Genomic DNA, 57671 nt, shown 5'->3' on the forward strand with positions numbered 1-57671 from the left:
GTGTTGTTGGCAACAATGCCGCCCACCTTCGCCGCCGCCAGATACACCTGGTCAATACGTTCGTTCGCAAAGAAGTCCTGTACCGCACGGCTGTCGAGCAGGTTCAGCTCGTCGCGCGTGCGGACAACCACTTCGACGTCACCGCGCTGTTCGAGCTGGCGAACAATCGCGGAACCCACCATTCCGCGATGACCGGCGACAAAAATACGTTGTTTTGTCATTCTCAGGACTCCAGCGCGATGGCAACCTCGTAGCCATGAGATTTGAGCAGGGAGTGTTTTTTCGCTGCTTCAAGATCTTTGGCTACCATCTCGGAAACCATCTCCTGCAGAGTGGTTTCTGGTTTCCAGCCCAGCTTCTCGTGCGCTTTGGTTGGGTCGCCCAGCAGGGTTTCAACTTCAGCAGGACGGAAGTAGCGTGGGTCAACCTGCACAATCACGTCGCCTGGCTTCACGCCCGGTGCGTCGTGGCCGGTCACGGAAACCACGATGCCCTTCTCTTCTGCGCCGGTGCCTTCGAAGCGCAGCTTGATGCCCAATTGAGCGGCAGCCATTTCGACGAACTGACGAACGGAGTACTGCACGCCGGTGGCGATCACGAAGTCTTCTGGCTGTTCCTGCTGCAGCATCATCCACTGCATTTTCACGTAGTCTTTGGCATGGCCCCAGTCACGCAGGGAGTCCATGTTGCCGAGGTGCAGGCACGATTCCAGACCCTGCGCAATGTTGGCAATAGCGCGGGTGATTTTGCGGGTTACGAAGGTTTCGCCGCGACGTGGAGATTCGTGGTTGAACAGAATGCCGTTACAGGCGTACATGCCGTAGGATTCACGGTAGTTCACGGTGATCCAGTAGGCGTACAGTTTCGCTACCGCGTACGGAGAACGTGGGTAGAACGGCGTGGTCTCTTTCTGTGGGATTTCCTGCACCAGGCCGTACAGCTCAGAGGTGGATGCCTGGTAGAAACGGGTTTTCTTCTCAAGACCCAGGAAGCGGATCGCTTCCAGCAGACGCAGGGTACCCATGGCGTCCACGTCAGCGGTGTATTCCGGGGATTCGAAGGAGACCGCAACGTGACTCATCGCGCCCAGGTTGTACACTTCATCCGGCTGCACTTCCTGCAGGATACGGGTCAGGTTGGAGGTATCGGTCAGGTCGCCGTAGTGCAGGTGGAATTTCGGGTTCGCCGCGTGAGGATCCTGATAAATATGATCGACACGTTCGGTGTTAAATGAAGACGCACGACGTTTAATACCGTGTACTTCATAACCTTTTTCCAGCAGTAACTCTGCCAGGTAAGAACCATCCTGCCCGGTAACGCCGGTGATGAGAGCGACTTTAGACATGTTTATATTCCTCTACTTATGAATTTAATCAGTTTCAACGCGTTCGCGTATCACCACTGCGGGGTTGCCACGACAAATTTTATTTGCCGGTAGCGATTTAAAAACGCTGCTGCGGGCACCGACTACCGTGCCATCGCCAACAGAAACACCCGGTGCAACAAAAACATCCGTTGCCAGCCAGCATTTTTCACCGATCACAATAGGCGAAGCGGTAATATCAAAATGCTGACTCATAAAGTCGTGGCTGCCGGTGCACAAATAACATTTCTGTGAAACCACCGAATTCGCGCCAATCGTAATCTCGCCCAGGGTATATAACACCGCCTCATCCCCTACCCAGGCGTAATCCCCAAGCGTTAATTTCCAGGGATAGGTAATTTTCACCGAAGGACGAATGACTACGTTTTTTCCTATTTTTGCGCCAAACAGACGCAATAAAAATGCTCGCCAGCGGTACAGTATTTGCGGTGACCAGGCAAATAGGGTGGACTGAACCGCCCACCATAGCTGCACTTTAATACCGCCCGCCCCCCGAAAACCTTTCGGTACGGAGAAACCGTTCAGATCCTGCATTACGTTTCCTTATATTCAGGCTTTGTTATATAAGGCTTTCGTTTTACTCGTGGTACGCACGCGTAAAAAATAAGATAATTCCGCCCAGAATCCCGGCACGCGTAATATTTTACGCTGTACGTTTTTGGCATCCTGGCACAATTCCAGATTATTCGAGGTTGACACACCACCCATTGAAAACTCAGATACCAGCCCTTTAATTCGGCGGAACGGGTAACCTGACTTATACAGACTGGCGGCCAGTGCATAATCGGATGACACTTTATACTGCAAATCGTAAGGCTGTTTTTTCAGACCTTTTACCGGGAAGAAAATGGCCTGATGGCTGGCCGGTAAGCTGTGATAGATATACCAGCCCGGCTTCGCGCTGCGGCACACTTTATGTCCGTCGCCAAAATCAAGCAGCGCATCGCCAATATACATGGCGTCCTCTTTCTGGCGCGCCAGCTGGCGGGCAAACAGCGCCACGTCGTCATGGAAGATATCACCCGAATTCAGGAAGATGGCATAACGGCCTTGCGCCATGTTAATGCCTTTGTTCATTGCATCGTAGATGCCTTTATCTTTCTCGCTGATGTAGCGTAAGTTGAACTCACCGTTGAGTTTTTCCAGAAACTCTGCCGTGCCATCGTTCGAGCCGCCGTCGACCACAATCCACTCAAAGGTGAGGCTTGGATCGCGCGCCAGGTTGCGCAGCGAGCGCCAGGTTTTTACCACCCCTTCGTAATTACGAAAAGCGACAGTAATGACGCTAAGAAACATAAATCACCTCATTTCGTCATACGTGCGTAATATTAAGCGCCTTGCGCAGAATAAACGGACAGACAATCAAGAAAGCATATTCCGGGCTAAATATTGACCCGGTAAAAAACAGCGACACGGGCGTAAACAGATAAAGTTGCACGCGAAAGTTCTGGTTATCACCAAACGCGTTAATCATCATTTTGAAAACTTTAAACAGATACCACAGCGTCAACAGTACGGCGAACCACGAAAAATAAATAATTAACAGATACAGACCATTGTCTATGGTTTTACCGACATCCGCACCGTTAAAGATTCCGAATGATGCAACATATTCGTAAAGTGAGCCGAATCTTACTACACCATCAATATGGGTTAAGGAATAACCCACCATCACCAGCGGTCCAATGATGCGATAATAGGATGAGGATCCTTCCGTTCCCAAATCACCCAGACGTTCTGAGATGTAGGGGAAGGCAAATATCACGCCCACCATAAATACCGTCAGGGAGATAATCGCCAGCGGCATTTTTTTCTTAATCGCATCTTTGTTCAGGTACTGAAACGCCCATTCCAGCAGGTAAAACAGGATAAATGTCATTACCCCTGAGAACGATCCAGACAGAACGATTCCTGCAAGAATCATAGCATCGGTCTTAGGCGTTTTGATACCAAACTGTTTGATGCTGAGCCAAATTGAGATTAACGCCAAAGCGAAAAACGCCGGTTCAAAATAGAGGGCCGTGGTACGCTTCCCGCCGAACTTGATGAAGTTCAATACATAGCTGTTGCTGTAAATGAGATATTTCGAAATTATCTCCATCAGGCTGCTGCCGCCGGTAAGAATAATTTGCGCCATCTCCATAGCAGCAAGCATAACAATTAACGCAACGGCAATATAAAAGAACCTGAGGATTTTCCGATAATTGTGCGGAGAAATCGTTTTAAAGCGAATACTCCAGACCATGCCGATAATAATGACAATATAAACAAACAGCATGGTCGAGGTGACGTATTTACTGGCATCCAGCGACTGGCCGAAGATATAGTTAAACAGCGTCAGGCCCGTACCCAACCCTAAGGCAATCATCAGCTTCTTCAGGTTGATTTTATCGACATACAGCAGAAGCAGAACGGGCAAGAAGGTGACGATGGTTATCGGGAAGCTTTCGCCGAGCTGGGCAATCTTAACGTTGACCAGCAGGTAAATCAGCGGCAGCAGCAGATAACTACAGATTCTGATAGAACGAGACATACTCCTCCAGCATCTGTTGTCCACTGTAGGCCTTGCGGCTGCGGTTGCGGAACGATTCCAGGTCGGTGCCAAAAACGGCCTGAGCGATCTGCGCCTTCGGCAATTGCACCAGCGGCAGAACCTCCTGCTCCGCAAAAGTTTTCCCGCCGGATTTTTCCAGCACCTCACGTGCCGCATCGCTGTGGGTGGCAATCACCGGCACGCCGATGGAGAGCGCTTCACAGAGGATCAGCGGGTAGTTATCCACGCGGGAGCTGAACACCAGCGCATCCATTTCATTCAGCGCGCTCATCAGCTTGCGCTTATCGGTTTCAAACCCGTGGTTGACCACGTTAGCCCCTTCGAACGGTGAAAATTTGCCGAAGGTGTGAAGCTCAATTTTGTCACCCAGCGCCATCATGTCGCGCACCAGCTGCTGGTTGGTTTTCCCGTCGTAACGCAGGTCATGCGCAACGATAGCGATTTTCGGTTTGCCCGTGGTTTGCGCCACCGGCGTCAGGTCGGCGAGAATGGCTTCCGTCGCCACGTCGATGCCGTTGTTAATAATCTGGCAGCGCCCTGCCCCGTACAGACTGTTGAAGGCATCGGCCACGTGCTGGCTCGGGGAGATAAACGTACACCCGAGCGAGAGCATGTCGCGGAAAAGCTGACGCTTTCCGGCCACCAGCTTGTGCGCGCGATCCACCTTCACCGGCGGATAGTTGCTCAGCGTCGGGCATTTCTGGCAGTTGTTTTTCCAGCCTTCGCAGCCGTCGGTAAACGCGCAACGGCCGGTTACGCTCCAGTGATCGTGCAGCGTCCAGACGAAGCGGGTGTCGGGCTTGTGGGCCTGCACCTTCTGACAAAACGCCACCACCTCTTCCAGATTGAGCCAGTAGCTGTGCAGCACGTGAAAATGCAGCACAACCGGGCCGGTAGTGCGGGTCACCGTGCGATAAAGCGTATTCAGGTTGCCAAACAGATCGCGGTTAAACAGACGGAACAGCGCGATATTGGCAATCGAGGTCAGGCGCGGCGTGTGCTTGTGCACCTGCGGGAAGTTATCGTGACTGACGCTTTTCTTGCCGCCCTTGCCATAGCCATAAATAAAACGAGACTGAAGTCCTTTTTGCAGCGCGCGCTGGTGCAGATCCAGCGCCACCCCTGCTGCTCCGCCTTCTGCGAGGCGTACGTTAAATTGCAGAATATTCATTTAATCACCTTCACGCGGGCTTTTTCTCCCACCACCAGCGCGTTATCCGGAATGGTGTCCAGCACCACGCTGCCCGCACCAATCGTGACGTTGTTACCAATCGTAATGTCGCCAATGATCACCACGTTCGCGCCCAGCTCGACGTTGTTGCCAATGACCGGGCAGGCCAGGCTGTCTGGCCCACGGTTGCCAATGGTCACCCCATGGCGGATGGTGAAATCATCCCCGGCGACCACGAACTTGTTGATCACCACCGCATAGCCGTGATGGATGGTAAAGCGACGGCCAATGGTGGCAGCAGCCTGAATTTCATAGCCAAAAAAGCATTCGGTAATGATGCGGTACAGCACCAGCACGGGGGCCGCCCAGATGTTGTTCAGGATATTTTTCTTACGCCACACCGAGCAAAAATGCGCGATGCGGTACGCCAGAACCATGCAGCAAGGGCGCAGGCTCCAGCTGTTAGCGCGGCAATCTTCCAGAAACATTATTTCCCCCGAAGTCCATCAGCCAGGCGCTTGCCGTTACGTATGGACAACAGCGTCAGCAGCGTGCGCCAGTTCATGCGCTTATTGCGGATCTGATAGAGGGTAAAGAGCTGATATTTACGGCTGGCACGGTCAAACTTGTCCTTGTGCTTGCGGTAAAAATGGAAGTAGCCCGAGAACTTCTTCGGCGACGAGGTGATCTGCATCTCCCCGTGGTTGATGTGCAGGATCTGCGTGGCCTCTTCCACTTTCCACGGCTCGCCATACTCCACCACCATCCGCAGGAAGATGTCGTAATCCTGCGCGGCCTTCAGTTCGGTATCGAACAGGCACTCCTTGAAGCGCCACGCCCAGGTGAAGACCTGGTTACCAATGATGTTGCGCTTGTAGAACAGGCGTCGAGAGTACGGTGATTTCGGATAGAGCGGCAGGCTGGCAGGCTGCGAGTACACCTCGCCCTGACAGACATAGTCGTTGGCATACAGGAACGCGTGCGTGACCAGCTGCTCTTTATGCGACAGGAAAATAGACAGGCGGTTCGGCGTCCATTCGTCATCGTCGTCGATGCCGGTCAGATACTGACCTTTGGCCTGCATAATCGCCTGATTTCGTACAGCGCAGGCGCCGGAGTTAATCTCGTTGTGGGTATAGACCACCCGCGGGTCGTTGAGGTCAGTCACGAATTTTTGCAGCTGTTCATACGAGGAAGAGCAGTCATCAACGATGATCAGCTCCCAGTTATCGTAATCCTGACGTAACACCGACTTGATTGCGCGGATCGCCAGCTGCTGACGATTCCATGTCGGCATATAGATTGAAACTAAAGGGCGTTGTGTGGTCATGATCTTCCCCTGATCCCTCACCCCGCCCCTCGGGAGAGGGTTAGGGTGAGGGGGATTGTTATTTGCTGTCAGACTTATATTCGTACTCGTAATACCCGTAATCCTGGTACCCGGTCGCACGGCGGAAGATGGAGTTCAGGATCACCCCTTTCACCTCAATCCCGTTCTGCTCGAAGCGGCTCAGGCTGGTTTCCACCTCTTTCAGCGTATTCACCGCGTAACGCGCCACCATCAGCGTCGTACCCGCATGGCGCCCCACAACGGCAGCGTCGGTCACGGCCAGAATCGGCGGCGTATCGATCAGCACCAGGTCGTAGTTTTTGCTCGCCCACTCCACCAGCTCGGTAAAGCGTTCGCTCATCAGCAGCTCGGACGGGTTAGGCGGTACCTGACCACGTGGGATCAGGTCAAATTTCGGCACGGTAGTCGGTTTTGCGCTCTGGCTGATGTCACCTTTGCCAAGCAGGATCTCCGACAGACCGTTGACGTTATTGGTGCCCAGCAGCTCGTGGGTGTAGCCCTTGCGCATATCGCAGTCGATCAGCAGCACGCGCTTGTTGGTCTGGCTAACGACCGCCGCCAGGTTGGCGCAGACGAAGGTTTTACCGATTGACGGGCTGACGCCGGTTAACATCAGGACGTTGTTTTTAGCCTGCATCATGGCGAAGTGCAGACTGGTGCGCAGGCTGCGTATCGCTTCAATCGCCAGGTCGGTTGGGTTACCCACCGCCAGCAGCTGGCTCTGTTTGTAACGCTTAACGCCTTTGATGGTTTTGACGCTGTCACGGGATTTTTGCCACTCAGACAGCGGAATGCTGGCATAGACGTTGATACCGTTCTCTTCCAGCACCTGCGGGCTTTCGATACCGCGGTTGAACAGCGAACGCAGCAGCACGCCAACGATGGAGAGCATCAGGCCGAGAATAATGCTGCCGAGAATGATCAGCGCTTTCTTCGGCTTCAGCACGCCAGGCTGGGTAATCGCCGGGTCGACGATGCGCACGTCACCCACGGTGCTTGCCTCGGTGATTTTCAGCTCCTGCTGCTTGTTCAGCAGCTGCATGTAAACCTGCTGTCCTGACTCCACGTCGCGGGTCAGACGCACGATCTCCTGCTGCGTTTTCGGCATCACGGTCACACGGTCATTAAGCTTCGCCTTCTCCTCTTCCAGCGTGCGGCGTTTCTCCAGCAGCGTGCGGTAAGCCGGGTGACGTTTGGTGTAAAGCTTGGAGATCTCCGCCTCTTTGAAGGTCAGTTCGTTGAGCTGAGCGTCAATGTTGACCATCGAATCGAGGACCGATTTCGCCTCCAGCGGCAGGTCGACAGAGTCTTTATCCTGGCGGTAGGCGTTCAGCTTGTTCTCGGCATCATCCAGGCGGGCGCGCACTTCCGGGAGCTGTTTCGACAGGAACGCCAGGCTTTTCGCCGCTTCAGCCGACTTACGCTCAACGTTCTGCTCAAGGTAATTGCGGGTAATGCTGTTCAGGATGTCGCGGATCTGATCCTTATCTTCCCCGGTAAAGGTCATGCTCAGCACGCCGGTGTCCTTACCGTTTTCGGTGACGGTCAGGTTGTTTTGCAGGTTGTTGATCATCCCCAGCGTGGAGAATTTGGTGACGGTAAACTCCCCGCCCTCCTGGGCGTTGATCGCACTGACCATCATGCTGACGCCGTCTTTGCTCAGCATCTGTCCGACTTCACCGCGCGCGCTAAAGCCCGCGTCGCTGGTTAACTGATACTGTTTCGGGCCAAGCACCGTCAGGGTAAAGGTCTGATCGGCTGCCCCTTTTGGCAGTACGAAGTCAGTGACCTTCACCGTGTCGTTGCTTCTGCCCATCAGCCGATCCCAGCCCGCACCAAAGATTGGGAAGGTATTTTTGGTGACGGAGATATCGAGCCCAAGGTCGTGAACCGTTTTACCCAGCACCAGACGTGACTGGATGAGCTGGATTTCAGCGTCAGAGGCCGGCGGCTTGTTCGCCAGCGCGGAGCCAATGTCCTGCACCAGCGAGTTACCGGTATTCTGCTCGATCTGCACCAGCGCATCGGCGCTGTAGATAGGGGTGGCGAACAGCGTATAGACGACGGCCGCCGCGGCAAACACGGCGGTAATGCCCAGCACCCACCACTTTGCCTCGATAACCGTGCCAACCAGGCGCCCAATATCAATTTCATCACTGCCCGAAGTCGGGGCGGCAGAAGGTTTTGTTTTTTCTGTCATTGTTATCCCTGCTGAGCTTTCAGTGCCTGCGCCCACTGTTGGGCAGACTGGTCAAGTAAGGTGTAAACCGCCTCGAAAGCCTCATGGCTTTTGCGATATGGATCGGGGATTTCACGTTCATTGTCCCAGTGTCCAAACAGCATCACCTTACCGCGCATCTCCGGAGCGATATCGCACAGCGCTTGAATATGGCGTTTTTCCATCGCCAGAATCAGGTCATACTCACGGCACATGCGGCCAGTGACCTGGCGGGCAACATGCCCGTCGAGAGAGAGGTGATGGTCCCGCGCCACGCTCATTGCGCGCTCATCGGCACCTTTACCGACCAGTGCACCCAGCCCTGCCGAATCAACGGTCAGTTCGGGCTGGTAGTGTTTCAACAACCGTTCAGCCGTAGGGGAACGGCAAATGTTCCCCACGCATACCACCAGAATTTTGTTAAACATCGCGGATTACCAGGTATGAATGTCGCGCGCCGTATCCGTCATGTAGCGAACGCCACTGATGGTTGGCAGCAACTGGTTGATCAGACGGTTCCAGCGGGCAACCGGTGCGGTAGTGACATACACCACGTCGTATGGCTGGAGACGGAACTCCGTCGCCATCACCAGAGAGGTCGCATCGGACATATCCAGCTGGTAGATGTTGGCAATCTTGCCTTTCGCGCTGCCCTCACCTTTCAGCGGACGGATCACGAAGATACCGGTCGCGTTAGAGGTCGTCAGATCGATACCCTCAGCATTGCCCAGCGCTTCGGTCAGCGTCATACCGCTGAAGTCCATCTTGAGGGTGCTCTGTTTCTTCACTTCACCCATCACGAAGACTTTGAGATCGTCATTGCGTGGTACATAGAGGATGTCGCCCGGATAAAGCAGGCGGTTCTGGGTCAGATCGCCGTTTTGCATCAGCGCCTGCAGCGAAATGCGCTGCTCTTTCCCGTTGTGGGTCAGTACCACGTTGCGCCAGTCGGCGCCGTCGGTTAACCCGCCTGCGGCGTTAATGGCGTCCAGCACGGTCAGAGGAACGTTGGTGATGGCCTGCTGACCAGATTTGTTCACCTGGCCGGAGATATAGGCTTTTTGCGAGCGGAATGCGGCGATATTAACGTCCACCTGCGGATCGGCGATGTACTGCGCTAAGCGGCCGGTAATATCACTGCGGATCTCGGCAAGCGTTTTCCCTGCTACATGGACTTTACCAATGTAGGGATAGAACATGGTGCCATCTGACTGCACCCAGTTACCGGTGTCGCTTGAGCTGCGGTACTGGCCCGCTGGCGTGGTCAGTTCGGGGTGATCCCAGACGGTCACGTTAATGACGTCTCCAGGCCCTACGCGATACTGGTAGGAAGCAATTTCCTGATCCAGTGACATATTTGGCTGGGCAACGTTTGGACGTGGGCGTAATTGTTCGACCAGACGAGGCGTAAGTGGATAAACATTCACCATTTTGTCGAGATCAAAATCGGCATCCTGTTGCTTGATCACATCCTTGCCCATTGTAGACATATTGCTTCCGGGAAAGACCGTGCAACCGCTCATCAAGGTCACAGACACCAATAATGGCATCAATTTCATTTTGGAGTTCATCATTGATTATTTATCACTTTGGCAGAGTAATTATCCTGTGCAATTTAAATACGTGTGAATCTAAAATGCATTAAGAATGTAGCTAATTAAATAAAAATATAAGTGGCATCATTCCTAAAAAAAACGCTATTTGGCCAGTCACTGTTGACAACGTAATCATGGCCCACCCACACAGATTCAGGCACGCTACCGCCCTTGGCTTCCAGCTACCAATACGCTATAACACAATGAATTACAGGCAAAAAACCGCAAGAATTTTTTGCTGGTGAAATAAATGAAGCATTCAAAATACGCAGGCACTATTTCGTTAATCGCCCAAAAAAAACATCAATCCTTAACGGGAGATATCCTTTTTTAGGCTAATAATCTTGTAACAGTTAATCCCAAAACAGGCAAGAAAACGGGTTCCGAACGTCAACTTTTAAGAATTTATTTAGAAATGCACTTTATTTTTAAGAATTTCTTTATGTTGACAGCGTTATGATTGACCATCTTTTAATGCGATATTTCTTAATTTTGTTATTTCGGATAAATACAGATTTTCTGTATAAATTAAAACTATTATACCCGCCAGTTTTAATTTAATGATTATTGAGAGAAATCTCATACTGACATTGCATTTTCCCACAGCTTTATCCATGATCGAATTGTGTCATTAGTCATGTTAAAGAAGGTATTGCTACTACTATGGAATGGATTGCCGATCCCTCAATCTGGGCCGGGCTGGTTACGCTGGTTGTCATCGAGCTGGTGCTCGGGATTGATAATCTGGTTTTTATCGCCATCATCGCTGAAAAACTGCCCCCTTCCCAGCGCGATCGCGCGCGCGTAACGGGGCTGCTGCTGGCGATGGTGATGCGCTTACTGCTGCTGGCCTCTATTTCCTGGCTGGTCACGCTCACTCAGCCTCTGTTCTCCATTCACGGTCTGAGCTTTAGCGCCCGCGATCTGATCATGCTCTTCGGCGGGCTATTCCTGCTGTTCAAAGCCACCGTGGAGCTCAACGAGCGGCTGGAAGGCAAAGACAGCGAGAACCCGACCCAGCGCCGCGGAGCAAAATTCTGGCCGGTGGTCGCGCAAATCGTGGTGCTGGATGCGGTCTTCTCCCTGGACTCGGTGATCACCGCCGTCGGGATGGTGGACCACCTTGCGGTGATGATGGCCGCGGTCATTATTGCCATCACGCTGATGGTCATGGCCAGCAAGGCACTGACCCGCTTCGTGAACAGTCACCCGACCATCGTTATCCTTTGCCTGAGCTTCCTGCTGATGATTGGCTTCAGCCTGGTGGCCGACGGTTTTGGCTTCCATATTCCGAAAGGCTACCTGTATGCCGCCATCGGGTTCTCCGTCATGATTGAAGCGCTTAACCAGCTGGCGATATTCAACCGCCGTCGCTTCCTTTCCGCCAATCAGACTCTGCGTCAGCGCACAGCCGACACGGTCATGCGTCTGTTAAGCGGCAAGAAAGAGGATGCGGAGCTGGACGCCGAATCCTCCGCCATGCTGGCCGACCACAGCGACGGGCAGATCTTTGACCCGCAGGAACGACGGATGATTGAGCGAGTGCTCAATCTGAACCAGCGTACGGTCAGCAGCATTATGACGTCGCGGCATGACATTGAGCATATTGACCTGACGGCCCCGGAAGCGCACATTCGCGCCCTGCTGGATAAAAACCAGCACACCCGCGTGGTGGTGACCGGCGGGGAAGCGGAAGAGGAGCTATTGGGCGTGGTACACGTCATTGATCTGCTCCAGCAGCAGCTCCACGGTGAGCCGCTCAATCTCCGCGCCCTGGTTCGCCAGCCGCTGGTCTTCCCGGAGGGGCTGCCGTTGCTTTCCGCCCTTGAGCAATTCCGTAACGCGCGCACCCACTTTGCCTTTGTGGTGGATGAGTTTGGTTCGGTGGAAGGGCTGGTCACGCTCAGCGACGTGATGGAAACCATTGCCGGTAATCTGCCAAACGAGGTGGATGAGATTGACGCCCGCCACGACATTCAGAAAAACGCCGACGGCTCGTGGACGGCTAACGGCCATATGCCGCTGGAAGACCTGGTGCAGTATGTGCCGCTGCCGCTGGATGATAAACGGGAATACCACACCATTGCCGGTCTGCTGATGGAGTATTTGCAGCGTATCCCACAGCCGGGGGAAGAGGTTCAGGTCGGCGACTATCGGCTTAAAACGCTCCAGATTGAAAACCATCGCGTGCAGAAGGTTCAGCTGATACCGCTGCGGGAAGAGGAAGAACTGGATTTTGAGGTGTAAAAAAGCCGGGTGGCGTTTCGCTCACCCGGCCTGCGGTGTTCGGTTTTTGTAGGCCGGGTAAGGCGAAGCCCCCCCGGCGCAACAGGCATCAAAGCTTATCCAGCAGCTTCTTCACATCCTTGCCGTCCTGTGAATCTTTATTACGATCCGCCCAGCCGCTGAGTCGACGTTTCGCTTCATCCTGCAGATGCTTACGCAGGATCTGATCCACCTGCAGACTGTAATTCAGGGCCTGCCATTTGCCGTATACGCTCAATGGGACCGGCGTCTCTTTCAGGAAGTCGATGAGCTTGCTTTCCCCCTGCCAGCCGGAAAGTACCCGCACGTTAAAGCGCGTGTCCGCCGTCTCTTTGACCAGATCCAGCTTACCCTCGCCCGTTACTGATAAGAGTGAAGAGGTACCCTGCATTCCGTCGAGAGAGAGTTGTCCGTTGTTCAGCGTCAGGTCCGTGGTGAAGCTGTCGAGGCGCGTGGCACTGTCGTAGCTCTCCTGGGCTTTCACATCGCTGCTGCGCTCCACCGCCTGCTGCACCAGTTGCTGGAAGTTAAGCCCTTCCATACGGGAGTTTTTCAGATCAAGATGCGCCTGCCCTTGCCACTCGCGGCGGAAAGCATCGGCATCAATTTTCGTGCCGGAGAAATCACCCGCCAGCGTCAACTGCCCCGTCAGAGAGATCGGGTAGTTAAACGCGGTCAGGATGGTGCCTATCTCAACGTTATCGAGACGCGGCTGGAATTCGGCGCTGGCAACGTCTTTACGGACATCCAGCGTGCCGGGCAGTGAGAGGTGTCCTGCGCCCATCTTGCCGCTCAGTTCGGAGATCACCAGCAAACCGTTATGGTTAAACATCTGGCTGCTCACGTCGGTAAAGTCCATGCCGCGCCAGCGCAGGCTGGTGGCTTTCAGCAGAATATCCGCCGTGAATCCGCGCAGAGCGTTATAGTCAGGTTGATCGAGATTCGACGAAATAACCGGACGTGATACCGGTGCCTGGCTTTGCCCCGTCTGCGTCGCCTCGCTGTCCGTGGCGCTGGCTGGCAGAGGTGGCAACAGGTTTTCCAGGTTGAGCTTGTCAAATTGCAGATTCAGCACCCACTTCGGCTTCTCTTCAAAGGTGACGCTCGCCTGCCCCTTCAGGCTACTGTCGTTTGCCTGCAGGTTGAGATTATCCAGCTCCAGCTGTTTTTGTTCCTCACGCCACACGGCCTGCAGCGTTCCCTGACCGGCGATCCCCTGGGTGGGCAGATTGGCCCCCGTCAGCTGCCAGTTGAGCTGCTGGATGTTCGCCGTGAGCTGATGCGGATAGTCTGACGCATTCACTTTAGCATTCAACGACAGCGTCAAATCCCGCTGATCGCGGTTCACGCGCCCGCTGAATTCCACCGATGCAAGATGGTGCTCATCCTGTTCCATCTGCAGATTAATGTTGCGAACGGTGACCAGCTCTTCGTGCTCATGCTGGAAAACCAGCACGCTATCGGCCACTTTCAGTTTGCCAATATCAAAGGACCAGCCAGTATCAGACGGTTCATCAGGCAGGGTATTTTCACGCGGTGCCACCGGCGCGTTGGCATCACGCACAGCTTCAGTTTGCGGGGTGAGCTGAATCACCGCGCCTTTCAGCATCACCTGATTCACCTGCAGCTGATGGGAAATGAGCGGGATCAGCGCCACATCAAGGCGCATGTTGTCTGCGGACACCAGCGGCTGGGACGCCCCCGGCGCCGTGAGCGACATGCGGCCAGAGAGAATGCTGAGCTGCGGCCAGACGTGCCAGCGCAGCGGCCCGTCCAGCTTCAGTTGATAACCACTGCGTGCTTCAACCTGCCGCACCATATACGCGCGGAAGTCGTTAGGGTTAACCAGCAGAACCAACGCCGAAAGGCCAGCCACCAGCACCACCAGCAAAATCATCAGCGTTGTCAGAACTCTTCTCATGGCATCCTCAATGGACTAACGATCAGTCTTTATCAATACGGCTGGCAACCGCACCCTGCTGGTCGCGATATTTTGCGTCCTGACGGCGGTTATACGGCCTGTCTGCCGGGCCTGACAGCGGTTCAAAACTTAACGCGCCGATCATCATCCCCGGACGAAGCGCCAGCGGCAATTTACCGGCATTGAAGAATTCCAGCACAATACGGCCCGACCAGCCTGGATCGATACGGTGCGCGGTCACGTGTACCATCAGTCCCAGTCGGGCCAGCGAAGAACGGCCGTCAAGCCAGCCGACGAGGTCCGCAGGCAGGGTGACAGATTCAAACGTTACCGCCAGCGCCAGTTCACCCGGATGCAGATAAAAGGCTTCGCCATCTTCGATTACGATTTCGTCACTCATCACGCGATCGAGCGCGGCGCTGACTTCGTCCTTCGGTCCGCTGAGGTCAATGAACGGTGCGGTATGGCCGCTAAAGGTGCGGAATTTATTCCCCAACCGGACATCGACGGTCACCCCATTGATACGCTCAACAGGTGGACGTGGGGTAATAGACAAACGGCCTTCATCCAGCCAGGCTTCAATATCGCGATCACAAAGACGCATGCCTTTTTCTCCTTTCATGCATCGTACCCTGAGCCGGTAAGCGCTCAGGGTAAAACCAGGTTATCTCTGAACGGTACACAATTCACGCGGCTTATTCAAAAAACTGGCTGATTTTCGCTTTTAAGATATCGATCGCGATGCGGTTTTTACCCCCGCGCGGCACGATGATATCGGCGTATTGTTTGGAGGGCTCAATAAACTGCAGGAACATCGGGCGGACCGTTTTCTGGTATTGCGCCATCACGGAGTCCATTGAGCGGCCGCGTTCATTAACGTCACGCTTGATGCGGCGCATCAGGCAAATATCCAGCGGGGTATCGACGAAAATCGAGAAGTTCATGGATTCACGCAGGCGGGCGTCGGTCAGCAGCAGGATGCCTTCAAGGATAATGACCTTTTTCGGCTCGATGCGGATCGTTTCCTGGGTGCGGGTATGTTCTACGTAACTGTAAACGGGCAATTCGATCGCCTGGCCGCTCTTAAGCGCTTCTAAATGCTGGAACAGCAGGCTGTGATCCATCGCATTTGGGTGGTCATAGTTCGTTTTAACGCGCTCTTCCATCGACAGATGGGATTGATCTTTGTAATAGCTGTCTTCGGGAATGACGCCGATATGCTCATCACCTACTTGTTCACGCAGTTCGCGATAAAGCGTACTGGCAATTAGACTTTTACCTGAAGCCGATGCGCCGGCGATGCCTATAATGACGCACTGATGAGACTTATCAGTCATAAATTTAGCGACCTGATTAACCTGGATGTAAAGGAAGGACGACGCCGGAGCGTCAAACGCGGCAATTATAGGGATTTCGCGGGCGTGATACCAGTCGAATACTCAGGTTCTGCGAGACTGACCGAAAAGTGACGAGTTATTCCCTGAATGAAATTTAAATGCGCATTTTTTCGCCGCTCACCCGTTTTTTTTCACGGAGTAAGTATTTAATAAGTCTGTGTTGTCAAATTCTGAGCGGTCACCATATGAATTGTAAATTGTTTGTACTAGCATAAACCAAATTATCAAATTCACGCGTTCGGACATCTTCTTCCCTGACGGCATGGCGTCTCTGGATAAAGCGGTAATGAATAAACAATACCAGCGGGTTTTGGTGACCACCCCACATCCTTTATTACGACTTGTCTGTCTGGGCCTGGTCACCTTTATCTTTACCTTATTTTCGCTGGAGCTCACCCGCTTCGGCACCCTGCTGGCCCCGCTCTGGTTTCCCACCGCCATTATGATGGTGGCGTTTTACCGCCATGCCGGAAAAATGTGGCCGGGCATTGCCCTGGCCTGTTCGTTCGGCAATATTCTGGCCTCATGGATGCTGTTCTCCTGGGGGTCGGTCAGCCTCATCTACCCTGCGGTCAACGTCATTGAGGCCGTTATCGGCGCGCTGTTCCTGCGTAAATGGCTCCCGTGGTACAACCCGCTGCAGAATCTGAACGACTGGATCCGCGTGGCCATCGGCAGCGCGCTGGTGCCGCCACTGATGGGCGGCATTCTGGTGTCTCTGCTGGCACCCGGCTCTGAGCCCCTGCGTAATTTCTTCGTCTGGGTGTTGTCAGAAGCCATTGGCGCACTGGCACTGGTGCCACTGGGGCTGTTATTTAAGCCGCATTATCTGCTGCGCCACCGTGACCCGCGATTGCTGCTGGAAACGCTGACCACGCTGGCCGTGACGTTAGCCCTCAGTTGGGCAGCCATCACCTGGCTGCCGTGGCCCTTCACCTGCGTGATCGTTCTGCTGATGTGGAGCGCCGTGCGCCTGCCGCGGATGGAAGCGTTCATGGTGTTTCTGGTCACCGTGATGGTGGTGTCGCTGATGATTGCCCGCAATCCTCTGGCGCTGACCACCCAGCACGCCGGGCCGATGCTGAACGCCCCCTGGCTGCCGTTCCTGATGCTGCTCCTGCCCGCTAACGTGATGACCATGGTGATGTACGCCTTCCGCGCCGAACGCAAACACATCACCGAAAGCGAAGAGCGCTTTCGTAACGCGATGGAATATTCCGCCATCGGAATGGCGCTGGTCAGCATTGAAGGCAAATGGCTTCAGGCTAACAAGGCGCTGTGCAATTTCCTCGGCTACAGCCAGACGGAGCTTCAGTCGCTGACCTTCCAGCAGCTCACCTGGCCAGAAGATCTGAATACCGACCTCGAGCAGCTCGAACAGCTGGTCAACGGCGAGATCAATACCTACTCCCTCGAAAAGCGCTATTACACCCGCGACGGGGAAGTGGTCTGGGCGCTGCTTGCCGTCTCCGTGGTGCGCCATGCCGACGGCTCCCCGCTCTATTTTATTGCCCAGATTGAAGACATTAACGATCTGAAGCAGACCGAGTGGGTCAATAAGCGCCTGATGGAGCGCATTACGCTGGCTAACGAAGCCGGGGGCATCGGCATCTGGGAATGGGATCTGGAACCCGACATTATCAGTTGGGATAAGCGGATGTTTGAGCTCTATGAAATACCGCCGCACATCAAGCCCACCTGGCAGCTCTGGCACGACACGATGCTGCCGGAGGATCGCGTCCACGCTGAGCAGGTGCTGCGGGACTCCCTGATTTCCCGTCTGCCGTTTAAGCTGGAATTCCGCATCCGCGTGAAGGAAGGCGTGCGTCATATTCGCTCCCTGGCGAACCGGGTGCTCAATAAGCAGGGGGAAGTTGAACGGCTGCTCGGCATCAACATGGACATGACCGAGGTTAAGCAGCTTAACGAGGCCCTCTTCCAGGAAAAAGAGCGTCTGCACATTACCCTCGACTCCATCGGTGAAGCGGTGCTGTGCACCGATATCAACATGAACGTCACCTTTATGAACCCGGTCGCGGAGAAAATGAGCGGCTGGCTGCAGACCGAGGCTATCGGCCAGCCGATCCTGAAGGTGTTACACATTACCTTCGGTGAAAAAGGGCCGCTGATGGAGAATATTCACAGCGGCGATATGTCCCGTTCCGATATCGATCAGGATGTGGTGCTGAACTGCCGTACTGGCGGCAATTATGATATCCACTACAGCATTACGCCGCTCAGCACGCTGGATGGACAGAATATTGGCTCGGTGATCGTCATTCAGGACGTCACCGAGTCGCGCAAAATGCTGCGCCAGCTAAGCTACAGCGCCTCCCACGATGCCCTGACCCATCTGGCAAACCGGGTCAGCTTCGAAAACCATCTCAAACGGCTCTTGCAGACCGTTCGCGAAACGCGCCAGCGCCATGCCCTGGTGTTTATCGACCTCGATCGCTTCAAAGCCGTCAACGACACGGCTGGCCACGCCGCGGGTGATGCCCTGCTGCGGGAACTGGCTTCCCTGATGTTGACCATGCTCCGCTCCAGCGACGTGCTGGCGCGTCTGGGCGGGGACGAGTTCGGGTTACTGTTACCGGACTGCAACCTGGAAAGCGCGCGCTATATCGCCGGTCGCCTGATTCATGCCATCAACGACTATCACTTTATGTGGGAAGGCCGCCTGCATCGGATCGGCGCCAGCGCCGGCATCACGCTGATTGATGAAAATAACCATCAGGCATCGGAGATCATGTCGCAGGCGGACATTGCCTGTTACGCCTCAAAAAACAGCGGGCGCGGCATGGTGACGGTGTATGAACCCCAGCAGGAGCGGGATCACCACACGCGCAGCATGATGTCGCTTGATGAACAGTGGCACATGATTAAAGACAATCATCTGATGATGATTGCCCGCAGCGTCGCCTCCCCGCGCATCCCGGAGAGCAGTAATTTCTGGCTGCTGTCGTTACGCCTGTGGACCAGCCAGGGCGAAGTTCAGGAAGAGCATGCCTTCCGCTCGGGTCTGGCGGAGCCTGAGCTTCTGCACGCCCTCGACAGACGGATCTTTAGCGAATTTTTCCGCACCTATGCCACCCAGATCGCCAGTAAAGGCATGGGCGTGGCGCTGCCGCTCTCGGAGGCCGGTTTAGCCAGCGTGACGCTGGTCGATGAACTGCTCGACCTGCTGGATAAAAGCCCGATGCCGGGCCGTCTGCTGCATCTGGTTATCTCTGCCGATGTGGTGTGCAACCCGGATAAAAACCTGCACAGGGGTCTGCAAAAGCTTCGCCAGGCGGGCTGCCGCGTGATCTTCAGCCAGGTGGGACGCGACATGAACGTCTTTACCCACCTGACCGCGAATATGGCCGACTATCTGATGCTGGATGCAGAGGTGGTAACCAACGTGTATGGCAATCTGATGGATGAGATGATGGTGACCATTGTTCAGGGCCACGCCCAGCGTGTGGGAATGAAAACTATCGCGGGCCCCTGTAACCAGCCCATCATGATGGATACGCTCTCCGGCATCGGCATCGATTTTATCTTTGGTGACACTATCGCCGAGCCGCAGCCATTAGATCTTCTACTCAACACCAGCTATTTCGCCATCAACTGACGGTGCCCAGCCGTCGGTATACCAGATGTGCAGCAGCGCGTAGGAGCGCCACGGCTTCCAGCGTTCGGCATAACGACGAATTTGCGCGGGCGTCATTCCGGCGAAGCGCTGTTTAATCAGGTAATCATCCGGCAGAAACACATCTTTCGCCTGCCAGCCGCGCAGGGCCAGATAATTTGCCGTCCAGCGCCCTATCCCCGGCCGCTGCTGTAACGCCTTCATCCCCTCTTCTGTATTCGCGGGCGGGGAAAGCGGAAACGTTCCGTCGATAACCGACTGCGCCAGATGAATCAGCGACTCCGCGCGCTTTAGCGGCATACCCAACGCCTTCAGCGCCAGCGGGTCCGCTGCCGCCAGCGCCTGGGGCGTGGGGAAGCAGAGATAGCCCGGACAATCCGCCACCGGTTCGCCACAGAGCGCCACCACGCGTGACGCCAGCTTCGCCGCCATCGCCACGCTCACCAGCTGCCCGAGGATCGCCCGGACGCCCTGCTCGTACGCATCCATCGCCCCCGGTAAACGCAAGCCTGGCCTTGCAGCACCGAGTTCACCCAGCGTTTCTGCTATTTGCTGCGGGTTACAGCGGAGATCGAACAGGCGTTCGATGCGTTCAAGACACGCCTGCGCAACCGGAATTAACCCCGGGCTGAGCGTCACGCTCAGCGTATGGCTGGCAATATCCGGCGTCACGCGGAAAATCCCCTGATGCCCCTCGCAGGCAAAACTGCGCTCATAGTAATCGTTGGTGACGGTTTCAATGCCCGTTACCGCGCGCGCGCCAAGAAAACCAAACATCCACTGCCAGTCATAAGGGGGAAGCCAGGTGAGGGTATACATCGTTGCTCCTTTTTTAGTGTTATCAGCATAAACGTAAAGACCCTGTTTTGCCTTGCTTTCATATTCCTGTTGTCGCCATGCAGACATTTCGTTAAAGTCTCGCCCCTTCTCACCGGCATGGGGATTCATCGTGTTTATTGGATTTGACTACGGTACGGCAAACTGCTCGGTTGCGATTATGCAAGACGGGCAGCCACGGCTCCTGAAAATGGAAAAAGAGAGCACGCTGCTGCCGTCTATGCTCTGCGCACCGACGCGTGAAGCGGTGAGCGAGTGGCTGTTTCGCCACCATCAGGTTCCGGCCACGGCAGCGGAGACCCAGGCGCTGCTGCGCCGGGCGGTCAGCTTTAACCGCGAGGAAGATATCGACGTTACGCCCTCCAGCGTGCAGTTCGGCCTCTCCTCGCTCGGGCACTACATTGAAGACCCCGAAGAGGTCTATTTCGTTAAGTCGCCAAAATCCTTCCTCGGCGCCAGCGGCCTGAAGCCGCAGCAGGTCGCGCTGTTCGAAGACCTGGTGTGCGCGATGATGCTGCATATTCGCCAGCAGGCGCAGACGCAGGTCTCCGATACGATTACCCAGGCGGTGATTGGCCGCCCGATCAACTTCCAGGGGCTGGGCGGCGACGAGGCCAACCAGCAGGCGCAGGGGATCCTGGAGCGCGCGGCGCACCGCGCCGGCTTCCGCGACGTGGTATTCCAGTATGAGCCGGTTGCCGCAGGGCTGGACTTCGAAGCCACGCTGACGGAAGAGAAGCGCGTACTGGTCGTGGATATCGGCGGGGGCACGACGGACTGCTCGCTGCTGCTGATGGGGCCGCAGTGGCATCGCCGTCGCGATCGTGAAAACAGCCTGCTCGGGCACAGCGGCTGCCGCGTGGGCGGTAACGATCTGGATATCGCCCTGGCCTTCAAGAGCCTGATGCCGCTGCTCGGCATGGGGGGGCAAACCGAAAAAGGCATCGCCCTGCCGATCCTGCCGTGGTGGAACGCGATTGCCATCAACGACGTGCCTGCGCAGAGTGATTTTTACAGCACCGCCAACGGCCGCTTCCTTAACGATCTGGTGCGCGATGCCCAGGACGGCGAAAAGGTCGCCCTGCTCTATAAAGTGTGGCGTCAGCGTCTGAGCTACCGCGTGGTGCGTACGGCGGAAGAGAGCAAAATTGCCCTGTCCGACCGCGCTGAACATGCGGTCTCCCTGCCGTTTATCAGTGACGAACTGGCCACTGCCATTTCGCAGGACGGGCTGGAGACGGCGCTTGCCCAGCCGCTGCAGCGCATTCTGGAACAGGTGCAGCTCGCGCTGGAGAACGGCAAAGAGAAGCCGGACGTGATTTACCTGACCGGCGGTAGCGCTCGTTCACCGCTGATCAAGAAAGCGCTGGCCGAACAGCTGCCGGGAATACCTATCGCGGGTGGCGATGACTTTGGCTCCGTTACCGCAGGGCTGGCGCGCTGGGCGCAGGTGATGTTTAGCTAGTGCAGTTGTGCCGGGTGGCGGCTTCGCCTTACCCGGCCTACAAAACGTGTGTTGTTGTAGTGCGGTCTGGTGCCCTCTCCCACAAAACACCAAAAACGGCAACATCCGTTGCCGTTCGCATTTACCTTGTAGGCCGGGTAAGCGAAGTGTATGACCGGATACATAGGTGACAGATCAGACCGGGAACATAGGTAACACTCAGACAATTCCCGACAGTCTTCCATATTTCCTCCATTTTTCCGCTGTGTTGCCTGACTAAACTAGTATCATTCCCCGAAGTATTCAGGATGAGAACGTATAACGATGAAAGGCAGTAACAAATCCCGCTGGGCAATCGCCGCTGGCATCATTGTGGTGGCCCTTGCCGCCGCCTGGTACTGGCACAGTCAATCCGCGAACACCGCCGCACCGGCCGGCGCCACCAGCCAGACCCAGCGCCCAACGGGTGGAGGTCGTCACGGCATGCGCGGTGGCGCGCTGGCACCGGTTCAGGCGGCGACGGCGGTGAATAGAGCCGTTCCTCGCTATCTCACCGGTCTCGGGACCATTACCGCTGCCAACACCGCCACGGTGCGCAGCCGCGTCGACGGCCAGCTCATCGCGATCCACTTCCAGGAAGGTCAGCAGGTCAAAGCGGGCGATCTGCTGGCGGAAATCGACCCGAGCCAGTTTAAGGTCGCCCTTGCCCAGGTGCAGGGACAGCTCGCGAAAGACAACGCGACCCTCGCCAACGCCCGGCGCGATTTAGCCCGCTACCAGCAGCTGGTGAAAACAAACCTGGTGTCCCGTCAGGAGCTTGATACCCAGCAGTCGCTGGTCAGTGAAACGCAGGGCACGATCAAAGCGGACGAAGCCGCCGTGGCCAGCGCCCAGCTGCAGCTGGACTGGAGCCGCATCACCGCGCCGATTGACGGACGCGTCGGCCTGAAGCAGGTCGATATCGGCAACCAAATCTCCAGCGGCGACACCACGGGCATCGTGGTGATCACCCAGACCCACCCGATTGATTTAGTCTTTACCCTGCCGGAAAGCGATATCGCGACCGTCATGCAGGCGCAAAAAGCCGGTAAAGGCCTGGTGGTGGAAGCCTGGGACCGCAGCAACAAGCAGAAGCTGAGTGAAGGGTCCCTGCTCAGTCTGGATAACCAGATCGACACCACCACCGGCACCATCAAGCTGAAGGCGCGCTTTAATAACCAGGACGATGCCCTCTTCCCGAACCAGTTCGTCAATGCGCGCATGCTGGTCGCCACCGAAGAAAACGCGGTGGTGATCCCTACCGCCGCGCTGCAGATGGGGAATGAAGGAAACTTTGTCTGGGTGCTTAACAGCGACAATAAGGTCAGCAAGCACCTGGTAAAAACCGGTATTCAGGACAGCCAGACGGTGGTCATCAGCGCCGGGCTTTCCGCAGGCGACCGCGTGGTCACCGACGGCATTGACCGTCTGACCGAAGGGGCCAAAGTGGAAGTGGTGGAACCGGCGAAACAGGGAGCGACCTCCTGATGCAGGTGCTGCCGCCGGGCTCCACAGGTGGGCCGTCACGCCTGTTTATCCTCCGTCCTGTCGCCACCACGCTGCTGATGGTGGCGATCCTGCTCGCCGGGATTATCGGCTATCGCTTTCTGCCCGTCTCGGCGCTGCCCGAGGTGGACTATCCCACCATTCAGGTGGTGACGCTCTATCCCGGCGCCAGCCCGGATGTCGTGACGTCCACCATCACCGCCCCGCTGGAGCGTCAGTTCGGCCAGATGTCGGGGCTAAAACAGATGTCCTCCCAGAGCTCCGGCGGGGCATCCGTCGTGACGCTGCAGTTCCAGCTGACGCTGTCGCTGGACGTCGCCGAGCAGGAGGTGCAGGCCGCCATCAACGCCGCCACCAACCTGCTGCCGTCAGACCTGCCTAACCCGCCGGTCTACAGCAAGGTGAACCCGGCGGATCCGCCGATCATGACGCTGGCCGTCACGTCCTCCGCCATGCCAATGACCCAGGTCGAAGACATGGTCGAAACGCGCGTGGCGCAGAAAATTTCTCAGGTCTCCGGCGTCGGCCTCGTCACCCTGGCGGGCGGACAACGCCCGGCGGTGCGCGTTAAGCTTAACGCGCAGGCCATCGCCGCGCTGGGCCTCACCAGCGAAACCATCCGCAGCGCCATCAGCAATGCCAACGTCAACTCGGCGAAGGGCTCGCTGGACGGCCCAACCCGCGCCGTCACGCTCTCGGCGAACGACCAGATGCAGTCCGCCGACGAATATCGTCAGCTGATTATCGCCTACCAGAACGGCGCGCCGGTGCGTCTGGGCGACGTGGCGACCGTAGAACAAGGCGCGGAAAACAGCTGGCTGGGAGCCTGGGCCAACAGGCAGCAGGCGATCGTGATGAACGTGCAGCGCCAGCCGGGCGCAAACATCATCGAAACCGCCGACAGCATCCGCACCATGCTGCCGCAGCTGATCGAAAGCCTGCCGAAGTCGGTCAGCGTGAAGGTGCTTTCCGACCGTACCACCAACATTCGCGCGTCGGTCACCGACACCCAGTTCGAGCTGATGCTGGCGATTGCGCTGGTGGTGATGATCATTTATCTGTTCCTGCGCAACGTTCCGGCGACCATTATTCCCGCCGTCGCCGTACCGCTCTCGCTGGTCGGCACCTTTGCGGTGATGGTGTTCCTCGATTTTTCGATCAACAACCTGACGCTGATGGCGCTCACCATCGCCACCGGGTTCGTGGTGGATGACGCTATCGTCGTCATCGAGAACATCTCGCGCTATATCGAGAAAGGTGAAAAACCGCTGGCCGCCGCGCTGAAGGGCGCAGGGGAAATCGGCTTTACCATTATCTCGCTGACCTTCTCGCTGATTGCGGTGCTGATCCCGCTGCTGTTTATGGGCGATATCGTCGGGCGTCTGTTCCGCGAGTTTGCCGTGACGCTGGCGGTCGCCATTCTGATCTCCGCCGTGGTGTCGCTGACCCTGACGCCGATGATGTGCGCCCGCATGCTGAGCCATGAGTCCCTGCGCAAGCAAAACCGCTTCTCGCGCGCCTCCGAGCGCATGTTCGAGCGCATTATTGCCGCCTACGGTCGCGTGCTGGCGAAAGTCCTTAACCACCCGTGGGCCACGCTCGGCGTGGCGCTGGGAACCCTGGCGCTCAGCGTGATGCTGTGGATTTTCATTCCGAAAGGCTTCTTCCCGATCCAGGACAACGGCATTATTCAGGGCACGCTTCAGGCCCCACAGTCGGTCTCTTTTGCCAATATGGCGCAGCGCCAGCAGCAGGTATCTGACATCATCATGAAGGATCCGGCGGTAGAGAGCCTGACCGCTTACGTGGGCGTCGACGGCACCAATCCGTCGCTGAATAGCGCGCGTCTACAGATCAACCTTAAGCCGCTGGATGAGCGCGACGATCGCGTCAACGCCGTCATTGAGCGGCTGCAAAACGCCGTGGCCCGCGTGCCGGGCGTTGAGCTTTACCTGCAGCCGATTCAGGATTTGACCATCGATACCCAGGTCAGCCGCACGCAGTACCAGTTCACGCTGCAGGCCACCTCGCTGGACGCGCTCAGCACCTGGGTGCCGCAGCTGGTGGACAAGCTTAACACCCTGCCGCAGCTCGCCGACGTCAGCAGCGACTGGCAGGACAAAGGGCTGGCGGCGTATGTGAACGTCAACCGCGACGCCGCCAGCCGTCTGGGCATCACCATGGCGGACGTGGATAACGCCCTGTACAACGCCTTCGGTCAGCGTCTGATCTCCACCATCTACACCCAGGCGAACCAGTATCGCGTGGTGCTGGAGCACAACACGGAGAACACGCCCGGCCTGGCGGGGCTGGACTCGGTGCGCCTGACCAGCAAAGACGGCGGCATTGTGCCGCTGAGCGCGATTGCCACGGTGGAAGAACGCTATACCCCGCTGTCGATTAACCATCTGGATCAGTTCCCGTCCACCACCATCTCCTTTAACGTGCCGGACAATTACTCTCTGGGTGAAGCGGTGGAGGCCATTCAGGCGGCGGAAAAAGCGGTAAGCTTCCCGGCTGATATTCAGACCCAGTTCCAGGGCAGCACCCTGGCGTTCCAGGCCGCGCTGGGCAACACCATCTGGCTGATCGTGGCGGCGGTCGTGGCGATGTACATCGTGCTCGGCGTGCTGTACGAAAGCTTTATCCACCCGATCACCATCCTCTCTACCCTGCCGACGGCGGGCGTGGGGGCACTGCTGGCATTAATGCTGGCGGGCAGCGAGCTGGACGTGATTGCCATCATCGGTATCATCCTGCTCATCGGGATCGTGAAGAAAAACGCCATCATGATGATCGACTTCGCCCTGGCCGCCGAGCGCGAGCAGGGCATGTCGCCACGCGATGCGATTTTCCAGGCCTGCCTGCTGCGTTTTCGCCCCATCCTGATGACCACGCTGGCCGCCCTGCTGGGCGCGCTGCCGCTGATGCTCAGCACGGGCGTCGGCGCGGAGCTGCGCCGTCCGCTGGGTATCGGCATGGTCGGCGGTCTGCTGGTGAGCCAGGTGCTGACGCTGTTCACCACGCCGGTGATCTACCTGCTGTTTGACCGCCTGGCGCTGTGGACCAAAAGCCGCTTCCCGAAACGTGAAGAGGAGGCATAAGTGAAGTTTTTCGCCCTCTTCATTTATCGCCCGGTGGCGACGATTTTAATCTCGCTCGCCATTACCCTCTGCGGCGTGCTGGGCTTCCGGCTGCTGCCGGTGGCCCCCCTGCCGCAGGTGGATTTCCCGGTGATCATGGTCAGCGCCTCGCTGCCGGGCGCCTCGCCGGAAACCATGGCCTCGTCGGTTGCCACCCCGCTGGAGCGTTCGCTCGGGCGGATTGCGGGGGTCAACGAGATGACCTCCAGCAGCTCGCTGGGCAGCACGCGCATTATTCTGGAATTCAGCTTCGACCGGGATATCAACGGCGCGGCGCGCGACGTGCAGGCGGCCATTAACGCCGCACAGAGCCTGCTGCCGAGCGGGATGCCGAGCCGTCCGACCTACCGCAAGGCCAATCCGTCCGACGCGCCGATCATGATCCTGACGCTGACCTCGGATACGTACTCGCAGGGGCAGCTGTACGATTTTGCGTCTACCCAGCTGGCGCAGACCATCTCTCAAATTAACGGCGTCGGGGACGTGAGCGTCGGCGGGAGTTCCCTGCCCGCGGTGCGCGTGGGGTTAAACCCGCAGGCGCTGTTCAACCAGGGCGTGTCGCTGGACGACGTGCGCTCCGCCATCAGCAACGCCAACGTGCGCAAACCGCAGGGGGCGATAGAGGACAACAGCCACCGCTGGCAGATCCACACCAACGACGAGCTGAAAACCGCGGCGGAATATCAGCCGCTCATTATTCACTACAACAACGGTGCGGCGGTGCGCTTAAGCGACGTGGCCAGCGTCACCGACTCGGTGCAGGACGTACGCAACGCCGGGATGACCAACGCCAAGCCGGCGATTCTGCTGATGATCCGCAAGCTGCCGGAAGCGAACATTATCGAGACAGTGAACAGCATTCGCGCCCGTCTCCCGGAGCTGCAGGAGACCATCCCGGCAGCAATCGATCTGCAAATTGCCCAGGATCGCTCCCCGACCATTCGCGCCTCGCTGGAAGAGGTGGAGCAAACGCTGGTGATTTCCGTCGCGCTGGTGATCCTGGTGGTGTTCCTGTTCCTGCGATCCGGCCGCGCGACGCTGATCCCGGCGGTGGCCGTGCCGGTCTCGCTGATCGGCACCTTTGCCGCCATGTATCTGTGCGGGTTTAGCCTCAACAACCTGTCGCTGATGGCCCTGACGATTGCCACCGGCTTCGTGGTGGATGACGCCATCGTGGTGCTGGAAAACATTTCCCGCCATCTGGAAGCGGGCGTGAAACCGCTGCAGGCCGCGCTGCAGGGCACGCGCGAGGTGGGCTTTACGGTGCTCTCCATGAGCCTGTCGCTGGTGGCGGTCTTTCTGCCGCTGCTGCTGATGGGCGGGCTGCCGGGCAGGCTGCTGCGCGAATTTGCCGTCACCCTTTCGGTGGCTATCGGCATCTCGCTGATTATCTCGCTGACGCTCACGCCAATGATGTGCGGCTGGATGCTCAAGCGCAGCAAGCCGCACTCGCAGCCGCGCCGCAAAGGCTTTGGCCGCGTGCTGATGGCAATGCAGGAGGGCTACGGCAAATCGCTGAAGTGGGTGCTGAACCACACAAGGCTGGTCGGCCTGGTGCTGATCGGCACCATCGTGCTCAACGTGTGGCTGTATATTTCCATCCCGAAAACCTTTTTCCCGGAGCAGGATACCGGCGTGCTGATGGGCGGCATTCAGGCGGACCAGAGCATTTCCTTCCAGGCGATGCGCGGCAAGCTGCAGGACTTTATGAAGATCATTCGGGAAGACAAATCCGTGGATAACGTCACTGGCTTTACCGGCGGGTCGCGCGTCAACAGCGGGATGATGTTTATTACCCTGAAACCGCGCGGCGAGCGCAACGAAACCGCCCAGCAGGTGATTGACCGCCTGCGGGTGAAGCTCGCCAAAGAGCCCGGAGCCAACCTGTTTTTGATGGCCGTTCAGGATATCCGCGTCGGCGGGCGACAGGCGAACGCCAGCTATCAGTACACGTTACTCTCGGATGATTTAGCCGCCCTGCGCGAGTGGGAGCCGAAGATCCGCAAGGCGCTGGCCGCCCTGCCCCAACTGGCGGACGTGAACTCCGATCAGCAGGACAACGGCGCCGAGATGGCCCTGACCTACGACCGCGAAACCATGTCGCGGCTGGGCATTAACGTTGAAGCCGCCAACAGCCTGCTGAACAACGCCTTCGGCCAGCGCGAGATCTCCACCATCTACCAGCCGATGAACCAGTACAAGGTGGTGATGGAGGTTGACCCGCGCTACACCCAGGACATCAGCGCCCTGGACAAAATGTTTGTGATTAACAACGACGGCAAGGCGATTCCGCTCTCCTACTTCGCAAGCTGGCAGCCTGCCAACGCGCCGCTGTCGGTGAACCATCAGGGGCTGTCGGCGGCGTCGACCATCTCCTTTAACCTGCCCGCCGGTTCGTCACTGTCTGAGGCCAGCGACGCGATCAACCGCGCGATGACCCAGCTTGGCGTACCGTCCACCGTGCGCGGCAGCTTCGCCGGGACCGCGCAGGTATTCCAGGAGACGATGAACTCGCAGGTGATTTTAATTCTGGCCGCCATCGCCACGGTCTATATTGTGCTGGGCGTGCTGTATGAGAGCTACGTGCACCCGCTGACCATCCTCTCCACGCTGCCGTCGGCGGGCGTGGGGGCACTGCTGGCGCTGGAGCTGTTCGGCGCGCCGTTCAGCCTTATCGCACTCATCGGGATCATGCTATTGATCGGCATCGTGAAGAAAAACGCCATCATGATGGTGGACTTCGCGCTGGACGCCCAGCGCAACGGCAACCTCTCGCCGGAAGAGGCCATCTTCCAGGCCTGCCTGCTGCGCTTCCGTCCGATCATGATGACCACTCTGGCGGCGCTGTTTGGCGCGCTGCCGCTGGTGATCTCGGGCGGCGACGGCTCAGAGCTGCGCCAGCCGCTGGGGATCACCATTGTCGGTGGCCTGGTGATGAGCCAGCTGCTGACGCTGTACACCACGCCGGTGGTCTATCTGTTCTTCGACCGCCTGCGGCTGCGCTTTTCGCGTAAAAACAGAACTACGGTGACCGGATAAATGACAGAGCTTCCCAGCAACGTTCGCTGGCAATTATGGATAGTCGCCTTCGGCTTCTTTATGCAGTCGCTGGATACGACCATCGTCAACACCGCCCTCCCCTCCATGGCGAAAAGCCTCGGGGAGAGCCCGCTGCATATGCACATGGTGATTGTCTCCTACGTGCTGACGGTTGCCGTGATGCTGCCCGCCAGCGGCTGGCTGGCCGATAAGGTCGGCGTGCGGAATATCTTCTTTACCGCCATCGTGCTGTTTACCTCCGGCTCGCTATTTTGCGCGCAGGCCAACACCCTCGACCAGCTGGTCATGGCGCGCGTGCTGCAGGGCATCGGCGGGGCGATGATGGTGCCCGTCGGGCGACTAACGGTGATGAAGATTGTGCCGCGCGAGCAGTACATGGCGGCGATGACCTTTGTCACCCTGCCCGGTCAGGTGGGGCCGCTGCTTGGGCCTGCGCTGGGCGGTATGTTGGTGGAGTACGCCTCCTGGCACTGGATCTTCTTAATCAATCTTCCTGTTGGCATCATCGGCGCCATCGCCACCCTGATGCTGATGCCGAACTACAAAATGCAGACCCGGCGCTTTGATTTCTTCGGCTTTATTCTGCTGGCGGCGGGCATGGCCACGCTTACCCTGGCACTCGACGGGCAAAAGGGGCTGGGGATTTCCACCCTGATGCTCGGGTTGCTGGTGGTTATTGGCATTTCCACCATTGCAGGGTATTTGTGGCATGCTCGCGGCAATGACCAGGCGCTGTTCAGCCTGAACTTGTTTAAAAACCCTACCTACCGTCTCGGGCTGTTCGGCAGCTTTGCCGGACGCGTCGGCAGCGGCATGCTGCCGTTTATGACGCCCGTTTTTCTGCAAATTGGCATGGGCTTTTCGCCATTCCACGCGGGCCTGATGATGATCCCGATGGTGCTCGGCAGCATGGGAATGAAGCGCATTGTGGTGCAGGTGGTGAACCGCTTTGGCTATCGACACGTGCTGGTGGCCGCCACGCTGGGGCTGGCGCTGGTCAGCCTGCTGTTTATGGCCGTGGCGCTGATGGGCTGGTACTACGTCCTGCCGCTGGTGCTGTTTTGCCAGGGGATCATCAACTCCATGCGCTTCTCGTCGATGAATACCCTGACGCTGAAGGACCTGCCGGACGATCTGGCGAGCAGCGGCAACAGCCTGCTGTCGATGATTATGCAGCTCTCCATGAGCGTGGGCGTGACGATCGCGGGGTTGCTGCTCGGCATGTACGGCCAGCACCATCTCAGCGTCGACACGCCGGTGGCGCATCAGGTCTTTATGTATACCTACCTCAGCATGGCGGTCATCATCGCCCTGCCCGCGTTCATCTTCGCCCGCGTGCCGGATGATACCAGCAAGAACGTCGTGATTAGGCGCGGCAAAAGGAGTGGCTCATGAAATTCTGGCGTCCGGGTATTACCGGCAAGCTCTTTCTGGCGATTTTTGCCACCTGTATCGTTTTGCTGATCACCATGCACTGGGCGGTGCGCATCAGCTTTGAGCGCGGCTTTATTGATTACATCAAGCATGGCAATGAGCAGCGTTTGCAGGGCTTAAGCGATGCGCTGAGTGAACAGTACGCCCAGCACGGCAACTGGCGTTTTCTGCGCAATAACGACCGCTTTATTTTCCAGATCCTGCGCTCGCTGGAGCACGATACCGGTGACGACCGTCCGGGCCCGGGCATGCCGCCGCACGGCTGGCGCACCCAGTTCTGGGTGATCGACCAGGACATGCGCCCCCTGGTTGGCCCGCGCGCGCCGATACCGCCGGACGGCACCCGGCGGGCGATTAAAGTGAATAACGCGACCGTCGGCTGGGTTATCGCCTCGCCGGTGGAGCGCCTGACGCGCAACACCGACATCAACTTTGACCGCCAGCAGCGCCGGACCAGCTGGCTGATTGTCGCCCTCTCCACGCTGCTCGCCGCGCTCGCCACCTTCCCGCTCGCGCGCGGCCTGCTCGCCCCGGTGAAACGCCTGGTGGAGGGCACGCACAAGCTGGCCGCCGGGGATTTCACCACCCGCGTCGATACCCGCAGCCAGGACGAACTGGGCAAGCTGGCGCAGGACTTTAACCAGCTCGCCAGCACACTGGAGAAGAACCAGCAGATGCGCCGCGACTTTATGGCCGATATTTCTCACGAGCTGCGCACCCCGCTGGCGGTGCTGCGCGGCGAACTGGAGGCCATTCAGGACGGCGTGCGCCAGTTTACGCCGGAATCGGTGGCTTCCCTGCAGGCGGAGGTGGGCACGCTCACCAAGCTGGTGGACGATCTCCACCAGCTCTCCATGTCCGACGAAGGCGCGCTGGCCTACCAGAAGGCGCCCGTAGACGTCATTAACGTGCTGGAAGTAGCGAGCGGCGCCTTCCGCGAACGCTTTGCCAGCCGCAACCTGAAAATCGACCTTTCCCTGCCGGACAGCGCGGTGGTGTTTGGCGACAAAGATCGGCTGATGCAGCTGTTCAACAACCTGCTAGAAAACAGCCTGCGCTACACCGACAGCGGTGGCGGGCTGCATATCTCCGGCAGGCAGGACAACGGGCGCTTCGCCCTCACCTTCGCCGATTCCGCCCCCGGCGTGCAGGACGCGCAGCTGGAAAAACTGTTCGAGCGCTTTTACCGCACCGAAGGCTCCCGCAACCGCGCCAGCGGCGGTTCCGGCCTGGGGCTGGCGATTTGCGTTAACATCGTCGAGGCGCATAATGGCACGATCCGCGCCGCCCATTCGCCTTTTGGCGGGGTTAGCATTACAGTAGAGTTACCTCTGGAACGGGATTTATCGAGAGAAGTATGACCGAGTTACCGATTGACGAAAACACGCCGCGCATTTTGATCGTCGAAGACGAACCCAAGCTGGGACAGCTGCTGATCGACTATTTACGCGCAGCCAGCTATGCCCCGTCACTGATCGGCCACGGCGACCAGGTGCTGCCCTACGTGCGCCAGACCCCGCCGGACCTGATCCTGCTGGATTTAATGCTGCCAGGGGTTGATGGATTGACCCTGTGCCGGGAAATTCGTCGCTTCTCCGACGTGCCGATCGTCATGGTCACCGCCAAAATTGAAGAGATTGACCGCCTGCTGGGGCTCGAAATCGGCGCGGACGATTATATCTGCAAACCCTACAGCCCGCGTGAAGTGGTCGCCCGCGTGAAAACCATTCTGCGCCGCTGCAGGCCGCAGCGCGAGCTTCAGGTGCTGGACGCCGAAAGTCCGCTGATTGTGGATGAAAGCCGCTTCCAGGCGAGCTGGCGCGGCAAGCTGCTGGACCTGACGCCTGCGGAGTTCCGCCTGCTGAAAACCCTCTCCCACGAGCCGGGAAAAGTCTTCTCCCGCGAACAGCTGCTGAACCATCTGTATGACGATTACCGCGTGGTGACCGACCGCACCATCGACAGCCACATTAAAAACCTGCGCCGCAAGCTGGAGGCGCTGGACGCCGAACAGTCGTTTATCCGCGCGGTGTATGGCGTGGGGTATCGCTGGGAAGCGGATGCGTGCAGGATTGCCTAGTTAGCCGCTGGTCAATCCAGGCCGGGTAAGGCGAAACCGCCACCCGGCACAATAACTTTACCTCCCTGCCCCGCAGCGCTACAATGCCCGCCCTTAATGTGGGGGATCTCCCCTTACCGCTGCACCAGGTGCACGCGGATCTGACCTGTCATCAGAACGAGAACAAACATGTTTAAACCGGAACTCCTTTCCCCGGCGGGAACGCTGCAAAATATGCGTTACGCTTTCGCCTATGGCGCCGACGCCGTGTATGCGGGCCAGCCGCGCTACTCGCTGCGCGTGCGTAATAACGAATTCAACCACGAGAACCTGCAGCTCGGCATCAACGAAGCGCATGCTCTGGGTAAAAAATTCTACGTGGTGGTCAACATCGCGCCGCACAACGCCAAGCTGAAAACGTTCATCCGTGACCTGAAGCCGGTGGTGGATATGGGGCCGGACGCGCTGATCATGTCGGACCCGGGTTTAATCATGCTGGTTCGGGAGAACTTCCCGGAGATGGATATCCACCTCTCCGTACAGGCTAACGCCGTCAACTGGGCGACGGTGAAGTTCTGGAAGCAGATGGGGCTGACCCGCGTCATCCTGTCCCGCGAGCTTTCGCTGGAAGAGATCGAAGAGATCCGCACCCAGGTGCCGGATATGGAAATTGAAATCTTCGTTCACGGCGCGCTGTGCATGGCCTATTCCGGCCGCTGCCTGCTTTCTGGCTACATCAACAAGCGCGACCCGAACCAGGGCACCTGCACCAACGCCTGCCGCTGGGAATATAACGTCCAGGAAGGCAAAGAGGACGACATCGGCAACATCGTCCACAAGCATGAGCCGATCCCGGTGACTAACGTCGAGCCAACGCTGGGCATCGGCGCGCCAACCGACAGCGTGTTTATGATTGAAGAAGCCAAACGTCCGGGCGAGTACATGACCGCCTTTGAAGACGAGCACGGCACCTACATCATGAACTCGAAGGATCTGCGCGCCATCGCCCACGTCGAGCGCCTGACCCAGATGGGCGTGCACTCCCTGAAGATTGAAGGGCGCACCAAATCCTATTACTACTGCGCGCGTACCGCGCAGGTGTACCGTAAAGCCATCGACGATGCGGCTGCCGGTAAACCGTTCGATACCAGCCTGCTGGAAACTCTGGAAGGCCTGGCGCACCGCGGCTATACCGAGGGCTTCCTGCGTCGTCATACCCATGACGACTACCAGAACTACGAGCACGGCTACTCCGTTTCCGAGCGCCAGCAGTTTGTCGGCGACTTCACCGGCGAGCGCAAAGGCGCGCTGGCGGCCGTGGCGGTGAAAAACAAATTCACCAAAGGCGACAGCCTGGAGCTGATGACCCCGCAGGGCAACATGAACTTTACGCTGGAGCATCTGGAAAACGGCAAAGGCGAAGCGATTGACGTGGCGCCGGGTGACGGCCATACCGTCTGGCTGCCGGTTCCGGAAGAGGTGGAGCTGAAGTTCGCGCTGCTGATGCGTAACTTCAACGGTGAAAGCACCCGAAACCCACACGGCAAATAGTTAATCAGGGAAATTTTTTCGCGCTGGGATAATTCTTAGAATCGGATCACATACCGCTTCGTTCAATACGGGTATTATCCCCCCGCTGAAAAACATAACCCATAAATGCTAGCTGTACCAGGAACCACCTCCTTAGCCTGCGTAATCTCCCTTACGCGGGCTTATTTTTTGCCTTCTCTCTCCTCAACCCAGGCAATGAGTTCGTCGATTTGCTTCTCTGAAAACACGGCGATCCCATTCTCAGCGAGCAACGACGCAGCAACCCCCCTCCCCGCTTTCCGTATACCGCGAAACGATCCGTCATAAATAAACTCACTGCCGCACGTTGGACTTCCATCGGTTAACAATGCAGCGCTACACCCCGACGCCTGAGCAGCGCGTAGCGCGAGCCAGGCTGCAAGCTGATAATGTGCGGTCACATCCTGCCCGGTATTTTCCATAATTCTGGCTTGCCCGTGCATCACGTCTTTGCCATCAGCGAATATAATCTCTGCCGGAGGACGCGGTACAGGCAGCCCGGCAGCCAATTCAGGGCAGTGGATAACCAAACGTTGTTCCTGTTGCCAGCGAGCGAGTTGCTCGTTCATTCGCGCTTTTTCACTTCCGTTATAACGGACCCTGAAGCCCATCAGGCACGCGCTTACCAAAATTTTATTCATCATCACTTTCCTGTGATTACATTAATCTCATCGCTGAAGTGTAACGCGCTTTTGTGCCTGTTTTGTTCCTTTCATCCTGTTCTTACCCGCTTTTTTCCTCTCTGCTATACACTCTTACTAACGCTAAAAAAGGGAGCAGCGAGGATGGCAACCTATCCAGACAGTTTATTGATTCTCAACGGCAAAAGTGCGGGCAACGATCTGCTGCGTCAGGCCATTCAGGGTTTGCGTGACGACGGCGCGCGCATCCACGTAAGAGTAACATGGGAAAAAGGCGACGCGGCACGCTATATCAATGAAGCCCTCGGGCTTGGCGTTGAGACCATCATTTCCGGCGGCGGCGATGGCACCATCAATGAGATCGCGTCAGCGCTGATCGACCTGCCCCCGGCAGACCGCCCGGTGATGGGCATTTTACCGCTCGGCACCGCCAATGATTTTGCCACCAGCGCCGGGATCCCCGAGGCGTTAGAGAAAGCGCTTCAGCTGGCGATCCTCGGTAAAGCGACCGCGGTAGATATTGCGCAGGTGAATGACAAAACCTGCTTTATCAATATGGCCACCGGCGGGTTCGGCACGCGCATCACCAGCGAAACGCCGGAAAAACTCAAGGCGGCGCTGGGCGGCGTGTCGTATCTGATCCACGGTCTGATGCGCATGGATACCCTCAAGCCTGACCGCTGCGAAATTCGCGGCGAAGATTTCCAGTGGCAGGGCGACGCGCTGGTGATTGGCATCGGTAATGGTCGTCAGGCCGGCGGCGGGCAGCAGCTGTGCCCGGAGGCGCTGATTAATGACGGTCAGCTACAGCTGCGGATTTTCACGGGCGACGGCCTGCTGCCCGCGCTGTTTACCACGCTGACGCAGCCGGAAGAGAGTCCGAATATCATTGACGGGAAATCCGCATGGTTTGAGGTAAATGCCCCGCACGGTATGACCTTTAACCTCGACGGGGAACCGCTCAGCGGGACGCAGTTCCGCATTGAGGTGTTGCCCGGCGCGCTGCAGTGTCGGTTGCCGCCAGACTGTGTGCTTTTGCGCTGATGGTATTGCCGGGTGGCGGCTACGCCTTACCCGGCCTACGCTTCGCCCTCAGGTCAGGCAATCGTGACTTTGCTGTCCAGATAGACGTCCTGAACCGCATTGATCAGCTTCACGCCGTCAGCCATCGATTTCTTAAACGCCTTACGGCCCAGGATCAGCCCCATGCCGCCCGCGCGCTTGTTGATAACCGCCGTACGCACCGCGTCTGACAGGTCAGTATCGCCGCCCGCCGCGCCGCCGGAGTTAATCAACCCTGCGCGGCCCATGTAGCAGTTCGCCAGCTGGTAGCGCACCAGGTCGATCGGGTTATCGCTGGTCAGCTTGCTGTAAACGCGGTCATCGGTGTAACCAAAGTTCACTGCTTTATATCCGCCATTATTCTCGGCCATTTTCTGCTTCACGATATCCGCGCCGATGGTCGCCGCCAGGTGGTTCGCCTGCCCGGTCAGGTCAGCCGACACGTGATAATCCACGCCGTCTTTTTTGAACGCCGAGTTGCGCAGGTACGCCCACAGCACGGTCACCATACCCAGCTCGTGCGCGCGCTCAAACGCCGCAGAGATCTCTTCAATCTGACGACGAGACTGTTCTGAGCCGAAATAGATGGTCGCCCCAACGGCAACCGCCCCCATATTGAACGCCTGCGCGACGCTGGCATAGAGCGTCTGGTCATATTCGGTGGGGTAGCTCAGGGTTTCATTGTGGTTCAGCTTCACGAGGAACGGAATGCGGTGGGCATAGCGACGCGAGACGGAGGCCAGCACGCCGTAGGTGGACGCCACGCAGTTACAGCCCGCTTCAATCGCCAGCTCAACAATGTTCTTCGGATCGAAATAGAGCGGATTCGCCGCGAAGGAGGCGCCCGCCGAGTGCTCAACGCCCTGGTCTACCGGCAGAATAGAGAGATATCCGGTGCCGCCGAGCCGCCCGGTGTTATAGAGCGTCTGCATATTTCTTAGCACGGCAGGCGGACGGTTGTTATCGACCATCACGCGGTCAACGTAGTCATGACCAGGCAGGTAAAGCTGGTCGGCTGGAATGGTCATACAACGATGCTGTAAAAGGCTGTCGGCGTCTTTGCCAAGCAACTGCGCAATATCAGTCATGTGATACTCCCGTAAGTTCGACGTCATGTCGGTGTGCGTTTATCCAGTCCCATCTTTTATGGGCAGACTAAGCCTGGTACCGACTTAACAGATTTTCCACCCTTTGCAATTTTTTTCAGCACAATCTGCTGGCTCGATTCGTGTACAACAAAACTGTTACATTGTTCAAACAATCGCCACAAAGGTATTTAAAAGGTATTATTGAATGGTATGTTAAAGGCGTACCCTCTCTGACATGCAGGATTCAAAAATGAAAACGAAAGTCCAACTGTCATTCATGATGTTTGTTGAATGGTTTATCTGGGGCGCGTGGTTTGTGCCGCTGTGGCTGTGGCTGAGCAAAAGCGGTTTTACCGCCGGGGAAATCGGCTGGTCTTATGCCTGTACCGCCATTGCCGCCATCCTCTCCCCAATTCTGGTCGGCTCGCTGACCGACCGCTTCTTCGCCGCGCAGAAAGTGCTGGCGGTGCTGATGTTTGCCGGCGCGATTCTGATGTACTTTGCGGCACAACAAACCCAGTTCAGCACCTTCTTCCCGCTGCTGCTGGTTTACTCCCTGACCTATATGCCCACCATCGCGCTGACCAACAGTATTGCCTTCGCCAACGTGGACGACGTCGAGGCCGACTTCCCGCGCATCCGCGTGATGGGTACGATCGGCTGGATCGCCTCCGGGCTGGCGTGCGGCTTCCTGCCGCAGATGCTGGGCTATAGCGATATCTCCGATACCAATATTCCCCTGCTGATGACCGCCGCCAGCTCCGCCCTGCTCGGCGTGTTTGCCCTCTTCCTGCCGAACACACCGCCGAAAAGTACCGGCAAGCTGGACTTCAAAGTGATGCTGGGGCTGGACGCGCTGATCCTGCTGCGCGACAGAAACTTCCTCGTGTTCTTCTTCTGCTCGTTCCTGTTCGCCATGCCGCTGGCCTTCTACTACATTTTCGCCAACGGCTATCTCACTGAAGTGGGGATGAAAAACGCCACCGGCTGGATGACGCTCGGCCAGTTCTCTGAAATCTTCTTTATGCTGGCGCTGCCGTTCTTTACCAAACGCTTTGGTATTAAGAAGGTCTTGCTGCTGGGTCTGATTACCGCCGCCATCCGCTACGGGTTCTTCGTTTACGGCGGTGCGGAACAGTACTTCACCTACGCCCTGCTGTTCCTCGGCATTCTGCTGCACGGCGTGAGCTACGACTTCTACTACGTCACCGCGTATATCTACGTGGATAAAAAAGCGCCGGTGCATATGCGCACCGCCGCGCAGGGCCTGATTACGCTCTGCTGTCAGGGCTTTGGTAGCCTGCTGGGTTACCGCCTGGGCGGCGTGATGATGGAAAAAATGTTCGCCTACAAAGAGCCGGTGAAGGGGCTGACCTTCAACTGGGCCGGAATGTGGACATTTGGCGCAATCATGATTGCCGTGATTGCCGTGCTGTTTATGCTGTTTTTCCGCGAATCGGACAAAGAGATCGCTGCAATTGCGGTGGTTGATGGCGATGCCGCGCTGACACAAGGGGAAGTTAAATGAAACAAGAACGTATTCTCGGTGCCCTTTACGGGCAGGCATTAGGGGATGCGATGGGCATGCCGTCGGAACTGTGGCCGAGAAAGCGCGTCAAGGCGCACTTCGGCTGGATCGACCGCTTTTTACCCGGCCCGGCAGAAAATAACGCGGCCTGCTATTTCAGGCAGGCAGAGTTCACCGACGATACCTCAATGGCGCTGTGCCTGGCCGATGCGATTATCGAGTGCGACGGGGAAATTAATGCGGACGTTATCGGCAAGCATATCCTGAACTGGGCGCTTGATTTCGACGCGTTCAACAAGAACGTGCTCGGCCCGACCTCCAAAATCGCGCTTAATGCGATTCGTGACGGGAAGCCGGTCAGCGAGCTGGAGAACAACGGCGTGACGAACGGGGCGGCGATGCGCGCCTCCCCGCTGGGCTGCTTGCTCCCGGCGACGCGGCTGGAACACTTTGTTGAACAGGTGGCGCAGGCCTCCAGCCCGACCCATAAATCGGACCTCGCGATTGCCGGCGCGGTGGTGATGGCCTGGGCGGTTTCCCGCGCCATCGACGGCGAAAGCTGGCAGAACATCGTTGATGCCCTGCCGGGGATCGCCCGCTATGCGCAGGAGATGAAAACCACCACCTTCAGCGCGTCGCTGGCGGCACGTATTGAGCTGGCGCTTAAGACCGTACGGGAAGCCAACGGTATTGAGTCCGCCAGCGAGCAGGTTTATCAGCTGATTGGCGCGGGAACCAGCACCATTGAGTCCGTTCCGGCGGCCATTGCGATGGTGGAACTGGCAGGAACCGACCCGAACCGCTGCGCCATCTTATGCGCCAATCTGGGCGGTGATACGGACACTATTGGCGCCATGGCGACGGCCATCTGCGGCGCGCTCCACGGCGTGCAGGCGATTGATCCGGCGCTCAAAGCTGAACTCGACGCCGTCAACCAGCTCAACTTCGGCCATTATTGCGAGAAACTGCTGCGCTTCAGGGAGCAAAGGGAGGGCGTATGAAGGCATTTGCCCAACGTCTCGAAAATCTGCACGCCACGCGCCCGGTGACGGTGCTGGGCGCCGCGGTGATTGACGTCATCGCCGACGCCTACGCCCTGCCCTGGCGCGGGTGCGATATCGAACTTAAGCAGCAGGGCGTAAATATTGGCGGCTGCGCGCTGAACATTGCCATCGCCCTGAAACGCCTCGGGATCGCCGCGCAAAATGCCCTTCCCGTCGGCCATGGCGTATGGGCGGATATTATCCGCAACGCCATGGCGCAGCAGGATCTGCACAGCGCCGTAGAGGCTGAAACCGGCGACAACGGCTGGTGCCTGGCGCTGGTAGAGCCTGACGGCGAGCGCACCTTTATGTCCTTTAGCGGCGTGGAAAACCAGTGGCAGCAGCGCTGGCTGGATGCGCTTCACGTTCCGCAAAACAGCCTGGTTTATCTCTCCGGCTACCAGCTGGCCGCGCCGTGCGGCGAGCTGCTGACAGGCTGGCTGGAGGGATTACAGGACGTGACGGCCTTTATCGATTTCGGCCCACGCATCGCGGATGTTCCTGATGCGCTGATGGAGAGAATCATGGCCTGCAGGCCAATTGTGTCGCTCAATCGTCAGGAAGCGGAACTCGCGGCTGAAAGACTGGGTGTGGAGGCTGAAAACCTGGGTGAAGTGTGGCAGCAGCGCTTTGGCGCCGCGCTGATTGTGCGCCATGATAAAGACGGTGCTACGTGGTATGACGGTGACGCCTCGGGCGTTGTTCCGGCGTTTCCGGCTACGGTTGTGGATACCATTGGTGCAGGCGACAGCCACGCGGGCGGCACGCTGGCCGGGCTGGCTGCGGGTTGGTCACTGGCAGATGCCGTTCTGCTGGGGAATGCCGTGGCGTCATGGGTGGTCAGCCACCGCGGCGGGGATTGCGCCCCGACGCGCGAGGCACTACTCCTCGCACACAAAGACGTATAGATCGCTGCGACAGTAGCTGATGCTGTACTCAATCGGCCGATGCTGCTGGTCAAGTGCGACCTGCTTGATCACCAGCACCGGTATTTTTTCGTCCATCTTAATGTGCGCCTGAAACTCGCTGTCGGGCATGCGGGCGCTCACCCTTGAGCGGGTGCGCTGCGGGTAGATATTCTGACTGCGGAAGTAGTCATAGAGCGAAATGCCAATCGCATCCGGGTCGGGAATTAACCCGACGGGGACCCAGGACTCTTCAATCGACACCGCATCGTCATCGACATAGCGAATGCGCTTGAGCAAAAAGACCTCGCTGTCCGGGGAGATCGACAGGTGGTTGGCCACCTCTTCCGGACACTTCACCACCCGCTTGTTGACCCAGAGCGTATTCGGCTTCTTGCCGCGCAGCACCACCTGCTGGGAAAAACCGCGCGCCTCTTTAAGCGAATATTCGAAGATATTGTTGATTTGCGTGCCATAGCCACGGGCGCGCGTCACCACGCCCTCTTCTTCCAGCGCCTGCATCGCTTTACGCACGGTAATGCGCGACACCCCGGTCAACTGGCTCAGATCGCGCTCGCCGGGCAAAATATTCCCGTGCTCCAGCACCCCGCTGCGCACCGCGTTTTTTACCGTTTCGGCAAACTTCAGGTACAGCGGCGTGTTATCGGGCGCGGCGATCCGTTCATTCAGTTGAGCGATTAACCGGGTATGCGCTTGTTCCATCTCTGTTTTCTCAGGCGTGATGTATTCTGCCAGTATACTGGCTTACCACCATGCATGAAAATGGTGTACCGGCCCAATACCGTGACCGACTTCCAGAGTATCGGCTTTTGCCAGTGCCGCCGAGAGCCAGGCTTTTGCTTCGCTAACCGTATCGGCCCAGCTTTCATGACGTGGGCGCAGCGCCGCCAGTGCGGCCGAGAGCGTACAGCCCGTGCCGTGGGTATTTTTGGTCTGCACGCGCGGCGCGGTAAAGCGTACTTCGCCGTCGCGGGTAAAGAGCCAGTCCGGACTTTCCGGATCATCAAGATGCCCGCCCTTCATCAGCACCGCCCCGCAGCCCATCGCCAGCAGCGCATTGCCCTGCTCTTTCATTTCCCGTTCAGTTTGCGCGTGCGGCGCGCCCAGCAGCGCGGCGGCTTCCGGAAGATTGGGCGTGATGAGCGCTGCCTGCGGCAGCAGCTTATTGCGCAGCGTCTCGACGGCGGAGGCGGAGAGCAGCGGATCGCCGCTTTTTGCCAGCATGACGGTATCCAGCACCACGTTTTGCACCTGATAGCGCTTAAGCCGTTCGGCCACCGCTTCCACAATGTCCGTTTCGGCCAGCATGCCGATCTTGGTGGTATCAATACGCACGTCGCTGAACACCGAATCCAGCTGCGCGGCAACAAAATCTGGCTCGATGCGGTAGACCGACTGCACGCCGCACGTGTTTTGCGCCACCAGCGCGGTGATGACCGAGCAGCCGTACGCGCCCAACGCCGAGAAGGTTTTCAGGTCTGCCTGGATACCCGCGCCGCCGCTGGGATCGGTGCCGGCAATGGTCAGGGCGTTAATCCGCTTCATGACTGCTCCTCCAGCGTATAGAGCGCGTCGAGGAACGCGCTGGCAAAACTGCCCGGGCCGCGCGAGTGCGCAACGGCCACCGTTCCGGCCCGCTTCATCCATCCGCAGGCGGCGGCGATGTTATCCAGCCGGTCACCCGGCAGCGAGCAGCTCGCCGCCACAACGGCAGAGAGCGCGCACCCGGTGCCCACCACGCGCGTCATCAGCGGGTCACCGCCGGTAACCGTTCGGGTGCGTTGCCCGTCCGTGATGTAGTCTACCTCGCCGGTGACCACCACAATCGTATTGATCTGCCGTGCCAGCGCCTGGGCAGCAGGCACCGCGCTGGCGGCGGTATCGGTCGTATCGACGCCGCGCCCGCCCGCGCTCATCCCGGCGAGGGCAAGGATTTCGGAAGCATTGCCGCGAATGGCGGCCGGTTTCAGGGCAAGGATTTGATGGCAAAACCGGGTGCGGAACGCCAGGGCACCCACGGCAACCGGGTCCAGCGTCCAGGGTTTGCCTGCCGCTACCGCACTTTCAATCGCACGACGCATCGACTGGGCGCGCAGCGCGGTCAGCGTGCCAACGTTAACCAGCAGCGCATCGGCTATCGCGGCAAACTGCTCGGCCTCTTCGGCCTCGATCACCATCGCCGGAGATGCGCCCAGTGCCAGCAAAACGTTGGCCGTAAAGGTCTGTACGACGTCATTCGTCATACAGTGGGTCAGCGGAGAACGGGTTCGGAAGTGGTGTAAAACGTGTAAATCGAGCAGGTCAGGCTGCATGGGTTCGCTCCTGCCTTGCGTGAAGAAGCGATGACCGGGAAGGCATCTGACTTCCCTACGCTGGCATTATCCAGATCAGGTAATACGGGTATTTCTCAGCCTTCACAAAGAAGGGCACCCCGAGTCAAAATACTTTTAAAACAATGATTTATTAAAATCAATGTTCTCAATCAGTGTAACCGTGGCCACTGGCCAGGCGCAAGGAGTTTTGATTTATCACGGCAGCGTTCGCGTTATGAATCTCCCTAAACACGTTTTCGCTAGCATCTTCAACATAAATATTTTTTCCTGGTATATCCCGGAACAAAAATGAGCTGATTTCATTTTCATTCGAAGCTGACGAAAGGTTCGATAATAAATAATCGGCAAAAACCCATAAATTTACATAAACTGTTATGTGTATTATTAACCCATTTTAATCAAAACACTTAAATACAATTAATGTATTGGTGTTTTATATCTAATTTCACTCTCATCCATTATGAAAGGCTATCTTATTGTATTATAAGATTATTACGCCAGGTCTTTCTGGATCGACTCGTTTAGCTATTCCTGCTATTTATGATTTAGATCAATAATCAAAATTACACATTCATAGATAGTTACTGCACGTTACGAAATAAGTTATCAAACCAAAATTTCCACCGTTAATCGTGAATTAATTCAGATATAACAAGACGTTGTATCTTCCCGCCAGGATAGCGCCCTTACTTTATTTTTTCTTGTAGTGATGATGAGAGCTTTAAAATGAACTATTTAAATACAACAGCTATCGCTGTTTTTGGTTTTGTGTTCGCTGGTTCAATGAATACCGCAAATGCAGCGGAAGTAAACGTAAACCTTGACGATAACGTCAATAATCCAGGTGCTCACATTCAAATTCAGGGTACCGATAAAACCGCCTATAACCTTGATAACATCGAGGGGAGTAACATTAAGCAAGACGGGCAAATCTATAACCTTCAGGGCGATATTGACAGAGCAAATACAGCTATTAATAAAGCACAAGATACAGCTAACACCGCTCAAGATGGCGTAAACGCTAACACTCAAGCTAACGCTATCCTTAATCAGAAAGTCGACGATAACAAAGCAGTTCAAACAATCATTGATAACAAACAGAATATATTGATTGATAACACTAATAATAAAGCAGATGTGGCTTTACAAGGCGTTATTACTAACGGTCAAGCAATCATTGATACAAACACAAGAGTAGATAAAGCTGAACTCACCGCTACCAATGCGAACAACAAAGCAGACGCTAACACTCAAGCGCTGGCAGGTAAGGTAGATAAAAGCATTTTCAACGCCGATCAGGATAGACAAGATCACGCCCTTCAGGATGCCTCTGACAAAGCGACTCAGGCATTTAATACGGGCGCTTATGCGCAATCTTTAGCGGTTGATGCACAAACGGTAGCCGCTGCTAACAAAGCTGCTGTTGCTAACGTTCAGTCACGCCAGCAAGCACAAGAAACGACGATTCAGAATCACAGCGCACAATTAGCGAATCATGAATCACGTATTACTGCGTTAGAGAGTCAAAATAACGCTAAGTTCTCTTCTCTGGAGAATCAGCAGAATGAGGATCGCAAGGAATATCGTGCTGGTATCGCTGGCGCTGCTTCTCTTGCTGGTTTGCATTACGTTGATACAGATAACGCGGTTGCCGTCGGTGCTGCCAACTTCAAAGATGCGCAAGGTTACGCAGTCGGTTACCGTCATAAGTTCGCTGAGAATATAGCCGCTACCCTCTCTACATCAGGTACATCCAACGGTGATGAAATTGTTGCGGCGTCCGCATCTTACGGATGGTGATTTAACAATATTATATTAAAATGCCAGCAAACCGCCAACCAGCAAAAAACTCACCATTGAGTTTAATTAGCTGGCTATAACTCAATACATTGCTGCTAGCACAAAAATGACAAAGTACATTTTTATTTCCGCTGTTTTGTATCTCACTTTTATTTTATTAGGGATATGGATCGGCTTGATGTTAGGCACCTATATTTATAATTGTAATTACTGAGGCAATAATGAAAAAGTTAATGATGGTAGCGGCTATATTATCTCTTGCTGCGTGTTCCTCACCAGCTCAACGGATGGCTGATTGTCAAAGCAAAGGAGTGAGTAAAGATGCTTGTTATATTGCAGAGCAAAACCGCACCACAGCCATTAACGCTGCGGCTGAAAAACAGGCTTTAGAGAATGCTGCTCAACTTGCACAGTCAGCGCACAGGCGCCTTCCTGAAGGCTGCACTCAGGTGATAGATGCTGCGGGTCATTGTGATAGCAAGCCAGCCAAAGTAAGCGGTGATTTAAAAAAGTTATCAGGTGAAGCGGATCACGTTATGAATAAGCCTGTCTCTGATGCTGCTGAATATCTGCTTTCGAAAGGCTGGAAGCCAAATAAAGGTTCATGGCACAAGGGAAGCTATATTATGCAGCTGGTTGTCGAAAAAGAGAGAGTTGTAAACGCACAATTATCAAAAATGTGATCTTTGCAGGACGCTACCACCTGATAAGATTTACGTAGCCCCATGTTTATGGGGCTTTGTTTTAGCTCGTTAATAGATTTACTCCAGCTGCCACGCCCCGCCATGAATAAGCGATGCCCCTCCCGTCCAGGCAAATAACGCCAGCTCGCGGCAGTCGGCATCAGGATATATACGGCTGCTGAGGCACGCCTCACCCTCGTTAACAAACACTTCCACGGAAGAGCTATCAAAGAACAAACGAAGATTAAGCGCGTTGCTCAGGTTAAGCGCGACGCTTCGGGTCCCGCACAGGCCATACTGCGGATAGTCTCGCTCCAGCACCAGGCGCTGCATCTGCGCATCAACATAAAGGCGTAACCCGTCGCCAAGACGAATGCCGTACTGCTCCGCGCTGCTGTTGGCGCAATCCCACTGCAGAATGACCTCCATCGCCTCGCAGTGTTCCACCAGCGTCATCTGCTGGTTATTAAGCGTACTTATCGGCCAGGGGAACCACGCGCCGCGCAGGCTTTCCACTTCTCTGGCTGGCTGCATTTGCAGATGGTTATCGGCACTCAGCGTCAGCTCGCGTGGTAAAGAAAGCATACCTGCCCAGCCATCCTCCTGTTCCGGCAGCGGAGATTCCCACATGTCCAGCCAGCCGATAACGATGCGTCTGCCATCCGGCGTCAGGAAACTTTGCGGCGCGTAGAAATCATGCCCGTAGTCCATCTCCACAAATTCACCTTCACGCATAAAGGGTTGACCAGGCTGCCATTCGCCTACCAGATAGCCGCTCTGGAAGAGATTGCGATGTTTAAATCCGTCTGCCGCCAGTCCCTGAGGCGAAAACATCAGCACGCGTTTACCATTGAGAGTGAAAAAGTCCGGGCATTCCCACATATAACCCAGCTCTTTTTCAGCCACCGCGAGCACGCCCCTGTCCTGCCACTTGCGCAGATCGGCAGACCGGTACACACGCACCTGGCCCGTATCCCCCTCGCGCGCGCCAACGACCATGTACCACCACGCCCCTTCACGCCATACCTTCGGATCGCGGAAGTGATGCAGCCCGGGCGGTGTATCAATGACTGTCCCGTGCCGCACAAACTGGATGCCGTCACGGCTGGTTGCCAGACACTGCACCTGGTAGAGATTAGCCTCATCGCCGGGATCGCCGTGGAATTTGTGGCCGGTGTAAATCAGCGCCAGCGTATCGCCATCCACCACCGCTGAGCCGGAAAAACAGCCGTCCTTGTCGTCTGGCCCTTCCGGGGCCAGCGCAACCGGCAGGTGCTCCCAGCGGACTAAATCTTTGCTGCGCGCATGGCCCCAGTGCATTGGCCCCCACTGGGTCGAATACGGATGGTGCTGATAAAAGGCGTGATACCAGCCGTCAAACCAGACCAGGCCGTTCGGGTCGTTCATCCAGCCAGCACGCGCGGCGAGGTGGTAACGGGGGTACCAGCGCAGGTTAAGCCCTTCGCGCCTGGAGTGCAGTTCCTGTTCTGCTTTCGTAATGGAATACATCATTTCTCTACTCTTTCGATCAGATGGTGGAAGGTTGCGGCATGAGCGGGTCAGAAGAGGACTTACCCGAGCGCAACAGGAAGATGGAGATAAACGTGGTGCTGAAGACCAGTAGCCCCATGATGAGATAGGACTGGGCAAAGCCGTATTTCTCATAGCTGTAACCTGCCAGCGGCGACAGCACCGAGGCAATCACCGAGCTTGTACAGGCAAAACCCACCAGATAGAGGGTGGAAGAGAGCCGCTTATCAAAATGCAGGCTGTTGTATTTAAAGATGGAGACCAGCAAAACGGGTAGTTCAACCGCGTGCAATAGCTTGGTAATGGAGATCAATACCGGTCCCTCAACCAGACCCGATGCCACCATACGCATCGCCATCACCATTCCGGCGAAAATCAGGCCGTTTTTCGCACCGAGGCGATTCACCAGCCACGGGGCGCAGAACATGCCCGCCGCTTCCAGGAAAACCTGGAAGGAGTTGAGATAGCCGTACATGGCGTTTCCTTCCTGCAGCGTCGGGAACTGTGAGGAGAAATAGACCGGGAACTGCTGGTCGTAAACGCCGTAAATACAGGTGCCAATAACGAAAAACACCAGCGCCCAGAAGCGCGGCAGCGTCAACAGGCGTAAGGCATCCTCCAGCGTGACCTTACCGCCGGATACCGCCTCCTGCATGGCGTGCGGCGCGGAAGAGACTCTTAGGCGCGCCAGCAACACAAAAAACACCAGCCCGGCGCAGCTCGCCACCGCGAAGTTCAGCTTCGGATTGATGTTGAACAGCAGACCGGCAAAAAAGGTTGCCACCGCCCAGCCAAGGGATCCCCACATCCTCGCCTTGCCAAACTCAAACTGACTCTGGCGGGCCACGCGCTCGGTATAGGATTCCAGTACACCAATCCCGCCGTTAAACGTCAGCCCGATATAAATCCCGCCGAAAATACTGCCGAGTAACACGTTAATCTGCAGCAGATAACCAAACAGCAGGAAGGCCGGACCGGAAAGAATGAGCAGGCTGGTCAGAAACCAGAGCAGGTTTTTTCGCAGGCCGAGTTTGTCCTGAATGAAGCCGTAGCAGATTTGCGCGCACAGCGCGGAGACGGACAGCACGGCATAGATGACCCCCGTATCCCCTGCCTTTAACCCCACCTCCTGGTGAAGCCAGATAGAGAGCAACGAGCCGGAAGATGACCACGTGACAAAAAAGAAAAACAGTAATGCGCTTAATAAAGGGTAGCTGTGAGAGTGATGCGTTTTCATCATGACATTCTCATGTTGGAGTAATGACGCAATGGTAACGTTAACATTTACGTTTTCTCATGCTGTTTGGCTGAAATTTAAGATGTTAATCACGAAAGTTAACGTTAACATTAAGAGAATGAGATCGCGATCAAATATTCATCACTGAGGTAAACATGACCCGGCCTGGGCATCAGCCTTTCTTTTACATCAGCGACTTAGTTGTATACCCTTTCACGCAGAGCATTCACGGAGTAAGACAATGGCTTCCCTGAAGGACGTCGCAAAGCTGGCTAACGTATCGCTGATGACGGTCTCCCGCGCGCTGAACAGCCCGGAGCGCCTTAAGCCGGAAACGCTGGCGCGCGTTCAGCTGGCTATCGAGCAGACCAGCTACGTGCCCGATCTGTCCGCCAAGAAAATACGCGGCGCGCATGCCTCGCCTAAAACCATAGGGGTACTGGCGCTCGATACGGTGACGACGCCGTTCTCGGTGGAGATCACGCTGTCTATTGAAGAGACGGCCAGAATGCACGGCTGGAACAGCTTCGTGATGAATATGTTTACCGATGACAATCCGGACGCCATTGTCGACCTTCTCCTCTCTCATCGGCCCGACGGAATTATCTACACCACCATGGGGTTACGTCAGGTTCCTCTCCCGGCCAAACTCCTCACCCTTCCCTGCGTGCTGGCCAACTGCGAAAGCGACGGCGAAAAGGTCGCCAGCTATATTCCCGATGATGAGCAAGGGCAATATACCGCCGTGCGGACGTTACTCGCGGAGGGTTATCGACGCCCTCTCTGCCTGCATTTACCTGAGGGGCATCTGGCCACAACCCGCCGTCGTCAGGGGCTGGAGCGTGCATGCCGTGAAGCGGGGCTCGATCCGGACAGCCTGGAGCACTGCTATATGGCACTCGGCGATGAGCACTATCGCGACATTCCAGCCGTGTTGCTGGCGCACATGCAGAATGGCATTCCCAGGTTCGACGCCGTTATCTGCGGTAACGATCGTATCGCGTTTATGGTGTACCAAACGCTACTGGGACAAGGGCTTCGTATACCGGACGACGTCGCGGTGATCGGCTATGACAATATGGTGGGCATTGGGGAGTTGTTCCTTCCTCCTCTCACGACGGTACAACTGCCGCACTATGAAATTGGTCGCCTGAGCGCCCTGCATATTATTAACGGTGAAGAACATCAGGAAACCACGCGCGTAGAAAGTCCATTTTTACTGCGTGATTCCGTTGCACAGGCAACGTGAGCACCGTTTTCTGCACCTGCCGGATAAACAGGGAAAGCTTCCCTCCTTTTATGCCGTTCAATGGCACGATTTGTCACACTCTTTTCTGCGACTTTACACACCGGGCAAATAGACTGTAACCCGCTGTTTTTATTTGGCATAAAATACAATTTTCATTTTAAAAAAGGGGATATTTCCTCGCTATACACACGTGTCACAAAACAGTAAACAAATTAACCATTGAGCCCCGTGGCAAAAGGCTCTATATTGGCGGCGTTTTTTTCAGGCCCCTTCTGTTTTTTAACTTTTTATTCAATCGTGGCTCATAACGAAGCGGCGGTTGTAGGAGTGATATGATGACGGATAAAGTCCGTATTGACACCGTAGATGCCCACAAAAGCAACGAAACCTATCTGGCCCGTCAGGCCGAGTTTGAATCTAACGTCAGGAGTTATCCGCGCAAACTGCCTTTAGCCATCACTAAAGCAGAAGGCGTGTGGATCACCGATGCAGATAATAAAGAATACCTTGACTGTTTAGCAGGTGCAGGGACCCTTGCGCTTGGCCATAACCATCCTGATGTGCTGAAAAGCATCCAAAATGTCATTACCAGCGGCTTGCCGTTACATACTCTGGATCTGACTACGCCTCTGAAAGACGCGTTTTCCGAATACCTGCTCTCTCTGCTGCCTGGTCAGGGCAAAGAGTACTGCCTGCAGTTCACCGGTCCATCCGGGGCTGACGCCGTTGAAGCAGCGCTGAAGCTGGCGAAAAAAGTGACCGGCCGTAGCGGTATCATCAGCTTCTCTGGTGGTTACCACGGCATGACCCACGGCGCACTGTCCGTGACCGGCAACCTGTCACCGAAAGAAGCGGTAGACGGTATGATGCCAGAAGTGCAGTTCATGCCTTACCCGCACGAATACCGCTGCCCGCTGGGTATCGGTGGTGAAGCGGGCGTGAAAGCGCTGACTTACTACTTCGATAACCTGATCAACGACGTTGAAAGCGGCGTGCGTAAACCTGCTGCGGTGATCCTGGAAGCGGTTCAGGGCGAAGGCGGCGTGAACCCGGCTCCGGCTGAGTGGCTGCAGCGCATCCGTAAAGTGACTCAGGAACACGGCATTCTGCTGATCCTCGACGAAGTTCAGGCTGGCTTTGCCCGTACCGGTAAATTCTTCGCCTTCGAACACGCGGGCATCGAGCCAGACATCATCGTGATGTCTAAAGCAGTCGGTGGCGGTCTGCCGCTGGCCGTACTCGGTATCAAAAAGCAGTTCGACGCATGGGCGCCAGGTCACCACACCGGTACCTTCCGCGGCAACCAGCTGGCGATGGCAACCGGTCTGACGACGCTGAAAATCCTGAAAGACCAGAACATCGCAGGCAAAGTGGCGGCACAGGGCGAATGGCTGAAAGGCCAGTTGAAAGAGATGGCGAAACGTTATCCGGTTATCGGTCACGTTCGCGGTCTTGGCATGATGATCGGTATTGAGATCGTTAAGCCGCACGAAGCCGCTGACCACATGGGCTGCTTCCCGGGCGACGGCGAGCTGTCTGCACTGATTCAGAAGAAGTGCTTCGAAGCCGGTCTGATTCTGGAGCGCGGTGGTCGTAACGGTATCGTTCTGCGTCTGCTGCCTTCTCTGCTGATCAGCGATGAAGAGCTGAAGATCTTCCTGGATAAATTTGAGCAGGCACTGCTTGCTGCGGGCGTTCGCCCGGCGTAACCGGAGTTATTGATTACGATGTCTGATTCAAACCCAATTTTGTTCTCCTCTGCGCAGAGCATTGAAGCTTACCAGCAGGCGATTGAACAAAGCACTCAGGCTGTGATGCAGTGGCTGAAACAGCCTGAGATGTACCAGGGCAAAACGGTCGCGGAACTGCGCGACCGTATTAAGCTGGATTTCAACCCGAAAGGGCTGGGCAACGAAGCGGCGATTGAACGCGCCGTGGAGTTCTTCCTGAAAGACAGCCTGTCCGTTCATCACCCGCAGTGTGTGGCGCACCTGCACTGCCCAAGCCTGGTCGTAAGCCAGGCGGCGGAAGTGCTGATCAACGCCACTAACCAGAGTATGGACTCCTGGGATCAAAGCCCGTCCGCAACCATCATCGAGATCAAACTGATCGAGTGGCTGCGTACCCGCGTGGGTTATCAGGCTGGCGACGCCGGTGTCTTCACCAGCGGCGGAACCCAGAGCAACCTGATGGGCCTGATGCTGGCGCGCGATGCGTTCTTTGCGCGTCAGGGTCACTCCGTTCAGCAGAACGGTCTGGTGGGCGATCTGCGTAAGATCCGCGTACTGTGCTCTGAAAACGCGCACTTCTCCGTACAGAAAAACATGGCGCTGATGGGTCTGGGCTACCAGTCCGTGGTGCAGGTGAAAACGGACGAATTCTCCCGCATGGATCTGACCGATCTGGCGGCGAAAATCGAACAGTGCAATGCGAACGGCGAGCAGATTCTGGCGATCGTCGCAACGGCAGGTACCACCGATGCCGGCGCTATCGATCCGCTGCGCGCCATTGCTGAACTGGCGGCGAAGCAGAACATCTGGGTACACGTTGATGCGGCCTGGGGCGGCGCGCTGCTGATGTCTGAGCAGTATCGTCACTACCTGGACGGCATTGAGCTGGTGGATTCCGTCACCCTGGACTTCCACAAGCAGTTCTTCCAGACCATCAGCTGCGGCGCCTTCCTGCTGAAAGAAGCGCGCCACTATGAGCTGATGCGCTATCAGGCGGCTTACCTGAACTCTGAGTTCGACGAAGAAGCCGGCGTGCCGAACCTGGTCTCCAAATCGCTGCAGACCACCCGTCGTTTCGACGCGCTGAAGCTGTGGATGAGCCTGGAAGCGCTGGGTCAGGAGCAATACGCGGCGATCATCGATCACGGCGTGACCCTGGCACAGCAGGTTGCGGCGTACGTGAAAGCGCAGCCTGCGCTGGAACTGGTTATGCAGCCGCAGCTGGCAAGCGTACTGTTCCGCTTCCGTGGCGAGGTGCAGGCAGATGATGTCGGTATCGCCCTGCTGAACCAGAAAATTGGTGATGCGCTGCTGGAATCCGGCCGTGCAAACGTCGGCGTGACGGAGCATAACGGCGTGACCTGCCTGAAGCTGACGCTGCTGAACCCAACCGTGACGCTGGAAGATATCAAAATCCTGCTGTCTCTGGTTGAGCGCACCGCGCAGGAAGTTCTGGCTAAGTAATATAAAACCCCTCTCCCGCCGGGAGAGGGGTTATTCTTATAAGCCCGCCCACCACATCCTGATTTTTAATCCCCAGTAGCTCGTCCAGCCCGTTGTGGTACTGATCACGTTCCCCTTCGATACAATGACTAACGTCGGCGTCACGCTCACCTGCCACGCCTGCGACAGCGCACCGTTTTCATCGTTTATCACCGGCATTTTCAGCTGTTTCTTGTCAACCCAGCGTGCAAGCTTTGCGTTATCACCAGAGCGCATGACGATACTCACCACGTTCCCGCCCTCTTCTGCCAGCTGATTAACCGCAGGCGTGGTGTAACGGCAAATGCTGCACCAGGTCGCCCAGACGTAGATCAGCAGCGGACGCTCCTGGCTGAGCGCCGCAATATCATGCATTTTTCCGTCGATGCTCGTCATCGGCGTTGCACTAAAACTGGCGGGGAGTGTCGGTTTTCGGTATTGATCAACTCCCCACGCCACGGCCAGCGTCAGCAGAACGAGTATTACCCCTTCCCGCGCCCAGCGGCGCAGTCGATTGATTTTGCGGTTATCCATTGTGACCTCGCGTTTTAACGAAGGTCATCTTAACGGGCAATACACCATCACGCTGTAAAGAAATGTCGCGTCAGGGTTACTCCCGGGTATAGCCATAGTCGTAAGCGCTATACCCCGAGTTGTAATAGAGCGCCGCCGATTTCACAATGTCATTGAGGATCACGCCATTCACCTTTACGTTCATCCGTTCCATACGCTTAAGGCTGGTCTCGATCTCTTTAACGCTGGTTTTACCAAAGCGGGCGACCAGCAGCGTAGTGGCTGCTGATCTGGCGATCAGCAAAGCATCCGTCACGGCAAGCACAGGTGGAGTGTCGATAATCACGATGTCATACCCCTTTTCAATCTGCGCCATCACATCCTGGAAGCGTTCACTCATGAGCAGGTCAACGGGATGCGTAGGTTGGGGTCCGCAGGTCAGTACATCAAAACCGCCTTTCTCAAAGCGTTGAACCGCCTCCTGCCACTCAACGGTTCCGTCGAGCACGCAGGACAACCCCCGATGATTGTTCAGCCTGAACACATTGTGGACATACCCTTTACGCATATCCGCATCAATAAACAGCACCCGCTGTCCGGCCTGTGCCACAATCGACGCCAGTGAAGTACTGACCAGCGTCTTTCCGCAGTCCTGCGTGGGGCCAGACACCACGACAACCCGGTTTGCGGTATCCATCATGGTAAAATGCAAACTGGTGCGCAGCCCACGCATCGCCTCGACAAACGTATCAGCCGGACGGTCAATGGGCAGGAAAGGCACGTTGGATATCCTGTGCTTCCAGTGGGAAGTAAACAGGTTTCTTCTGCGCAGGTGCGTTTTTTTCCATAACCATACCGAGCGCGGAAGCGTTACCAGCAGCGGCATCCCGAACTCTTCCAGTTGTTCTGACGACGTAATGCCCCGCTTGAAGGCGGAACGCACTAAAACCGTTCCGGCAGAGAGGAGCAGCCCTATCATCATACCAAACAGAATGATGAGGGCTTTGCGCGGTCTGACAGGGGCCGGCTGCGTCACCGCCGGGTCTATGATCCGCACATTCCCGATAGCGCTGGAGCGCGAGATGCTCAGCTCTTGCTGACGCGTCAGTAACTGCATGTATACGGCGCGCCCGGATTCAACATCACGACTCAGGCGTAATATTTCCTGCTGCGTGGATGGCATGGAGGAGACGCGGCTATACAGGCGCGCGCGTTCCCGCTCAAGCGTTTGTTTTTTCTCCAGTAAAGCACGGTAGGTGGGATGGTCCTTTTTGAACAGCTGGGATACCTCTGCCTCGCGAAACGTCAGCGCGTTAAGCTGATTTTCCACGTTAACTACCTGATCAAGAACCGACTTTGCCTCAAGAGATAAATCGACCGAATCGCTTTGCTCTCGATAAGCATTCAGTCGTGCCTCGGCTTCATCCAGTTCGCGACTGATTTTAGGTAACTGATCCTGTAAGAACGTGAGGCTACGGGAATCTTTAGCTTCCTGGCGCGCAATGTTCTGGCTGAGAAAATTTTCGGCAATCGTATTAAGTACCGTAGCGGTCTTGCCGGGATCGTCACCCGTTAACGTTAAGGCGATCATTCCACTCTGTTTCGACGACTCCACAACCGTCAGTCTGCTCTGAATGGCGTTGATCGCCTCAAGCCTGGTAACGATGTTGAGGGTAAACTGGGTTCCCGGAGCCGCATTGAGGGAGGTCACCAGAAGAGAGACGCCCTCTTTAAGTAGCGCTTTTCCAACAACGCCCTCTGCCTCAAGCGTTTGTCCCTCAAGACGATATCGCCCTTGCTCGAGAACAGTGAGTAAAAGCGTTTGTGGATCCCCCTCCACAGACGGAATATTCAGCGAGCCAATCGTGATTTCAGCGGGGTTGCGCCCCTGCACATGCTCCCAGAAAGCTCCAATGACGGGGAACAAGCGCCTATTAACCTCGTAGGTCAGCCCTAACCGATCAACGGTCTGTCCGAGGACCATCCGTGATTTAAGGAGTAAAAGTTCTGGAGCGACATCGGGTGAGAGATCGGATCTGAGCGAGGTCAGGTTCTTGAGCAGCGCGTTGCCCTGCTTCGCTTCGACCTGCACCAGGGCATCAGCCTGATAAACCGGCGTGACGCTGAAGGCGTAGATCCCCGCACATACCGTGAACAGAAGCGTAACACACGCGATCATTACCCGGTGATCGAACATCTCAGCAAGCAACTGAATGAGATCCATTTCGTTATTCTGCGGTGTCGCAGCACTATATTTGTCTGATTTAGAAGACGACATTACGGCTTCATTCCTTGTTAACTCAAACGACGAGCCCATTCCTGACTGGCTTTCCCCAATTGCCCGAAAACATATTCAAAGGCTTCACGGCTTTTGCGATACGGGTCGGGAATGTCCTGGGTTTCCAGCCATTGTCCAAATAGCAGCGATTTTCCCCGGTTCTCCGGGGCCATTGTGGCAATAAAACGAAGGTGTTCCGGCTCCATCACCAGAATCAAGTCGGACTGTTGCAACAGACTGCACGTCACCCTGCGGGCAACGTGCCCCTCCAGCGAAAGGCCGTGACGCAAGGCCACAGCCTGCGCACTCGCATCCGCCGGGCGTCCTTCTAGTCCGAAAATACCTGCAGAGGTGACCTGCCTGCCGGGTAATTGCTGACGCAATAGCCGCTCACCAATGGGTGAGCGGCAAATATTGCCGGTGCAGACCACTAAGATTGAATGGAACATGACTACGGCCACGATCGGATGTTACGAACGGTTTCGGTCAGGTCATGTACGCCGCTGATGGTGGGCACCAGTTGGGAGATCACGCGATTCCAGCGCGATAGCGGTGCCGTGGTGACGTAGACAATGTCATACGGCTCAAGCTGGAATTCCGTACCCAGCACCATGGCTGAAGCATCTTCCGCATTCAGCTGATAGATATTGGCGATTTTGTCGGTGTCACCTTTTTTCGATACCTGGCGAATAACAAAAATGCCGGTTGCATCGGCCATATTTTGGTTAAGCCCCCCGGCATTTCCCAGGGCCTCGGCCAACGTCATGCCGCTACGATCCATCTTAAGGGTGCTCTGTTTCACCACCTCGCCCATTACGAACACTTTCAGCGCGTCGTTCCGGGGAACAAACAGGATATCGCCAGGATAAAGCAGCTTATTTTGGGTCAAATCGCCATGCTGCATCAGGGCATAGAGTGAGAGGTGGGCGTCCTGTCCATTGTGTGTGAGCACGACGTTACGCCAGTCGGCATCCGCCGAGAGCCCACCCGCGGCGTTAATCGCATCCATCACCGTCAGCGGAATATTGGTTATCGGCTGTTGACCCGATTTTTCCACCTCTCCGGTGACGTAGGCTTTTTGTGAACGGAAGGAGGCTACGCTGACGTCCACCTGCGGGCTCTCAATGACGCTATCCAGTCGAGCCGTAATCTCTTCACGTACCTGTGAAACCGTTTTTCCTGCCACCCGCAGTTTACCGACATAGGGATAAAAGAGCGTACCGTCAGCGTTGACCCAGTTGCCTGTATCGCTCGCGCTACGATATTGTCCTGCGGGCGTTGTTAATTCAGGATGATCCCAGACGGTGACCGTCAGGATGTCGCCTGCGCCAATACGGTATTCCCAGTTTTTGATCTGCTTGTCCAGATTAGGATTTGCCTGAGATTTCGACACGGGCGGGCGCAGTTTTTCAATCCACTCCGGGGTCAGCGGAAAAATTTCCACGCGCTTATCAAGCTGATAATTTGCCTCTTCCGCCGAAATAACTTTCTTACTTGACACACTTAAGTTCTGACCAAGTGAAAAAACACACCCTGTTAACTGACTAATACTGAGAAATAACAGCGAAAATGCAGTTGTACTTTTCATTAATATAAATATTTCTTTTAAACGTTGCGTTTATCGTTAAGCCTGTAAAAAGACCCAATCCAACCCCATGAAATGTAATCAATTATGCTTATGAGAGATGAACTTCCTGCCCTTATAAAACACACCTCACCCGCGCTTTAAAAAACAGATCCTATACTCGACATGGTTAAAAAAACGGACGTCAGCACGCTTCATCCGGAGGCAATATTAAATGCTCTTCAGAGAGAAAGCATTCGCCTCGCTTTCTAACTTTGATATGGAAAGTTATTTTCAGAATTAATTAATGAAATGATAAATATTAAAAATATAATGCATCGACAATATTCCCGACACTGATAAACATCACGCAATTGGGCTACACAAAACCGTCCACTTTTGT

Annotated in this window: 45 protein-coding genes and 1 riboswitch (1 of these 46 only partly in view); of the genes, 19 read left to right on the forward strand and 26 right to left on the reverse strand. The window is 56.3% G+C overall.

All coding sequences use genetic code 11. From position 1 onward, the window contains the following. The 11 genes in view from fcl to ACVCAM_RS07055 are tightly spaced (at most 58 nt apart) and all read right to left on the reverse strand, a layout consistent with a single transcriptional unit that may run on beyond the window. A protein-coding gene (gene fcl / locus ACVCAM_RS07005) for a GDP-L-fucose synthase (protein ID WP_013097874.1) crosses the window boundary here: on the reverse strand, window positions 1-221 show its beginning. The gene continues 745 nt to the left of window position 1, outside the view; the window shows 221 of its 966 coding nt (coding positions 1-221); it begins with the start codon at window positions 219-221; its stop codon lies off the left edge, out of view. A gap of 2 nt (window positions 222-223) precedes the next feature. Beyond that, on the reverse strand, window positions 224-1345 hold the full coding sequence (gene gmd, locus ACVCAM_RS07010) for a GDP-mannose 4,6-dehydratase (RefSeq protein ID WP_407223505.1): 1122 nt from the start codon (window positions 1343-1345) through the stop codon (window positions 224-226). Window positions 1346-1369: 24 nt separating this feature from the next. Beyond that, on the reverse strand, window positions 1370-1918 hold the full coding sequence (gene wcaF, locus ACVCAM_RS07015; protein WP_025913252.1) for a colanic acid biosynthesis acetyltransferase WcaF: 549 nt from the start codon (window positions 1916-1918) through the stop codon (window positions 1370-1372). A 15-nt stretch (window positions 1919-1933) separates the two neighbouring features. Then, on the reverse strand, window positions 1934-2680 hold the full coding sequence (gene wcaE, locus ACVCAM_RS07020; RefSeq protein WP_008499420.1) for a colanic acid biosynthesis glycosyltransferase WcaE: 747 nt from the start codon (window positions 2678-2680) through the stop codon (window positions 1934-1936). A gap of 16 nt (window positions 2681-2696) precedes the next feature. Next, a complete protein-coding gene (gene wcaD, locus ACVCAM_RS07025) occupies window positions 2697-3917 on the reverse strand; it encodes a colanic acid polymerase WcaD (RefSeq protein ID WP_025913250.1) in 1221 nt (406 codons plus the stop codon). Next, the gene (wcaC, locus tag ACVCAM_RS07030) at window positions 3892-5109 is read right to left on the reverse strand and encodes a colanic acid biosynthesis glycosyltransferase WcaC (protein WP_023293848.1); all 1218 of its coding nucleotides are present in this window, start codon (window positions 5107-5109) and stop codon (window positions 3892-3894) included. The genes wcaD and wcaC overlap by 26 nt, the downstream gene beginning before the upstream one ends. Further along, window positions 5106-5597 carry a colanic acid biosynthesis acetyltransferase WcaB gene (gene wcaB / locus ACVCAM_RS07035; protein ID WP_008499417.1) on the reverse strand — a complete coding sequence of 164 codons (492 nt, stop codon included), beginning with the start codon at window positions 5595-5597 and terminating at the stop codon, window positions 5106-5108. The genes wcaC and wcaB overlap by 4 nt, the downstream gene beginning before the upstream one ends. After that, window positions 5597-6439 carry a colanic acid biosynthesis glycosyltransferase WcaA gene (gene wcaA, locus ACVCAM_RS07040; RefSeq protein ID WP_021241458.1) on the reverse strand — a complete coding sequence of 281 codons (843 nt, stop codon included), beginning with the start codon at window positions 6437-6439 and terminating at the stop codon, window positions 5597-5599. The genes wcaB and wcaA overlap by 1 nt, the downstream gene beginning before the upstream one ends. Window positions 6440-6497: 58 nt before the next feature. After that, window positions 6498-8660 (reverse strand): tyrosine-protein kinase Wzc, encoded by a 2163-nt coding sequence (gene wzc, locus ACVCAM_RS07045; protein WP_447093558.1) that lies wholly within the window; start codon window positions 8658-8660, stop codon window positions 6498-6500. 2 nt (window positions 8661-8662) lie between these two features. Further along, the gene (gene wzb / locus ACVCAM_RS07050; RefSeq protein WP_021241460.1) at window positions 8663-9106 is read right to left on the reverse strand and encodes a low molecular weight protein-tyrosine-phosphatase Wzb; all 444 of its coding nucleotides are present in this window, start codon (window positions 9104-9106) and stop codon (window positions 8663-8665) included. Window positions 9107-9112: 6 nt separating this feature from the next. Continuing rightward, window positions 9113-10252, reverse strand: coding sequence for a polysaccharide export protein (locus tag ACVCAM_RS07055; RefSeq protein ID WP_008499413.1), 1140 nt, complete (start codon window positions 10250-10252; stop codon window positions 9113-9115). A 684-nt stretch (window positions 10253-10936) separates the two neighbouring features. Between ACVCAM_RS07055 and ACVCAM_RS07060 the strand changes: the two genes are divergently transcribed. Next, complete coding sequence (locus tag ACVCAM_RS07060; RefSeq protein WP_407223507.1) at window positions 10937-12520, forward strand: TerC family protein; 1584 nt, start codon at window positions 10937-10939, stop codon at window positions 12518-12520. A gap of 88 nt (window positions 12521-12608) precedes the next feature. Here the strand turns inward: ACVCAM_RS07060 and asmA are convergent, their stop codons facing one another. The 3 genes from asmA to udk form a co-directional block, all read right to left on the reverse strand. Beyond that, window positions 12609-14459: an outer membrane assembly protein AsmA gene (asmA, locus tag ACVCAM_RS07065; RefSeq protein ID WP_025913247.1), complete on the reverse strand. Its 1851-nt coding sequence runs from the start codon at window positions 14457-14459 to the stop codon at window positions 12609-12611. Between the two features lie 22 nt (window positions 14460-14481). Further along, window positions 14482-15063, reverse strand: a complete 582-nt coding sequence (dcd, locus tag ACVCAM_RS07070; RefSeq protein WP_008500854.1) for a dCTP deaminase — start codon at window positions 15061-15063, stop codon at window positions 14482-14484. A gap of 91 nt (window positions 15064-15154) precedes the next feature. Beyond that, a complete protein-coding gene (gene udk, locus ACVCAM_RS07075; protein ID WP_008500855.1) occupies window positions 15155-15796 on the reverse strand; it encodes a uridine kinase in 642 nt (213 codons plus the stop codon). A gap of 346 nt (window positions 15797-16142) precedes the next feature. Here udk and ACVCAM_RS07080 point away from each other — a divergent pair, with 346 nt between their 5' ends. Beyond that, entirely contained in the window at window positions 16143-19472 is a 3330-nt protein-coding gene (locus ACVCAM_RS07080) for a diguanylate cyclase (RefSeq protein ID WP_008500856.1), read from the forward strand. Here ACVCAM_RS07080 and alkA read toward each other — a convergent pair. Continuing rightward, window positions 19440-20309, reverse strand: a complete 870-nt coding sequence (gene alkA, locus ACVCAM_RS07085; protein ID WP_025913245.1) for a DNA-3-methyladenine glycosylase 2 — start codon at window positions 20307-20309, stop codon at window positions 19440-19442. The genes ACVCAM_RS07080 and alkA overlap by 33 nt on opposite strands. A 130-nt stretch (window positions 20310-20439) precedes the next feature. Between alkA and yegD the strand changes: the two genes are divergently transcribed. The 8 genes from yegD (at window position 20440) to trhP (ending at window position 34563) form a co-directional block, all read left to right on the forward strand. After that, a complete protein-coding gene (gene yegD / locus ACVCAM_RS07090; protein WP_023344513.1) occupies window positions 20440-21792 on the forward strand; it encodes a molecular chaperone in 1353 nt (450 codons plus the stop codon). 303 nt (window positions 21793-22095) lie between these two features. Then, on the forward strand, window positions 22096-23298 hold the full coding sequence (locus tag ACVCAM_RS07095; protein ID WP_025913244.1) for an MdtA/MuxA family multidrug efflux RND transporter periplasmic adaptor subunit: 1203 nt from the start codon (window positions 22096-22098) through the stop codon (window positions 23296-23298). Next, a complete protein-coding gene (locus ACVCAM_RS07100) occupies window positions 23298-26420 on the forward strand; it encodes an MdtB/MuxB family multidrug efflux RND transporter permease subunit (protein WP_407223508.1) in 3123 nt (1040 codons plus the stop codon). The genes ACVCAM_RS07095 and ACVCAM_RS07100 overlap by 1 nt, the downstream gene beginning before the upstream one ends. Continuing rightward, complete coding sequence (mdtC, locus tag ACVCAM_RS07105) at window positions 26421-29498, forward strand: multidrug efflux RND transporter permease subunit MdtC (protein WP_348581438.1); 3078 nt, start codon at window positions 26421-26423, stop codon at window positions 29496-29498. Continuing rightward, on the forward strand, window positions 29499-30914 hold the full coding sequence (mdtD, locus tag ACVCAM_RS07110; RefSeq protein ID WP_348581436.1) for an MFS transporter: 1416 nt from the start codon (window positions 29499-29501) through the stop codon (window positions 30912-30914). It abuts the gene before it with no gap. Continuing rightward, window positions 30911-32314, forward strand: coding sequence for an envelope stress sensor histidine kinase BaeS (gene baeS, locus ACVCAM_RS07115; protein ID WP_023325638.1), 1404 nt, complete (start codon window positions 30911-30913; stop codon window positions 32312-32314). Before mdtD ends, baeS begins: the two co-directional genes overlap by 4 nt. Further along, complete coding sequence (gene baeR / locus ACVCAM_RS07120) at window positions 32311-33033, forward strand: envelope stress response regulator BaeR (RefSeq protein ID WP_008500865.1); 723 nt, start codon at window positions 32311-32313, stop codon at window positions 33031-33033. Before baeS ends, baeR begins: the two co-directional genes overlap by 4 nt. Before the next feature lie 168 nt (window positions 33034-33201). Further along, complete coding sequence (gene trhP, locus ACVCAM_RS07125; protein ID WP_032652696.1) at window positions 33202-34563, forward strand: prephenate-dependent tRNA uridine(34) hydroxylase TrhP; 1362 nt, start codon at window positions 33202-33204, stop codon at window positions 34561-34563. A 161-nt stretch (window positions 34564-34724) separates the two neighbouring features. Here trhP and ACVCAM_RS07130 read toward each other — a convergent pair whose 3' ends face one another. Further along, entirely contained in the window at window positions 34725-35225 is a 501-nt protein-coding gene (locus ACVCAM_RS07130) for a DUF523 domain-containing protein (RefSeq protein ID WP_348581434.1), read from the reverse strand. A 141-nt stretch (window positions 35226-35366) separates the two neighbouring features. On the opposite strand from ACVCAM_RS07130, the gene yegS reads away from it, so the two are divergent. Then, complete coding sequence (gene yegS / locus ACVCAM_RS07135) at window positions 35367-36266, forward strand: lipid kinase YegS (protein WP_021241471.1); 900 nt, start codon at window positions 35367-35369, stop codon at window positions 36264-36266. A 53-nt stretch (window positions 36267-36319) separates the two neighbouring features. Here yegS and fbaB read toward each other — a convergent pair whose 3' ends face one another. After that, window positions 36320-37372, reverse strand: a complete 1053-nt coding sequence (fbaB, locus tag ACVCAM_RS07140) for a class I fructose-bisphosphate aldolase (protein WP_407223509.1) — start codon at window positions 37370-37372, stop codon at window positions 36320-36322. A 250-nt stretch (window positions 37373-37622) separates the two neighbouring features. Here fbaB and ACVCAM_RS07145 point away from each other — a divergent pair, with 250 nt between their 5' ends. The 3 genes from ACVCAM_RS07145 to ACVCAM_RS07155 are packed head-to-tail and all read left to right on the forward strand — an operon-like array spanning window position 37623 to window position 40851. Further along, window positions 37623-38900: a nucleoside permease gene (locus ACVCAM_RS07145; protein WP_032675182.1), complete on the forward strand. Its 1278-nt coding sequence runs from the start codon at window positions 37623-37625 to the stop codon at window positions 38898-38900. Beyond that, complete coding sequence (locus ACVCAM_RS07150) at window positions 38897-39901, forward strand: ADP-ribosylglycohydrolase family protein (protein ID WP_348581432.1); 1005 nt, start codon at window positions 38897-38899, stop codon at window positions 39899-39901. The genes ACVCAM_RS07145 and ACVCAM_RS07150 overlap by 4 nt, the downstream gene beginning before the upstream one ends. After that, window positions 39898-40851, forward strand: a complete 954-nt coding sequence (locus ACVCAM_RS07155) for a PfkB family carbohydrate kinase (RefSeq protein ID WP_407223510.1) — start codon at window positions 39898-39900, stop codon at window positions 40849-40851. Before ACVCAM_RS07150 ends, ACVCAM_RS07155 begins: the two co-directional genes overlap by 4 nt. On the opposite strand, the gene ACVCAM_RS07160 is transcribed toward ACVCAM_RS07155, so the two are convergent. From ACVCAM_RS07160 to thiM, 3 genes are read right to left on the reverse strand one after another with little or no spacing between them, the layout of a single operon-like run. After that, a complete protein-coding gene (locus ACVCAM_RS07160; protein WP_023344521.1) occupies window positions 40825-41571 on the reverse strand; it encodes a GntR family transcriptional regulator in 747 nt (248 codons plus the stop codon). The genes ACVCAM_RS07155 and ACVCAM_RS07160 overlap by 27 nt on opposite strands. Before the next feature lie 42 nt (window positions 41572-41613). After that, window positions 41614-42414: a bifunctional hydroxymethylpyrimidine kinase/phosphomethylpyrimidine kinase gene (gene thiD / locus ACVCAM_RS07165; protein ID WP_055322240.1), complete on the reverse strand. Its 801-nt coding sequence runs from the start codon at window positions 42412-42414 to the stop codon at window positions 41614-41616. After that, window positions 42411-43181: a hydroxyethylthiazole kinase gene (gene thiM, locus ACVCAM_RS07170; protein WP_348581428.1), complete on the reverse strand. Its 771-nt coding sequence runs from the start codon at window positions 43179-43181 to the stop codon at window positions 42411-42413. The genes thiD and thiM overlap by 4 nt, the downstream gene beginning before the upstream one ends. Window positions 43182-43216: 35 nt before the next feature. Next, window positions 43217-43313: riboswitch (TPP riboswitch) on the reverse strand. Window positions 43314-43928: 615 nt separating this feature from the next. On the opposite strand from thiM, the gene ACVCAM_RS07175 reads away from it, so the two are divergent. After that, window positions 43929-45002 (forward strand): YadA C-terminal domain-containing protein, encoded by a 1074-nt coding sequence (locus ACVCAM_RS07175; RefSeq protein ID WP_348581427.1) that lies wholly within the window; start codon window positions 43929-43931, stop codon window positions 45000-45002. A gap of 221 nt (window positions 45003-45223) precedes the next feature. Beyond that, the gene (locus tag ACVCAM_RS07180; protein WP_348581426.1) at window positions 45224-45685 is read left to right on the forward strand and encodes a hypothetical protein; all 462 of its coding nucleotides are present in this window, start codon (window positions 45224-45226) and stop codon (window positions 45683-45685) included. Window positions 45686-45763: 78 nt separating this feature from the next. Here ACVCAM_RS07180 and ACVCAM_RS07185 read toward each other — a convergent pair whose 3' ends face one another. Together ACVCAM_RS07185 and ACVCAM_RS07190 are read right to left on the reverse strand one after the other, a co-directional pair. Further along, window positions 45764-47197, reverse strand: a complete 1434-nt coding sequence (locus ACVCAM_RS07185; protein WP_348581425.1) for a glycoside hydrolase family 32 protein — start codon at window positions 47195-47197, stop codon at window positions 45764-45766. 16 nt (window positions 47198-47213) lie between these two features. Next, window positions 47214-48455 carry an MFS transporter gene (locus ACVCAM_RS07190; protein WP_021241479.1) on the reverse strand — a complete coding sequence of 414 codons (1242 nt, stop codon included), beginning with the start codon at window positions 48453-48455 and terminating at the stop codon, window positions 47214-47216. Between the two features lie 238 nt (window positions 48456-48693). On the opposite strand from ACVCAM_RS07190, the gene ACVCAM_RS07195 reads away from it, so the two are divergent. From ACVCAM_RS07195 to ACVCAM_RS07205, 3 genes are all read left to right on the forward strand, one after another. After that, window positions 48694-49701, forward strand: a complete 1008-nt coding sequence (locus ACVCAM_RS07195) for a LacI family DNA-binding transcriptional regulator (RefSeq protein ID WP_248262228.1) — start codon at window positions 48694-48696, stop codon at window positions 49699-49701. A 332-nt stretch (window positions 49702-50033) separates the two neighbouring features. Then, the gene (locus tag ACVCAM_RS07200) at window positions 50034-51410 is read left to right on the forward strand and encodes a diaminobutyrate--2-oxoglutarate transaminase (protein WP_014884533.1); all 1377 of its coding nucleotides are present in this window, start codon (window positions 50034-50036) and stop codon (window positions 51408-51410) included. 18 nt (window positions 51411-51428) lie between these two features. After that, window positions 51429-52895 carry a pyridoxal phosphate-dependent decarboxylase family protein gene (locus ACVCAM_RS07205; protein WP_407223511.1) on the forward strand — a complete coding sequence of 489 codons (1467 nt, stop codon included), beginning with the start codon at window positions 51429-51431 and terminating at the stop codon, window positions 52893-52895. Between the two features lie 36 nt (window positions 52896-52931). Here ACVCAM_RS07205 and ACVCAM_RS07210 read toward each other — a convergent pair whose 3' ends face one another. The 4 genes from ACVCAM_RS07210 to ACVCAM_RS07225 form a co-directional block, all read right to left on the reverse strand. Beyond that, window positions 52932-53447 carry a protein disulfide oxidoreductase gene (locus ACVCAM_RS07210; protein WP_407223512.1) on the reverse strand — a complete coding sequence of 172 codons (516 nt, stop codon included), beginning with the start codon at window positions 53445-53447 and terminating at the stop codon, window positions 52932-52934. A 76-nt stretch (window positions 53448-53523) separates the two neighbouring features. Continuing rightward, window positions 53524-55704 carry a polysaccharide biosynthesis tyrosine autokinase gene (locus ACVCAM_RS07215; protein WP_407223513.1) on the reverse strand — a complete coding sequence of 727 codons (2181 nt, stop codon included), beginning with the start codon at window positions 55702-55704 and terminating at the stop codon, window positions 53524-53526. Window positions 55705-55721: 17 nt separating this feature from the next. Beyond that, complete coding sequence (locus ACVCAM_RS07220) at window positions 55722-56153, reverse strand: arsenate reductase/protein-tyrosine-phosphatase family protein (protein WP_021241484.1); 432 nt, start codon at window positions 56151-56153, stop codon at window positions 55722-55724. 2 nt (window positions 56154-56155) lie between these two features. Further along, window positions 56156-57292 (reverse strand): polysaccharide export protein, encoded by a 1137-nt coding sequence (locus ACVCAM_RS07225; RefSeq protein ID WP_407223514.1) that lies wholly within the window; start codon window positions 57290-57292, stop codon window positions 56156-56158. Window positions 57293-57671 lie beyond the last annotated feature (379 nt).

This window comes from Enterobacter sp. CFEC122, from assembly GCF_052983755.1.

Excerpts from the sequence above, each read along its gene's own strand:
- thiM (WP_348581428.1), bottom strand. The coding sequence starts at position 43,181 with ATGCAGCCTGACCTGCTCGATTTACACGTTTTACACCACTTCCGAACC.
- ACVCAM_RS07190 (WP_021241479.1), bottom strand. The coding sequence starts at position 48,455 with ATGATGAAAACGCATCACTCTCACAGCTACCCTTTATTAAGCGCATTA.
- wcaF (WP_025913252.1), bottom strand. The coding sequence starts at position 1,918 with ATGCAGGATCTGAACGGTTTCTCCGTACCGAAAGGTTTTCGGGGGGCG.
- wzb (WP_021241460.1), bottom strand. The coding sequence starts at position 9,106 with ATGTTTAACAAAATTCTGGTGGTATGCGTGGGGAACATTTGCCGTTCC.
- ACVCAM_RS07215 (WP_407223513.1), bottom strand. The coding sequence starts at position 55,704 with ATGTCGTCTTCTAAATCAGACAAATATAGTGCTGCGACACCGCAGAAT.
- ACVCAM_RS07205 (WP_407223511.1), top strand. The coding sequence starts at position 51,429 with ATGTCTGATTCAAACCCAATTTTGTTCTCCTCTGCGCAGAGCATTGAA.
- baeS (WP_023325638.1), top strand. The coding sequence starts at position 30,911 with ATGAAATTCTGGCGTCCGGGTATTACCGGCAAGCTCTTTCTGGCGATT.
- udk (WP_008500855.1), bottom strand. The coding sequence starts at position 15,796 with ATGACTGATAAGTCTCATCAGTGCGTCATTATAGGCATCGCCGGCGCA.
- ACVCAM_RS07220 (WP_021241484.1), bottom strand. The coding sequence starts at position 56,153 with ATGTTCCATTCAATCTTAGTGGTCTGCACCGGCAATATTTGCCGCTCA.
- ACVCAM_RS07160 (WP_023344521.1), bottom strand. The coding sequence starts at position 41,571 with ATGGAACAAGCGCATACCCGGTTAATCGCTCAACTGAATGAACGGATC.
- fbaB (WP_407223509.1), bottom strand. The coding sequence starts at position 37,372 with ATGACTGATATTGCGCAGTTGCTTGGCAAAGACGCCGACAGCCTTTTA.
- dcd (WP_008500854.1), bottom strand. The coding sequence starts at position 15,063 with ATGCGTCTTTGTGATCGCGATATTGAAGCCTGGCTGGATGAAGGCCGT.
- wcaB (WP_008499417.1), bottom strand. The coding sequence starts at position 5,597 with ATGTTTCTGGAAGATTGCCGCGCTAACAGCTGGAGCCTGCGCCCTTGC.
- ACVCAM_RS07055 (WP_008499413.1), bottom strand. The coding sequence starts at position 10,252 with ATGATGAACTCCAAAATGAAATTGATGCCATTATTGGTGTCTGTGACC.
- ACVCAM_RS07060 (WP_407223507.1), top strand. The coding sequence starts at position 10,937 with ATGGAATGGATTGCCGATCCCTCAATCTGGGCCGGGCTGGTTACGCTG.
- alkA (WP_025913245.1), bottom strand. The coding sequence starts at position 20,309 with ATGTATACCCTCACCTGGCTTCCCCCTTATGACTGGCAGTGGATGTTT.
- asmA (WP_025913247.1), bottom strand. The coding sequence starts at position 14,459 with ATGAGAAGAGTTCTGACAACGCTGATGATTTTGCTGGTGGTGCTGGTG.
- ACVCAM_RS07155 (WP_407223510.1), top strand. The coding sequence starts at position 39,898 with ATGAAGGCATTTGCCCAACGTCTCGAAAATCTGCACGCCACGCGCCCG.
- ACVCAM_RS07175 (WP_348581427.1), top strand. The coding sequence starts at position 43,929 with ATGAACTATTTAAATACAACAGCTATCGCTGTTTTTGGTTTTGTGTTC.
- ACVCAM_RS07130 (WP_348581434.1), bottom strand. The coding sequence starts at position 35,225 with ATGATGAATAAAATTTTGGTAAGCGCGTGCCTGATGGGCTTCAGGGTC.
- yegS (WP_021241471.1), top strand. The coding sequence starts at position 35,367 with ATGGCAACCTATCCAGACAGTTTATTGATTCTCAACGGCAAAAGTGCG.
- ACVCAM_RS07185 (WP_348581425.1), bottom strand. The coding sequence starts at position 47,197 with ATGATGTATTCCATTACGAAAGCAGAACAGGAACTGCACTCCAGGCGC.
- ACVCAM_RS07180 (WP_348581426.1), top strand. The coding sequence starts at position 45,224 with ATGAAAAAGTTAATGATGGTAGCGGCTATATTATCTCTTGCTGCGTGT.
- mdtD (WP_348581436.1), top strand. The coding sequence starts at position 29,499 with ATGACAGAGCTTCCCAGCAACGTTCGCTGGCAATTATGGATAGTCGCC.
- trhP (WP_032652696.1), top strand. The coding sequence starts at position 33,202 with ATGTTTAAACCGGAACTCCTTTCCCCGGCGGGAACGCTGCAAAATATG.
- baeR (WP_008500865.1), top strand. The coding sequence starts at position 32,311 with ATGACCGAGTTACCGATTGACGAAAACACGCCGCGCATTTTGATCGTC.
- wcaE (WP_008499420.1), bottom strand. The coding sequence starts at position 2,680 with ATGTTTCTTAGCGTCATTACTGTCGCTTTTCGTAATTACGAAGGGGTG.
- gmd (WP_407223505.1), bottom strand. The coding sequence starts at position 1,345 with ATGTCTAAAGTCGCTCTCATCACCGGCGTTACCGGGCAGGATGGTTCT.
- wcaA (WP_021241458.1), bottom strand. The coding sequence starts at position 6,439 with ATGACCACACAACGCCCTTTAGTTTCAATCTATATGCCGACATGGAAT.
- wcaD (WP_025913250.1), bottom strand. The coding sequence starts at position 3,917 with ATGTCTCGTTCTATCAGAATCTGTAGTTATCTGCTGCTGCCGCTGATT.
- wcaC (WP_023293848.1), bottom strand. The coding sequence starts at position 5,109 with ATGAATATTCTGCAATTTAACGTACGCCTCGCAGAAGGCGGAGCAGCA.
- ACVCAM_RS07095 (WP_025913244.1), top strand. The coding sequence starts at position 22,096 with ATGAAAGGCAGTAACAAATCCCGCTGGGCAATCGCCGCTGGCATCATT.
- ACVCAM_RS07200 (WP_014884533.1), top strand. The coding sequence starts at position 50,034 with ATGATGACGGATAAAGTCCGTATTGACACCGTAGATGCCCACAAAAGC.
- ACVCAM_RS07150 (WP_348581432.1), top strand. The coding sequence starts at position 38,897 with ATGAAACAAGAACGTATTCTCGGTGCCCTTTACGGGCAGGCATTAGGG.
- ACVCAM_RS07195 (WP_248262228.1), top strand. The coding sequence starts at position 48,694 with ATGGCTTCCCTGAAGGACGTCGCAAAGCTGGCTAACGTATCGCTGATG.
- ACVCAM_RS07210 (WP_407223512.1), bottom strand. The coding sequence starts at position 53,447 with ATGGATAACCGCAAAATCAATCGACTGCGCCGCTGGGCGCGGGAAGGG.
- ACVCAM_RS07100 (WP_407223508.1), top strand. The coding sequence starts at position 23,298 with ATGCAGGTGCTGCCGCCGGGCTCCACAGGTGGGCCGTCACGCCTGTTT.
- ACVCAM_RS07145 (WP_032675182.1), top strand. The coding sequence starts at position 37,623 with ATGAAAACGAAAGTCCAACTGTCATTCATGATGTTTGTTGAATGGTTT.
- thiD (WP_055322240.1), bottom strand. The coding sequence starts at position 42,414 with ATGAAGCGGATTAACGCCCTGACCATTGCCGGCACCGATCCCAGCGGC.
- ACVCAM_RS07225 (WP_407223514.1), bottom strand. The coding sequence starts at position 57,292 with ATGAAAAGTACAACTGCATTTTCGCTGTTATTTCTCAGTATTAGTCAG.
- ACVCAM_RS07080 (WP_008500856.1), top strand. The coding sequence starts at position 16,143 with ATGAATAAACAATACCAGCGGGTTTTGGTGACCACCCCACATCCTTTA.
- wzc (WP_447093558.1), bottom strand. The coding sequence starts at position 8,660 with ATGACAGAAAAAACAAAACCTTCTGCCGCCCCGACTTCGGGCAGTGAT.